Source organism: Paracoccus aestuarii (assembly GCF_028553885.1).
GTDB classification, from domain to species: domain Bacteria; phylum Pseudomonadota; class Alphaproteobacteria; order Rhodobacterales; family Rhodobacteraceae; genus Paracoccus; species Paracoccus aestuarii.
This window is the reverse complement of record NZ_CP067169.1, coordinates 2,684,570-2,740,919: the sequence shown is the minus strand read 5'-3', so window position 1 is coordinate 2,740,919 and position 56,350 is coordinate 2,684,570. Positions and strand designations below refer to the sequence as shown.

Genomic DNA, 56,350 nt, shown 5'->3' with positions numbered 1-56,350 from the left:
CACTGCCTCCCTCCAAGACGAACGAACCCCCGAAGCCGCGGCGCCGGGGGTTTTTTCATGCGGTCAGCGGCGTGACAGGACCAGCGTGGTCCAGTCGCCCAGATCGTCGCGCCGGACCAGATCGAAGCCCGCGGGATCGTATGCCGCCACGACCTCCTCGGCCTGGCCCGTCAGGATGCCCGACAGCACGATGCGCCCCTGCGGGCCGACATGGCGCGCCATGTCCCCGGCCAGGTCGATCAGCGGCTGTTTCAGGATATTGGCCACGACCAGATCGAAGGGCGCGGCCTGTTCCAGCGTGGGATGGTCGAAGCCCGCGGCCTCGAAACATTCCACCCGGCCCGACAGGCCGTTGGCGATGACATTGGCCGCGGCCGTGTCCACCGCCACCGGGTCGATGTCGCTGGCCAGCACCGTCACCTGCCACAGCCGGGCCGCGCCCATGGCCAGAACCGCTGTGCCGCAGCCGATATCGGCGATGCGCCGCGCCTGAAACCCGTCCGAGGCCAGCCGGTCCAGCGCCTCAAGACAGCCCTTGGTGGTGTTGTGATGGCCGGTGCCGAAGGCCATGGCGGCCTCGATGCAGAGCGCCTCGACGCCCTCGGGGACGGTGTCCGCATCATGGCTGCCATGGACATAGAACCGCCCTGCGCGCACCGGGGTCAGTTCGCGCCGCACATGGGCGACCCAATCGACCTCGGGCAGTTCCGAGATCACGAAGGGGTTCGCCCCATGCGCGGCGGCCAGCAGGGCCAGCGCGATCTCGTCGGGGGTTTCGGTAAAATAGACGCCGACCTCCCACCGCTCGCTGCCATCCTCGATCTCGAAGATGCCGGTGCCGACGGGTTCGGGGGTCAGATCCTCGCAGGCGTCCGACAGGGCCTCGGCGGCCTCGCGGCCATTCAGATGGGTCAGCGCGGTGAAGGTGGGCATCAGATCGGGTCCGGATTGGGGATGGAGGCCTCTACCCCGGTGCCCTTCAGCCCGCAATAACCGTCCGGGTTCTTTTCCAGATATTGCTGATGGGCCTCATGGGCGGGCCAGAAGGGCTGTTCGTCCAGGATCGTCGTGGTGATCTCGGGGAAGCCCTGCACGGCCAGGCGGTTGTTGTAATCGGCCTTCGACGCCTCGGCCGCGGCGCGCTGCGCATCGGTGAAGGTCACGATCAAGCTGCGATATTGCGGGCCGTGATCGTTGCCCTGCCGGTCGCCTTGGGTCGGGTCGTGGTTTTCCCAGAACAGCTGCAGCAGGTGGTCATAGCTGATCAGCGAGCTGTCATAGATCACGCGCACGACCTCGGCATGGCCCGTGTCGCCGCGCTTGACCTGGTCATAGGTCGGGTTCTGGACATCGCCGCCGGCAAAGCCCACCTCGGTCAGCCAGATGCCGTTCTGCTGCCAGAACAGCCGTTCGACCCCCCAATAGCAGCCCATGCCGAACACCGCCTGGTCATAGCCGGGCGGGGGATTGACGCCCAGGGGGCGGTGAAAGATCGCGTGGTCGGTCATCGGGGCCTCATTCTTGGTCGGGCTGGGTGGTCGAAAGGGGAAACGCCCGACGGGGCGGCGGGGTTCACCCGCGCGGATGGGCAGAACGATAGACCGCCATCAGCGCCGCGTCATCCACCCCGGTATAGACTTGGGTGGTGGACAGGCTGGAATGGCCCAGCAGTTCCTGGATGGATCGCAGATCGCCGCCCGCCGACAGCAGATGCGTGGCGAAGCTGTGGCGCAGCGCATGGGGCGTGGCGCTGGCCGGCAGGCCCAGCACGGCGCGGGCGCGGGCCATCGCGGCCTCGACCGTGCCGGCGGCCAGCCGACCGCCGCGGATGCCGCGAAACAGCGGCCGGTCGGGCTGATGCCCCCAAGGACAGATCTGCAGATAGAGCGCGATGGCGTCCCGCGCCACCGGCAGGACCGGCACCTGCCGTTCGCGCCCGCCCTTGCCGCGGATGGTCAGCGCCTCGCGGAAGGGCCAGTCATGGCCCTCGAGGCCCAAGGCCTCGCTGATGCGCAACCCCGACCCCCAGAGCAGCGTCAGCACCGCCGCATCCCGCGCCCCGATCCAGGGCGTGGCGTGATCGCCCACCCGGTCCAGCGTCGCCTGCGCCTGATCGGGCGTCAGCGGGCGCGGCAGGCTGCGGGCAAAACGCGGGCTGCGGGCGGACAGGGCGGCGGACAGATCGAACCCCTCGCGGTCGGATATCCAGCGCAGGAAGGACCGGATCGCCGACATCCGCCGCGCCAGCGACCGCGCCCCCAGCCCGCGCCCGCGTTCGGATGCCGCGAAGGCGCGCATATCCGTCTGGCGCAGCGGCGCCAGCCCGGATGGCGCGACCGATCCGCCCCAATGCCCGGCCAGGAAATGCAGGAAGGCCAGCAGATCGCCGCGATAGGCGGTGACGGTGTGGGGCGACAGGTCGCGGGTCGCGGCCTCGGTCACCAGCCAGCGGTCCAGCGCCGCCTCCATGGCCGGGGTCAGCGCCAGTGGGCGGTCGCCGCTCATCCGGCCATGCGGTCCAGAAGGACCAGCCGGAAGGCCTGCAGGAAGAACCGCAGCAGGTCGGTGCCATGGGCGGGCTGGAACCGCCCGGCATCGGCGCTGCCCATCAGCATCATCGCCCGCGGCCGGCCCGGGCCCAGATCGACCGGCATCAGCGCCTCGGAGGCGACGGCGCGGCCATGCAGGGTCCGCGTCAGCGCGGGCGCGCTGCGCAGCAGGATGTCGTCGCCCCGCGGCGCGCGCCGCCCGGCCGCGACGACCAGGCCGATCGTGCCCTCGGGGACGATCACCGCATCCTCGGGCAGGGGGGGCAGGCCGGGATCGGCCTCGACCACCAGGCGCAGCGTCTCGATGCGCAGCAGCGGCGCGATGTCGGATTGCAGCACGCCCACCAGATCGCCCAGATCGGGCTGTTCCAGCAGGAACAGCACCGCGCGATGGATCATCGCCGTGCCCGACTGGTTGTCATAGGCGGCGGCGATGACGCCCTCATGGGCCTGTTCCAGCCGGTCCAGCCGGGTCTCCAGCGCCTGCATGGCGCGGCCGCGGATGTCGACGACATTCGCGCCCGCCTCGGCCTCGCGCGCGGCGACCAGGGCGCGCATCAGGTCGCGATCGGCCAGGATCGCGCCCGGATCGGCCAGCAGCCTGTCGCGCGTTTCGGGGTCCAGCCCCCCGCTCACAGGATCTTCTGGCCGGTCTGCGCCCAATCCGCGTTGAACTGCGCCAGGCCCTTGTCGGTCAGCACGTGATTGGCCATCGACTTGATGACCGAGGGCGGCGCGGTGATCACGTCGGCGCCGATCTTGGCCGCGTCCACGATATGGTTCACGCTGCGGATGGATGCGGCCAGGATCTCGGTCTCGTAGCCGTAATTGTCATAGATCTCGCGGATGTCGGCGATCAGGTCCATCCCGTCCAGATGGATGTCGTCCAGACGCCCGATGAAGGGGCTGATGAAGGTCGCGCCCGCCTTGGCCGCCAGGATCGCCTGCGCCGGGCTGAAGCACAGGGTGACGTTCAGCTTGTGACCCTCGTCCGACAGCACGCGGCAGGCCTTCAGGCCGTCCCAGGTCAGCGGCACCTTGATGCAGACATTCGGCGCGATCTTGGCCAGGTGGCGGCCCTCGGCGATCATGTCATCGGCCTTCTCGGCCACGACCTCGGCGCTGACGGGGCCCTCGACCATGGCGCAGATCTCGGCGGTGACCTCGGCGATGGCGCGGCCCGACTTCAGGATCAGCGAGGGGTTGGTGGTGACCCCATCGACCATGCCCAGGTCGTTCAGTTCCCGGATCGCGTCAATATCGGCGGTGTCGACGAAGAATTTCATGGCCCGGCTCCCTCTCGTGCGGTTCGCTTGGGTCTTACTGCACTTGGGCGGCCTCGGGAAGGGGTGGGGGCTTGCAACCCGGGCCGCGTCCCGTCTTTATCGCGCCATCATGACCCCGCCCGAATTCTTTCCCCCCCGCGCCCGCATTGCGGTCCTGACCGTCGAGCCGGTGGGCATCCTGGACTATCTGTCCCCCGAGGACGGCGTGCGCCAAGGCCAGCTGGTGCTCGCCCCCTTGGGGCCGCGCCGCGTGCTGGGGCTGGTCTGGGGCCCGGGCAAGGGCGACTTCGACCTGGCCAAGCTGCGCGCGGTCGCTCGCGTCCTGGACGCCCAGCCCTTCGACGCGCGGTTCCTGGATTTCCTGGCGAAGGCCGCGGATTACACGCTGACGCCGCTGCCCCTGATGCTGCGCATGGCGACGCGCGCCCCCGATATCGACCAGCCCCCCGCCGCGCGCCGGATCATCGTGCCCGGATCGGGCCAGCCCGGACGCGTGACAGAGGCGCGGACCCGCGTGTTGCAGGTCATGGCCGATCACGGCGGGGCAAGCTTTGCCGCGTCCGAGCTGGCGCAGCTGGCGGGTGTCGGCACGTCGGTGGTCAAGGGCCTGGTCGCCAGCGGCGCCTTGGCCGAAATCGAGGCGCCGCGCGACACCCCCTATCCGGCGCTGGACCCCACGCGGCCGGGCAAGCCCCTGGCCCCGGATCAGCAGGCGGCCTCCGACAGCTTGCGCGGCGCGATCCGGGCGCGCGGTTACGGCACCACGCTGCTGCGCGGGGTCACCGGCTCGGGCAAGACCGAGGTGTATCTTGAGGCCGTGGCCGAATGCCTGGCGCAGGGGCGGCAGGCGCTGGTCCTGTTGCCGGAAATCGCGCTGTCCGCCGAATTCCTGGACCGGGTCGAGGCGCGGTTCGGCGCGCGGCCCGGCGAATGGCACAGCGGCATCACCCGCACCGAGCGCCGCCGGCTGTGGCACATGGCCGGGCGCGGTCAGGTCGGGCTGGTCGTGGGCGCGCGTTCGGCGCTGTTCCTGCCCTTTGCCGATCTGGGCCTGATCGTCGTCGATGAGGAGCATGACGGCAGCTACAAGCAGGAGGATGTCGTCTATTACAGCGCCCGCGACATGGCGGTGCTGCGCGCCTCGATCAACCGCGCGCAGGTGGTGCTGGCATCCGCCACGCCGTCTTTGGAAAGCTGGGTGAACGCAGCCAGCGGCAAATATGCGCGGCTGGATCTGCAGTCCCGCTATGGCGAGGCCGAGCTGCCACAGATGGCCGCCATCGACCTGCGGTCCGAGGCGATGGAGCAGGGGCGCTGGATATCCCCCACGCTGGCGCAGGCGGTGACCGACCGGCTGGCCAAGGGCGAACAATCGTTGATCTTCCTGAACCGGCGCGGCTTTGCCCCCGTCACCGTCTGCCGCGCCTGCGGCGAGCAGATCGGCTGCCATCAATGCGACGCGCGGATGGTGGAACACCGCTTCCAGAACCGCCTGGTCTGCCACCAATGCGGCGAGACGCGGCCCATCCCCACCGCCTGCCCCAGCTGCGGCGTCGAGGGGAAACTGGCCCCGATCGGTCCCGGTGTCGAACGCATCGCCGAGGAGGTGGCAGTGCGGTTCCCCGATGCCAAGGCCACCGTGCTGTCATCCGACCTGTTCCATTCCGCCCGCGCGCTCAAGGAGACGATCGCCCAGATCTCCGACGGCGACACCGACATCATCATCGGCACCCAGATCGTGGCCAAGGGGCACAACTTTCCGCGCCTGACGCTGGTCGGTGTGGTGGATGCCGATCTGGGCCTGCAGGGCGCCGATCTGCGCGCGGCGGAGCGCAGTTTTCAGCTGATGCGCCAGGTGGCCGGGCGGGCCGGGCGGCAGTCGGGGGCGGCACCGGGGGTGGCGCTGCTCCAGCCGCATCAGCCCGCCCATGCGGTGATCCGCGCCACCCTGTCGGGCCAGGACGAGGCGTTCTGGGACGCGGAGGCCGCGGGCCGTCAGGCGGCGGGGATGCCGCCTTGGGGGCGGCTGGCGGGGATCATCCTGTCCCATCCCGACCTCGGCACGGTCGCCGATTTCGCGCGCCATCTGGCCGGGCTGGCCGCGCCCCTGGCCGAGGTCGGCGCCGATCTGTGGGGGCCCGCGCCCGCGCCCATCGCCCGGGTCCGGGGGCGGCACCGGATGCGCATGCTGATCCGCGCCCCGCGCCAGGCGCCGCTGCAGGCGGCCATCGCGGATTGGCTGGCGGGGGTCAAGCTGCCCACCAACCTGCGCCTGTCGGTCGACATCGACCCGCAGAGCTTTCTCTGATCAGTTCTTCAGCACGATGCAGCGCCCGCCCAAGGTCTGGAAGCGGGTGCAGAACCGCGTCGCCTCGGTCCGGTTCGAAAATCCCACCTGGGCGGTATAGACGGCGCGCGGCATCCCGTTCAGCCGCTTGCGGACATAGCCCACGCGGGCCCCGTCATCGAGGATCGGGCGCAGGGTGCGGTTCAGCCGTGCGACCTGCTGGGCCGCGCCCGCCTGGCTGGGATGGCTGGCCAGCACCACGCCCCACGGCATGACACGGGGCTGGCTGTTGAACTCGCGCAGGCTGCGATCGCCGGCCATGCGCTCGCAGGCGGGGCGGAAGGGCTGGTCGGGGGCCAGGGCCAGACGCAGGTCGCCCGGTGCGGGCGGGTTGTCGCGCCAGCGATGCGCGCTGAACCCGGTGATGGATTCGACATAGTCGATCGTCTCATAGGGCAGGGTCGTCATCTGGCCGATGAAGCGCGCCGCGCGGTTCTCGCCGCCGTTATAGGCGACGGCGGCCAGGCCGATATTGCCGAACCGGTCGCGCAGATGGGCCAGGTACCACGCCGATTTGCTGATCGCCTGCGCCGGGTTGAAGGGATCGTCCAGCCAATAGAGCTGCGCCGTGCCCGGCATGAACTGCGCGATGCCGAGCGCCCCCGCCGGGCTGACCGCCGAGGGTTCGAACCGGCTTTCCTTCCACAGAAGCCGCGCCAGGAAGGCCGGGTCCAGCCCGTGATCGGCCGCGTTGCGTTCGATCAGCTTGCAGACATCGGCGGCATAGGTCGCACGGGCGATGCAGTCGCGGCCGTCATCGCTGCAGCGCAGATCCTCGGTCACGCGCGGGGGCGGGCGGCCCTCCAGCGCGTCCAGCGCGGGCCGCGCCGCAGCGCCCGTCCCCGCAAGCGGCAGCAGCGCCGCCGCCAGCACCGCGCCCAGACAGGACCGCCACGCGCGCCTCATGCCGCCCCGAAGGGGGGCCGCAGGGCCCGCCGCCAGATCACTTGGAGCTCTTGGCCGCCGGTTTGCCTGCGGCCTTGCCGGTGTCCTTGCCCGTGCCCTTGCCCGCCGCCTTGCCCGCCGCCTTGCCGGGGGATTTCGCCGCGGGCGTCCCGGCCCCGTCGCCGGAGGCCTTCCCGGGCTTGGCTTTGCCGCCATCGGCCTTCCCGGGTTTCGCCTTCTTGGTGGCGTCGCCCTTGGTTTTGGCGGGCTTGGGGTCCTTGGACTTGGGCGCGCCATCCGCAGCCTCGGCCTTGCGGTCCTTCCTGGCGGGTTTGTCGGCCTTCTGCGCCGCGCGCTCGGCGTCCTTGGCGGCCTTGGTGGCGCGGGCGGTTTCCTTCTCGGCTTCCTTGGCGGCCTTCTTCTCGGCCTTGCGGGCGGCCTTCTCGGCCTCCTTCCGGGCGGTTTTGGCGGCCTGTTTCTCGGCCTTGCGGGTGGCCTGGTCGGTGGCCTTGTCGTCGGTCATGACGGGGCTCCTCGTGACGGGATCGGGGATGGAGGCCGGATCGGCGGCGACAGGCTTGGCCGGGCGCTTGGGCACCCGATGGGGTTCGGTGCGCAGGTCGGTCTTGCGCGCCTCGGCAGGTTTGCGGCCGGCGGGCTTGCGGGCGATGGTCGCGCGCTTGACCTTGACCTTGGGCGCGGCGGGCAGGACGGGCGCGGCGATCACGGCAGGCTTGGCGGGCGCCGCGGCATCGAGGCCGCGCTTGCGCCGTTCCGCCTCGGCGCGGCGCTGCGCCCCGCGCAGCAGCTCGGCCGGGCCGGGATCGCCCGAGGCGGGACCCTCGGCCGCATCACCGCGCGCCGCGCGCAGCGACGCGATCAGCGCGATCAGCGCCGAATCGGTCAGCGCGCCCAAGGCCGGCTGCCGGCTGGCCTCGGCCAGGACCAGCTGCTCGGCGCTCAGTATCTCCTGCTCGCGCTTGGCATGGTTGGGCATGGCATGACCTTTGCGGGACGGAAATCCGGTTCGGCACGACATTGCGCAGGAACGATCGGTTTTGCAATTGGAAAGGCCCCGGATTTCTCCGGGGCCTTCAAACGTTTCGCCTTTGCCCAAGCGGGCGGCGCGGATGTCACCAGGACGGGACGGCGCTTTCCACCGGCGAGACGAAGCCCGCGCTGGCCGTCGCGAAGGGGTCCGAGACCATCGCCGCATTGCCCGCCATCGCCGCATAGGGGTCCATGACCGGCGCCTGCGCGGGAACCGCGTTCATCGCGGTCGCCTGGACCGGGGCCGCGGTCGCCGCCTCGGGGGCGGTGGCCTGCTGGATCTCGGCCGCGGGGATCACGTAGCCCTCGGGGGTCTCGACCATCGGGCCTTCATAGCGGACGCTGTCGGCCTGGCCGCGGACCACGACCTGGGTGCCGTTCGGCACCTGCTCGAACAGGTCGATCACGTCCTGGTTGAACAGGCGGATGCAGCCGGCCGAGGTGGCCTTGCCGATCGAGGACGGATCCAGCGTGCCGTGGATGCGGTAATAGGTGTCGACGCTGCCCTGATAGAGATAGAGCGCGCGCGACCCCAACGGGTTCTGCGTGCCGCCCGGAAGGCCGCCCGCGAACTGGCGATAGAGCTCGGGCTGCGTGCGGATCATGTTGTCGGTCGGGCGCCAGCTGGGCCATGCGGCCTTGCGCGCGATCGTGGCGCGGCCCTCGAAGCCCGTGCCCGCGCGGCCCACCGCCACGCCATAACGCATCGCCTGGCCGCCCGGCTGGACGTGATAGAGCACCCGCGCATAGGGATCGACGACGATCGTGCCCGCGCTTTCGGGACCGTTGAAGGGAACAAGCTGGCGCCGGTTGCGGTCGTTCAGATAGGCCGCGCGCACCGCCGGGATCTGGATCGGCTGGCCGTCGGGGCCGCGGTCGACCCGCGCCTGATAGATCTCGGGGATCGAGACCGGCTGCTGGGGGGCGGCGGTCGTCGTCTCCTGCGAGGGACCGCAGGCTGCCAGCCCCAGGGCCAGCGCCGCGAAGAGGGAAGCGAGGCGCATTGCATGTTCCTTGTCATCGGGGGGCGGACCGATCCGGCCCTGCCCCGGCAGCATCAAAATTCATCTGTCGCGACCGGTCACGGGGGCCGGCGCGATTCGCACCCGACTGAATGGGGCCGGGTATCGTTCGGCGTCAACCCCGCGCCGTGCCGGGCGGGACATGTGACCGCACCAGAATCAAGACTATGTGGCGCGAAGGCGTCAGGTCGATCACCTTTGTTCGTCCGAGGAACAACTTGGCGTGTGTTCGGGTTTCCCGACGGCCCCGGCGAGGCCGCCGCCCATGTGGCCGAAAGGTCACGCCCGGCGATTGCCCGCGCCGCGCGCCGGGCCTAGGCTGGCCCGAAGGACGCGGCGCAGGAAGGCAGAGCATTGACGACCCAGACCCCCCCCGGCCATCAGGACGCCCAAGGCCCCGCGGGCGCGCTGGCGCCCTTCAGATACCCGGATTTCCGCAGGCTGTGGGGCGCCACGCTGATGTCGAATTTCGGCGGGCTGGTCCAGGCGGTGGGGGCGGCCTGGCTGATGACCCAGCTGACCGACAGCGCTACGCTGATCGCGCTGGTCCAGGCGTCGAACACGCTGCCGGTGATGCTGCTGGCGATCGCGTCGGGGGCCTTGGCCGACATCTTCGACCGCAAGACGCTGCTGATGTCGGCGCTGGTCTTCATGACGGTGGTGTCGCTGGCCTTGGCGGTGGTGGCCTGGACGGGGGGGCTGACGCCGTGGCTGCTGCTGGGCTTCACCTTCCTGCTGGGGGCGGGGCAGGCGGTCTACAACCCGCCCTGGCAGGCCAGCATGGGCGATCTGGTCGCGCGGCGCGACCTGCCGGCGGCGGTCAGCCTGAATTCCGTGGGCTTCAACCTGATGCGCAGCGTGGGGCCCGCGGCGGGGGGCATCATCGTGGCCACCTTGGGCGCGGCGGCGGCCTTCGTCGTGAACGCGGTCAGCTATCTGCCGCTGCTGGGCGCGATGAGCCGCTGGAAGCCGCAGCTGGCCCCCCGCGTCACCTCGCCCGAGCCGTTCATGGCGGCGATGGGGGCGGGGCTGCGCTATGTCGCGCTGTCGCCCAACCTGGTGCGGGTGATGGCGCGGGGCGCGCTGTTCGGCTTTGCGGCCATCGCGGTGCTGGCCCTGCTGCCCTTGGTCGCCAAGAGCCATCCGCAGGGCGGGTCGCTGCTGTTCGGGGGGCTGCTGGGCTGTTACGGCGTGGGGGCGATCGCGGGGGCGCTGCTGAACCCGCGCATCCGGGCGCGGATGGACAACGAACATGTGGTGCGCATGGCCTTTGCGGGCTTTGCGATGGCGGCGCTGGTGCTGGGACTGACGGAGTCCGTCTGGCTGCATGCGGCGGCGATGCTGCCGGCGGGGGCGGCCTGGGTGCTGGCGCTGTCGCTGTTCAACGTGACGGTGCAGCTGTCCACGCCGCGTTGGGTCGTGGCGCGGGCGCTGGCGCTCTATCAGACGGCGACCTTCGGGGGGATGGCGGCGGGGGCCTGGGTCTGGGGCGCGGTCGCGGGGGCGCAGGGGCTGGACGTGGCGCTGACGGCGGCGGGGGTCGTGCTGCTGGGCGGGGCGGCGATCGGGCTGTGGCTGCGCGCGCCGGAATTCGGCACGGTGGACCTGGACCCGGTGAACCGGTTCCGCGAACCCGCGCTGATGCTGGATCTGCGCGGGCGGTCGGGGCCGATCATGGTGATGGTCGATTACCGCATCGACCAGGCGGACGTGCCGGAATTCCTGCGGCTGATGCAGGAACGCCGCGCGATCCGGCGCCGCGACGGGGCGCGCAACTGGGCGCTGCTGCGCGACCTGGAACATCCCGGCCATTGGAGCGAGAGCTATCACATCGCCACATGGGACGAATATGTGCGCCACAACCTGCGCCGCACCAAGACCGATGCCGAGGTCACCGTCGCCCTGCGCGCCCTGCACCGGGGCGAGGGCGACCCGGTCGTGCATCGCATGATCGAACGCCACTCCGTCGGTCCCCAGGACGACGTGCCCCTGATGGGCAAGCTGGAGATCCCCTAGAGCCGGTCGCGCCAGCGGTTCACCAGCGGATAGCGCCGGTCCAGCCAGAAGGCACGGGTCGAGATGCGCGGCCCCGGCGCCGCCTGATACCGCTTCCATTCGCTGACATAGAGCAGCCTTTCCACCTGCCGCACCGTATCGGCATCGAAGCCCTGTGCCACCAGATCGGCCAGCGACAGGTCGCGTTCGACCAGCCCCTCCAGGATGGCGTCCAGCACCTCATAGGGGGGCAGGCTGTCATCGTCGCGCTGATCGGGGCGCAGCTCGGCGGATGGCGGCTTGGTGATGATGCGCGGGGTGATGACCTCGCCCGCCCGGCCCATCATCCAGTCGCGATGGTTCGCGTTCCGCCAGCGGCAGGTTTCGAACACCCGCGTCTTGTAGAGATCCTTGATCGGGTTATAGCCGCCCGCCATGTCGCCATAGATGGTGGCATAGCCGACTGCGACCTCGGACTTGTTGCCGGTGGTCAGCAGCATCTCGTTGAACTTGTTGGACAGCGCCATCAGCATCACGCCGCGCAGGCGGGACTGGATGTTCTCCTCGGTGATGTCTGGGCTCGTGCCCTCCATCAGATGCGCCAGCGCATCCCCCACCGCGTCGCGCGCCCCGTCGATGCGCACGGTGTCCAGCCGCGCGCCAAGCCGCGTCGCGCAATCGGCGGCGTCGTCCAGGCTGGCCTGGGAGGTGTATTCCGACGGCAGCATCACGCAGCGCACGTTTTCCGGCCCGATCGCGTCGCAGGCGATGGTCGCGACCAGCGCAGAATCGATGCCCCCCGACATGCCCAGCAGCACTTTGCGGAACCCCGACTTGCGCAGATAGTCGCGCAGGCCCAGCATCATCGCGTGGTAATCCTGTTCCCACGCGTCGGGCTGGGGCGCCATCAGGCCCGGTTCGGCGCGCCAGCCGTCTGGGCCATGGGTAAAGTCGACATGCACCACCGCCTCCTGAAAGGCGGGCAGCTGCACGACCTTGTGGCCGCCGGGGTTCAGCACGAAGCTGGCCCCGTCATAAAGCTGGTCGTCCTGTCCGCCGACCATGTTCACATAGACCAAGGGCAGGCCCGTCTCCACGACGCGGCCAACCATGTGGCCCATGCGCAGGTCCAGCTTGTCGCGGTGATAGGGGCTGCCATTCGGCACGACCAGGATCCCGGCCCCGGTCTCGGCCAGCGTCTCGGCCACGTCCGGGTACCAGCTGTCCTCGCAGATCGGGCTGCCGATGCGGGCCGCGCCCACCGGATAGGGGCCGCTGATCGGGCCGCTGTCGAACAGGCGCAACTCGTCGAAGAGCTGCTTGTAGGGCAGGTGGTGCTTCAGCACCCGCGCGACCAGCGCGCCGTCGCGGAACACCCACCACGCATTGTACAGCTGCCCTCCGTCGCGCCACGGGCCGCCGATGCCAATGGCGGGACCGCCGCTCAGGGACTGGCCCAGTTCCATGATCGCGGCCTCGGCCTGGGCGGTGAAGGCGGGCTTCAGCACCAGGTCCTGGGTCTGGTATCCGGTGATGAACATCTCGGGCAAAGCCAGCATGTCGGCGCCCGCATCGCGCGCGGTCTGCCATGCGGCGCGGGCGCGGTCCGCATTGCCGGGCAGGTCGCCCACGGTGGCGTTCAACTGCCCGATGGTCAGGCGGAAACGGTCGGTCATCGGCGGCACCCCGGTTGCTTGGCCCCTTGGATAGAGGATCGGGCCCGCAAGGAAAAGTCGGGCTTTGCGCGCGGGGCCCTTCCGCGCTAGACCTTCGGCAAAACGATAAGGGCAGAGGCGATGAAAGCGGCAATCGGAACGGCTCTGGCGCTGGCGATCCTGGCGGCGCCCGCCATGGGGCAGGTCATCACCCGGCAATATGACGATGGCGGCGTCTATGAGGGCACGTTCCGCAACGGGCTGCAGCACGGCCAAGGCAGCTATGTCCTGCCCAACGGATACCGCTATGAAGGGGATTGGGTCGAAGGCCAGATCATGGGCCAGGGCCGGGCGGAGTTTCCCAACGGTTCCGTCTATGAGGGCCGTTTCGCGCGCGGCAAGCCCGACGGCCAGGGCAGGATCACCTATGCCGATGGCGGCACCTATGAAGGGGACTGGGCCGAGGGCGAGATCACCGGCCAAGGCGTCGCGCGCTATGCCAACGGGTCGGTCTATGAGGGCGGCTTCGCCCGCGGGCTGCATCACGGCCAGGGCGTGCTGACCCAGGCCAACGGCTATCGCTATGACGGGGATTGGGTCGCGGGCGTCAAGGAGGGCGAGGGCCGCATCACCTATCCCGACGGCGCCACCTACGAAGGCGGCATGCTGGCCGGCCAGCGCGCCGGGCGCGGGGTGCTGCGCATGCCCGACGGGCTCAGCTATGACGGGGTCTGGGCGGCGGGCCAGATGTCGGGGACGGGGGTGCTGATCCAGCCCGCCGGCGACCGCTACGAGGGCCAGCTGGAGGGCGGGCGGCGCCAAGGCCGCGGCGTGGCCACCTATGCCAATGGCGATGTCTATGACGGCGACTTCGCCGATGACCGCCGCCATGGGCAGGGGACCTTCACCGGCGCGGACGGCTATGTCTATATCGGCGAATGGTCCCAGGGCCGGATGGAGGGGCGGGGCCAGATCACCTATCCCGACGGGTCGGTCTATCTGGGCCAGATGCGCGCCGACCGGCCGCATGGCACCGGCAAGATCACCTATGCCGACGGATCCACCTATGAGGGCCAGTGGGCCGAGGGCGTGATCGAGGGCGAGGGCCGCGCCACCTATGCCAATGGCATGGTCTATGAGGGCGGCTTTCGCAACGCGCGCAATCACGGCCAGGGGCGGATGTCCTATCCCGACGGCTATGTCTATTCCGGGGCCTGGCGCGACGGCCAGCGCCATGGCGAGGGCCAGGCGACCTATCCCGACGGCACGGTCTATACCGGCGGCTTCGTGGACGGGGTGCGTCAGGGCAGCGGGCGGCTGACCACGCCGGACGGCTTCGTCTACGAGGGTGGCTGGGCCGGGGGCGAGATCGACGGCGAGGGCGTGGCCACCTATGCCAATGGCGACCGCTACGAGGGCAGCTTTGCCGCCGGCAAGCGGCAGGGCCAGGGCGTGATGCGCTATGGCAGCGGCCAGGTCGCGTCCGGCGAATGGCAGGACAACCGCCTGATCGACGCGGATGCGCCGCCACCCGAGGCCGATGCCCCCGACCTGCCGACCGAGGCGCCGTGACCCGGTTCCGCCGCGCCCGGGCCGCGGACCTGCCCGCGATCCTGGCCCTGCTGGCCGATGACGCCTTGGGCGCGGGGCGCGAGGCGCCGGATGACATCGCACCCTATCAAGCGGCCTTCGCGGCGATCGAGGCCGATCCCGCGCAGCTGCTGGCGGTGGCCGATGATGACGAGCGGGTGGTCGGCACGCTGCAACTGACGCTGATCCCGGGCCTTGCGCGCGCCGGTGCGCTGCGCGGCCAGATCGAGGCCGTGCGCGTGGCCCGCGACCGGCGCGGATCGGGGCTGGGGCGGGCGATGATGGAATGGGCCATCGCGGAATGCCGGGACCGGGGCTGCGCGCTGGTCCAGCTGACCAGCGACAGGGCGCGGGCGGATGCGCATCGGTTCTATGACGGGCTGGGATTCACCGCGTCCCATCTGGGCTACAAGCTGGACCTGCGGGCCAACCCCGCAGCCTCACCCCCGCCGGTCGTCGGCTGAGAACAGCCCCGTCAGTGCCCGGCTGACCAGGCTGCCGACCTTGGGGCGGGGCTGGGCCAGGAAGGGCAGCGGGCGGCAGACCTCCATCGCGGCGATGCCGACGCGGGCGGTCAGGGCGCCGTTCACCAACCCCTCGCCGAAGCGGCGCGACAGCTTGGCCAGGACGCCCCCGCCCGCGACGGTCTGGATCAGGTCGTCGCCCGCCGCGACCGCGCCGGTGGCGATTAGATGCGTCATCACCGTGCGCGCCAGCCGCCATCCGCCCACCGCCCCCGCGCGCCCGCCATAGATCTCGGCCATGCGGCGGATCATCCGCAGATTGGCCGCCAAGGCCGCAACCACATCCACCAGCGCCAAGGGCACCAGCGCGGTCGTCGCGGCGACGGTGCGGGATGCGGCCTCGATCTCGCGCCGGGCCTGCTGGTCCAGAGGCGCCATCAGCTCGGCTTCGGCCAAGGTCAGCAGGGCGCGGGCGTCGAAGCTTTCGGCGCGGCGTTCGGCCAGGCGCTGGCGCTGCCATTCCGTCTCCGGCCGCTTGGCATAGAGCGCGACCAGCCCGTCGGTCACGGCCTTGGCGCGGTCCAGATCCTCGTCGGCCAAGGCGGCGCCGGCTTGGCGCTGCAGCGCGTCGATGCGGGCGAACCGGCGCCAGGCGCGCCATTCGCGCAGCGCCATGCCGATCGCGGCCAGTGTGAAGACCGCGAACAGCGTCACCGCCACCCAGCCCAGCAGCGGATAGCGCATCAGCAGCCGGTCGATGAAATCCAGCGCCGCCATCCCCAGCAGAAAGGCGAAAAGCGCGCCGCCCGCATTCAGGAACAGCCGCGTCAGCCGCGAGGGCGGGCGGCCCACCAGCCGGGTCACCATCTGCATCGTGCGCGGCTGCGGCAGGGGGGCGTCGGGTTCGTCGATCTGCGGCGCGTCCGCGGGGTTGGCGGCGGGGTTGGCGGCGGGCCGGTCGGGCGGGTCCAGGTCCAAGATGACGGGGCCGCGGGGCCGCTTGGGGGGTGTCGGTCACAGGCGGTCTCCGATCAGGAATTCGGCGGCGCGGTCCAGGCGGATATGGGGCGGCCCGTCGCCCGGGCGCAGGGTCAGGGGCGCGGGGGCGAAGTTCATGATCGCGTAATCGCCGTCCAGCCAGCGTTCCGCCCCCTGCCGCGCCGGATGCAGCAGCAGCCCGGGATCCGAGGGCAGCTCGCCCGCGAAGAAGGCGGCCCGGCGCCCGTCCAGCAGCTGGCCGCGCACCACGGGCAGGTCGCCGCCCTCATGGGGGACGATCTCCTCGGTGGTGGCGCGCAGGGCGGCGATGGCCATGGCCTCGGTCCGGGCGCCCTGGAAATCGGCGCGGTCGCGGGCCTCGCGTAGCATGGCCGACAGGATCGCGGTCAGGCGGTTGTGCTGGTGGTGATGCAGGTGATCGGCCTTGGTCGCGGCGAACAGGATGCGTTCCACCCGCCGCGTGCCCAGCAATTGGGCCAGCCAGCCCGCGCGGCCGGGGCGGAAGGCGCCCAGCACCTCGGCCATGGCGCGGCGGGTATCCTCGACCGCGCGGGGCCCCTGATGGATCGCGCCCAGCACGTCGACCAGCACCACCTGCCGGTCGATCCGGGCGAAATGGTCGCGAAAGAAGGGGCGTACGACGCGGGACTTGTAGGCCTCGAAGCGGCGGCGGAATTCGCGCCCCAGCTTGCCCGGCAGCAGCTCGGGCGGCAGGGGGGCGAAGGTCAGCGCGGGCGAGCCCGCCAGCTCGCCCGGGATCAGGAACCGGCCGGGCGTGCAATCGGACCACCCCGCCGCCCGCGCCGCGACCAGATGCGCGGTGTAGCGGTCGGCCAGGTCCTGGGCCACTGGTTCGCGAAAGGGATCGTCGGGACCGGTGGCCGACAGCGCGGCCAGAAAGGCATCGGCCTTGGGGCGGCCGGGGATGCGGTCCAGCACCTCGGCCGACCAGCGGTCGAAATCGCGGTCCATCAGCCGCAGGTCCAAGAGCCATTCGCCGGGATAATCCACGATGTCCACATGCAGGTTGCGGCTGCCGCGCAGACCGAAGAGGCCGCCCCCCTCCAGCCGCATGGACAGGCGCAGCTGGCTGACATGGCGGGTGCCGTCGGGCCAATGCGGTTCGGGCCCGGTCAGCGCGGCCAGGTGGCGTTCGTAGTCGAATCGCGGGATGGTGTCGTCGGGCTGGGGTTGCAGCCAGACGGCGCGCAGCCGCCCGTCCGCCGCCGCGCGCAGGGCCTGCATGCGGCCGCGCTCCAGCAGGTTGGCCACCAGCGAGGTGATGAACACCGTCTTGCCCGCCCGGCTGAGGCCGGTGACGCCGATCCTGACGACCGGATCGCCCAGGCCCAGCCCCTCGGTCACATCGCTGAGGATTCCCATTCTTACCCCTGTCTTCTGCGCCCCACCCAACGCCGCCGCCGGAAGATAGGTCCGCGGCCCGGCGATGTGTAGCGGGCGATTGTGCCCGGCGGGGTCGGGGCGCTAGAAGGCGGCCATGACCCTGACCCTGCCCATCGACGATGTCCTGCCCCAGATCTGCGCGGCGCTGGCCCGGGACGGGCGCGCCGTGCTGGTCGCGCCCCCCGGCGCGGGCAAGACCACGCGCGTGCCGCTGGCGCTGATGGACCGGATCGCGGGGCGCATCCTGATGCTGGAGCCGCGCCGGCTGGCCGCGCGCGCCGCCGCGGAACGCCTGGCGCAATCCCTCGGCGAGGCGCCGGGCGGGCGCGTCGGATACCGGATGCGTGGCGAGTCGGTGCCGGGCAGCCGCATCGAGGTGGTGACCGAGGGCATCCTGACCCGCATGATCCAGTCCGATCCCGGGTTGGAGGGGGTGGGCTGCGTGATCTTCGACGAATTCCACGAACGCAGCCTGAACGCCGATCTGGGCCTGGCCCTGGTCTGGGAGGCACGGGGCGCGCTGCGCGAGGATCTGGCGGTGCTGGTCATGTCGGCCACGCTGGATGCGGGGCCTGTGGCGGCACTGCTGGACGATGCGCCGGTGATCCGGTCCGAGGGGCGGGCCTTTCCGGTCGAGACGCGCTGGCTGGACCGGCCCCTGCCGCCGGGGGGGCGGCTGGCGGTGGATGCCGCACGCCTGATCCGCCAGGCCGAGGCCGAGACGCGGGCGACCGGCGGGACGATCCTGGCCTTCCTGCCCGGCGAGGGCGAGATCCGCCGCGTGGCCGCGATGCTGGAGGGGACGGGCTGCGAGGTGCTGCCGCTCTATGGGGCGCTGGACGCGCGGGCGCAGCGCGCGGCCCTGTCGCCGCCGGGCGATCTGCGGCGGATCGTGCTGGCCACGGCCATCGCCGAGACATCGCTGACCATTCCCGCGGTGCGGGTGGTGGTGGATGCGGGCCGGGCGCGGCGCGCGCGGTTCGATCCGGGCAGCGGCATGTCGCGGCTGGTGACCGAGCGGGTCAGCCGGGCCGAGGCCGAACAGCGCCGCGGCCGCGCCGGGCGCGTGGCGCCGGGCCTGTGCTATCGCCTGTGGGCGCGGGCCGAGGAGGGCGCGCTGCCGGCCTTCGCCCCGCCCGAGATCGCGGTGGCGGACCTGACCGGGCTGGCGCTGGAACTGGCGGCCTGGGGCGCGGGCGCGGGGGATCTGGCCTTTCTGACGCCCCCGCCCGAGGCGGCGCTGGCCGAGGCGCGGGCGCTGCTGGCCGATCTGGGGGCGCTGGACGGATCGGGGCGGATCACGGCGCATGGCCAGGCCTTGGCGCGGCTGCCGCTGCATCCGCGGCTGGCGCATATGCTGGCCGTGGCGGGGCCGCAGGCGGCGGATCTGGCGGCGCTGCTGTCTGATCGCGACCCCCTGCGCGGGGCGGGGGCGGATCTGGAGCTGCGGCTGCAGGCGCTTCGCGATCCGAACGCCCGCGGCCCGTGGGAGGCGAACCGCCAGGGGCTGGAGCGGATCCGGGCCGAGGCGCGCCGCCTGCGCCGCCTGATTGCGGCCCGCGACGGCGGGGGGGGGACGCCGTCCCCCCCGCACCCCCCCTTACGCCGCGCCTGGGGGGCGATCCCTTGTCGCCGGGGGGCATGGCCTCGCTGGCCTATCCCGATCGCATCGGGTTGCGCCGCCGGGGCGATGCGCCGCGCCATGTCCTGTCGGGCGGCAAGGGCGCCTGTCTGGATGCGGGCGACGCGCTGGCCGCCGAGCGCCTGATCGTGGCGCTGGACCTGGACGGCGACCAGCGCGAGGCGCGCATCCGCCTGGCCGCCCGGCTGGAGGAGGCCGAGCTGCGCGCGATCCATGGCGATCGGATCGAGCTCCGGCAGCTGTGCCTGTGGTCGCGCCGCGACGCCCGCATCCTGGCCCGGCGGCAGGAGGTGCTGGGCGCCCTGGTCCTGGCCGACGCGCCTTGGCCCGACGCCCCGCCCGAGGCGATGGCCCGCGCGGCGCTGGAGGGGCTGCGGCTGGACGGGCTGCCTTGGGCCGCGCAGGCCGCCCGGCTGCGCGCCCGCATCGCGCTGGTCCCCGATCTGGGGCCGGTCGACGATGCCGCCCTGCTGCAGGACGGCGACTGGCTGCTGCCTTGGCTGGGCCGGGTGCGCAGCCTGTCGGACCTGCGCGCGCTGGATTTGACCGAGGCGCTGAAGGCCCGCATCGGGTGGGACGGCCAGGCCCGCCTGGACCGCACCGCGCCCGCGCATTTCACCACGCCCCTGGGCCGCCGGGTGCCGATCGACTATGGCGGCGAGGAGCCCTCGGTCGAACTGCGCCTACAGGAGCTGTTCGGCGTCACCCGCCACCCGGTCGTGGGCGGGCGGCCGCTGCGCTTCGTGCTGCTGTCGCCGGGGGGCAAGCCGGTGCAGGTGACGATGGACCTGCCGGGCTTCTGGGCCAGCAGCTATGCCGATGTGCGCAAGGACATGCGCGGCCGCTATCCCCGCCACCCCTGGCCCGAGGACCCGACCGAGGCCGACCCCACCACCCGCGCCAAGCCGCGCGGGACCTAGTCCACCGCGCGGATCAGCTTGGCGTCCAGCACCTTGAGCACCTGCGCCAGGTCATGCCCGCGCTTGAGCACCCGCCCGTCCATGGCGATCACCGCATAGGCCCCTTGGGCCGCGCGCAGCCGGGGGCGTTTCTCGATCCGGTAGAGGGGGTGTTCGGTCGCCCGGCGGAACACGCTGAACACCGCCACGTCGCGCAGGAAGGACATGGCATAGTCGCGCCATTCCCCCGCCGCCACGAATCGCCCATAGGTGGACAGGATCAGCCCCAGCTCCTTGCGGTCGAAGACCACGCGGTCGGGATCGGGCAGCGGCGGAGGTCCGGCATTGATCATGACGGGATGGTGACACCGGCCCGCGGCCGGTGCAACGCCAAAGCCGTCAGTAGCAGCTGACCTTGTCGATCCGCCCGCCGCGGCCGTATTCGATGTTCAGCCGATCGGGGCGGAAATCGGCCGTGACCATGTCATCGGGACCGATCACCCGGGTGCCGAGCGGGAAGGTCATCCCCGTCAGCACCGTGCGCGGCTGGCCCACCAGGCCCTGATAGCCCGCGGCGCCGCATTCATCGGCGGCGGCGGGGGGCTCGGTCTCGGTGGGGACGGGTTCGCAGGCGGCCAGAAGGCCCAGGGACAGGGTCAGCGCGAGGCTGGCGGGAACGAGGCGCATCATGATCATCCGCAATCGATGGTGGTGATGGTGCCGGAGGCGTCCAGACGGAAGACGATCCGGTTCGGGTCATACTGCTGCGGCTCGATGCCGCGATATTCGACGACGCGATAGGTCTTGGTCACGCCCAGGCCGGGAATGCTGCTGCCGGGCTGGCCGACGGCGCTGGCATAGGCCTTGGCCCCGCAGAGGTCGGGCTGGCGTTCGGTCAGCCCGGCGATCCCGGTGGCCGGGGGCGGGGCGTCGGCGACCGGGGCCGCGACCGGCGTGGGCACCGGGTTGGCCCAGGGGTCCATCGGCACCGCCGATGCCGCGGGCGCGCCATAGGCACTGGGGTCCATATAGACCGGCGCCTGCGCCACAGGGTGCTGATAGGGGGCCTGCATCGCGGGCATGGCCGAGGCCGGGCCCGCTGGCGGCATCCGGCTGACGGGCGAGGCGCAGCCCGTCACCGTCACCGCCGCGGCCACCATCGCGGTCTGAAACGTCATTCCCCTGGGGGTCATTGCCTGTCACCTCTGCCGGTCGCTTGACGGACCTTTGTGCCGCCAGCATAGGCCGCGCCCGGGCGGTTGAGAACCCGGCCCGTGCATCACGTTTCAATCAGCGCAGGAATGCAACAGGGGGTCAGGCGGGCCGGTGCGCGGCCAGGAACAGGCGGGCCATGCGCTCGGCCTGATCGGTCAGCGCGGCGGGGGCGGGCGGCTTGCCCGACAGCATCGCCGGCAGCTGGATGCGCCCGATCATCAGCGCGACCATCTGGCGGGCGGATTCGCCACTGTCATGGGGGGCCAGCTGGCCGGTCTCGATCCAGGCGTCGATCAGGCGCGACAGGGGCGCGGTCACCCGCGTCGCGGTCGCGCGGTCATGGGCTTGGGCCGCATCGGGGAAACGCTGCGATTCCGCCGAGACCAGGCGCAGCAGGCTCAGCCGCGGCTGCGCGGTCAGCCAAGCACCGAGGCTGGCCAGAACCAGCGGCAGGGCGGTCGTGACGCGGCCCGCGGGGTCGGTCTCGAAGGCGGGTTCGCGGAAGGCGCTGTCCAGCACGGCGCGCAGCACCTCCTGGAACATCACCGTCTTGTCGGGGAAATAGCTGTAGAGCGTCGCCTTGGACACGCGGGCGGACCGGGCGATGTCATCCACGCTGGCGCCGGCAAATCCGTCGCGCAGAAAGATCACCGTCGCCCCGTCGCGCACCTGGTCGAACTTGCGCCCCTGGGTGATCGTCGGGTTCACGGTCGATGTCGTCTGGATGGTCATTCGCGGTTCCTGTCTCCGTCTCGCGTCTATGTAGTGTGCGATAAGCGAGTCAACATAATAAATCGCACGGAAAGTAAAATGCGCGGAATGGAAAATCGTTCCAACAAATGCGTGAACGTCCTGCGCCAGGGGCGGCGTTTCCCCTGTGGTCAGTCTGCGGGCTTTCGCCTAGCCTGCAGGCAGATGATCCCGCGCCCTCATCCAAGGAGAACGCATCCATGGCCGCCCACAAGACATCCTTCCGCGATTCCGTCGACCGCATGTTCACCCATGCCGCAGGCCTGATGAGCCTGGCACCGGGGTTGGAGGAGAAGATCCGCGTCTGCAACTCGACCTATACGGTGCGCTTCGGGGTGCGGCTGCGCGGGCAGATCCACACCTTCACTGGATACCGGTCGGTCCATTCCGAACATATGGAGCCCGTCAAGGGCGGCATCCGCTATTCGCTGGACGTGAACCAGGACGAGGTCGAGGCGCTGGCGGCGCTGATGACCTATAAATGCGCGCTGGTCGAGGTGCCCTTCGGCGGGTCCAAGGGGGGTCTGTGCATCGATCCCCGCGCCTGGAACGAGGAGGAGCTGGAGCGCATCACCCGCCGCTTCACCTACGAGCTGTCGCGGCGCAACCTGATCTCGCCTTCCCAGAACGTGCCCGCGCCCGACATGGGCACCGGGGAACGCGAGATGGCCTGGATGGCCGATGCCTACAAGCGGCTGCATCCCGACGACATCAACGCCAAGGCCTGCGTCACCGGCAAGCCGCGCACCGCGGGCGGCATCGACGGGCGCGTCGAGGCCACGGGCCGGGGCGTGCAATATGCGCTGCGCGAGGTCTTCCGTCATGACGACGTGATGAAGCGGGCGGGCCTGTCCGGCGATCTGGGCGGCAAGCGCGTGGTCGTGCAGGGCCTGGGCAATGTGGGTTATCACGCGGCCCAGTTCCTGTCGGCCGAGGACGGGTCGCTGGTCACCTGCGTGATCGAGCGCGACGGCGTGATCCGCAACCCCAAGGGCATCAACATCGACGCGCTGCGCGGCCACATCCAGTCGACCGGCGGGGTCAAGGGCTTTGCCGGCGGCGACTTCACCGAGGACGGGCTGCGCGCGCTGGAGGATGAATGCGACATCCTGATCCCCGCCGCGGTGGAAAGCGTGATCGACGGCGACAATGCCGCGCGGCTGCGCTGCAAGCTGATCATCGAGGCCGCGAACGGTCCCGTCACCGCGGATGCCGACGAGATCCTGCGCGAGAAGGGCGTCGTCATCATCCCCGACATGTATGCCAATGCCGGCGGCGTGACCGTGTCCTATTTCGAATGGGTCAAGAACCTGTCCCAGATCAGCCTGGGCCGGCTGGAGCGCCGCCACGAGGAGGCCCGCGCCCGCATGCTGGTCGAGGAGCTGGAGCGTCTGTCCGCCGATACGGGCCTGAACTGGACCCTGTCCAAGGGCTTCAAGGAGAGCTTCCTGACCGGCGCGGACGAGCGGGAGCTGGTGCGGTCGGGTCTGGACGACACGATGCGGACCTCGTTCCAGAAGATGAAGGAGGTCTGGCTGAACAACTCCAAGGTCCATGACATGCGCACGGCGGCCTATGTGGTGGCGATCCGGCGCATCTCGAACGTCTATAATTCGTTGGGGCTGTAAGGGGGGCGCTGCCCCCCGTCCTGCGGACTCCCCCCGGGGTATTTCTCCAACGGAGAGAGCCCCGTCAGGGGCGGGGGGCGGCGGCGCGGCGCAGGCGGTCGTTGATCGCCGCGCCGAGGCCGTGATCCGGGATCGGCGCGACCGAGATGGGCAGGCCCTGCGCATCGGCGCGTCTGAGGATGTCGAAGAGGCGGGCCGCGGCCTCGGTCAGGTCGGCTGTGGGCGAGAGGGTCAGGGGGCCGGGGCCGAAGGCGATGTGGGTCTCGCCCGGTTCGGGTCGGGCGTTCAGGCGCAGGGCCGCGCGGGGGGCGTAATGGCTGGTCAGCTGGCCGGGCGCGTTCGGGGCCGAGGGATCGGCCAGATGCCGGGCCAGGGGGTGGCCGAGGGCGGCCTCGATCGCCTCGGTCGGGATGCCGCCGGGGCGGAGCAGCGTCGCGTGCCCGTCATGCCAGCCGATGATCGTCGATTCGAGGCCGACGAGGCAGGGGCCGCCATCCAGCACCGCGGATATGCGGCCGTCGAGGCCGGTGTCACGGTCCAGCACGTGATCCGCCGTGGTCGGGCTGATCCGGCCCGAGGCATTGGCCGAGGGCGCGGCCAGCGGGCCGGTGCGGCGCAGGAGCGCCTGCGCTACCGGATGGGCGGGGACGCGCAGGCCGACCGTGTCCAGCCCCGCCGTCACCAGCGAGGCGATGCCCGCATCGGGGCGCAGCGCCAGCACGAGGGTCAGCGCGCCGGGCCAGAAGGCCTGTGCCAGGGACTGGGCCTCGGGCGGGAACCGCGCCAGGGTCCGGGCGGTGGCCAGGTCCGGGACATGCACGATCAGGGGGTTGAAGCTGGGCCGGCCCTTGGCCTGATAGATGCCAGCCACCGCCGCGCCGTCGCGGGCATCGGCGGCCAGGCCATAGACCGTCTCGGTCGGGATGGCGACGCAGGCGCCCGCCTCCAGCAGCCGGGCGGCGCGGTCCAGTCCGTCATCATTGGGGATCAGGCGCAGGGTCTGCATGTCGTGACGCGGGGTTTCGGTTGAGAATGGGCAGGCCGCGGCCCAAGATGGCCGCGATTGCCCGCAGATACACGCGCCTGCTCCCGATGCCAAGGCGCGAGGAGGAGACCCCATGAGCTACAAGGCCCCGGTCGCGCAGATCGACTTCATCCTGAACCATGTCGTGCCCTTCCGCGATGTCGCCGCCACCGACCGCTTTGCCGAGGCCACGCCCGAGACCGCCACCGCGATCCTGGACGAGGCCGGCAAGCTGTGCACCAACGTGCTGGCGCCCCTGAACCGGGCCGGCGACGAGACCCCGGCGCGGCTGGAGAACGGGGTCGTGCGGTCCTCGCCCGGTTTCGCCGACGGGTTCCGGGCGATCGCCGAAGGGGGCTGGGTGGGCGTCTCGGCCGATCCGGAATTTGGCGGCATGGGCCTGCCGCAGGCGCTGAACATGGCCGTGGCCGAGATGATGTCGGGCGCGAACCTGGCGCTGCAGCTGAACCCGCTGCTGACCCAGGGCCAGATCGAGGCGCTGGAGCATCATGCCAGCGACGAGATCAAGGCGCTCTATCTGCCGCGGCTGATCAGCGGCGACTGGTCGGGCACGATGAACCTGACGGAGCCGGGCGCGGGCAGCGATGTGGGCGCGCTGGTCACCAAGGCGGAACCGGCGGGCGACGGCACCTATCGGGTGACGGGCCAGAAGATCTATATCACCTGGGGCGACAGCGACGTGACCGCGAATGTTTGCCATCTGGTGCTGGCGCGCCTGCCCGGTGCGCCCAAGGGCACGCGCGGGATCAGCCTGTTCATGGTGCCGAAATTCATCCCCGACGATGCGGGCGAGCCGGGGGTCGCGAACAGCCTGAAGGTCGTCAGCCTGGAGCACAAACTGGGCATCCATGGCAGCCCGACCTGCGTGATGTCCTTCGAGGGTGCGACCGGCTGGCTTGTCGGTGCCGAGAACAAGGGCATGGCCGCGATGTTCACCATGATGAACTGCGCCCGTCTTGGCGTGGGCATGCAGGGCGTGGGCGTGGCCGAGGCGGCGCTGCAGCAGGCCGTGGCCTATGCCCATGACCGCAACCAGATGGGCCCGATCATCCAGCATCCCGACGTGCGCCGGATGCTGGGAACCGCCCGGGCCGAGATCTTTGCCGCCCGCGCCATCGGCCTGGCCTGCGCCACCGCCATCGACATGGAACGCGCGTCCGGCGATGCCGATCATGCGGCCCGTGCGGCGTTCCTGACGCCCATCGCCAAGGCCTATGGCACCGATGTCGGCATCCGCGTGGCCGATCTGGGCGTGCAGGTCCATGGCGGCATGGGCTACGTCGAGGAGACGGGCGCCGCGCAATATCTGCGCGACGTGCGCATCACCTCGATCTACGAGGGCACGAACGGCATCCAGGCGATGGACCTGGTCGGCCGCAAGCTGTCGGACGGGGGCGAGGCCGCGATGCGCCTGCTGGACGAGGTTCTGGACGGCGCGAAATCCGCGCAATCCGCCCATCCCCAGCTGGCCAACGACCTGTGGCAGGCCGCCGAGACCCTGCGCGAGGCGACCCAATCCCTGCTGGAGCGCGACCTGACCGAGCGTTTCGCGGGCGCCGTGCCCTATCTGACCGCCTTCGCGCGGGTGCTGGGCGGGCATTACCACCTGCGCGCCGCGATGGCCGGGGGCGCGGCCCAGCAGGCGCTGGCGCGGGTCTTCATGGCCCGCGTGCTGCCCCATAACGCGGGCGCGCTGGCCGAGGCGCTGGCCGGGCTGGACGATCTGACGGGCATCTCGGACGCGGCGCTGGCGGGCGATTTCGCGGCGTGATCCGCACGCCCCATCCCACCCCGCCCGAGGAGGGCGCGGCCACCGAGGTCGCGCCCGGCATCCTGTGGATGCGCCTGCCCCTGCCCATGGCGCTGGACCATGTGAACGTCTATGCGCTGGATGACGGGGACGGCTGGACGATCATCGACACCGGCTTCGACAGCAAGCGCGGCCGCGCCATCTGGCAGGGCCTGCTGGACGGGCCTCTGGCCGGGCGGCCGGTGCGGCGGGTGATCGTCACCCATCATCATCCCGACCATGTGGGCCTGGCCGGCTGGTTCATGGCCCGCGGCGCGTCCCTGTCGATGAGCCGCACGGCCTGGCTGATGGCGCGGATGCTGACCTTGGACATCCAGGACCGCGCCAGCCCGCAGGCGCTGGACTTCTGGCGCCGGGCCGGGATGGACCCCGCGCTGCTGGACCGGCGCGCGTCGGAACGGCCCTTCAACTTCGCCGATGTGGTCCATCCGCTGCCCCTGGGCTTCGAACGGCTGGCCGATGGCGAGGTGATCGCCGCGGGCGGGCGGCGCTGGCGCGTGGCGATGGGGCATGGGCATGCGCCCTGCCATGTGACGCTGTGGTCGCAGGATGACGATCTGGTGATCGGGGGGGACCAGCTGCTGCCCGGGATCTCGCCCAATCTGGGGGTCTATCCGACCGAGCCCTTGGCCGATCCGGTGGGCGAATGGCTGGAAAGCTGCACCCGGCTGGCGGGGCTGGCCCGCGACGACCAGCTGGTCCTGCCGGGGCACAAGCTGCCCTTCACGGGCCTGCCCTTCCGCCTGACCCAGCTGATCCAGAACCACCATGCCGCGCTGGAGCGGTTGACCGAGGCGCTGGCCCAAGGGCCGCGCAGCGCTGTGGGCTGTTTCGACATCCTCTATCGCCGCCGCATCGGCGATGGCGAATACGGCCTGGCCCTGGTCGAGGCGGTCGCGCATCTGAACCACCTGCACCGCGCCGGGCGCATACGCCCCGCGGGCGAAACCGACGGTGCGACGCTGTGGAGGGCGTGACAGGCAGGCCGCAATCCGCTATCGCAAGGCAAAACCATCCAGGAGGGCAGATGATGGCCGATTACGACAACAAACCCGAGGCGACCCAGGGCAGCATGGACCTGACCGAGCACAAGAAGACCTTTGCGGGCTTCATCCGCGGCTCCATCTGGATCACCGGGCTGTCGATCGGCGTGCTGATCTTCCTGGCGCTGGTCAACGGCTGATCGGACCCATGGAACGTCGCGTCTTTCTTGCGGCCTCGCTGCCGCTGGCCCTGGCCGCCTGCGGGGCCGACAATGTCTGGGCCTCGGACGAGGATGTGCGCCGCGCGCGCTATCGCTCCTCCGAACCGCCGGGGATCACGCTGTTCACCGTGATCGGCATCCCGCGGGGCGAGGGCGGTCATTCCGGCCTGATGCTGAACGGCAGCCAGCGCGTGCTCTATGATCCGGCGGGCAGCTGGGAACATCCGGCCATCCCGGAACGGCGCGACGTGTTCTACGGGATCACCGACAACATCAAGCGGTTCTACATCGACTATCACGCCCGCTCGACCTATTTCGTGGCCGAGGACACCATCCCCGTCCCGCTGGAGATCGCCGACCTGGCCATCCGCCGCGCCGAGGCGAACGGGTCCGGCAACAAGAGCTTCTGCGCCGTGGAATCGGCCCGCGTCCTGTCCGGCGTGCCGGGATTCGAGACCGTGCCGCGCGGGTTCTCGCCCCTGCGGCTGCGGGAATGGTTCCTGCGCCAGCCGGGCGTGATCTCGCGCGAATATCGCGACGGGGATCCGGCCATCGCCCATGACGTGATGATCCGCCGCAAGGACGGGACGATCATCGGGCAGGCCCGCTGAGGCTCAGCCCAGATACAGCAGCCCCGCCAGCGTGATGCCCCCGGCCAGGATGGCCAGCATCACGTTGCGGGTCAGCACCCCCACCGCGACCGTCGCCGCAGCCGCCGCCATGCGCGGCGGATCGGCCGCCCCTCCGGTCGCGGCGGGCCAGACGACCAGCGGCGCGACCAGCGCGGGCAGCACTGCCACCGGGGTATAGCGCAGCATCCGCATCACCCATCCCGGCAGGTCCCGGTCGCCCAGCACCCCCAGAAAGGACCAGCGGATCAGGTAGGTGCCGACCCCCAGCACCAGGATGATCGCCCAGATCTGGCCGTCAGACGCCTGCATCGCGCATCCCCCTTCGTTCCGTCCATGCCTCGACCAGCGCGCCGGTGGCCATGCCGACGGGCGCCGCGATCAGCAGCCCCAGCCCCGATGGCAGCCCCGCCAGCAGCAGCGCGCCCAGGATCGCCACGAAGCAGGCTGCCAGATGCGCCGCCGTGCGCAGCATCGGCGCGATCATCGCCAGAAAGGTGATGGGCATGGCAAAATCCAGTGCGATCCCATCCGGAATGGCCTGGCCCACCGTGGCCCCCGCCCAGGTCGCGGCCATCCAAGGCAGGCACAGCACCACCGCCGTGCCCGCGAAATAGGCCAGCCGCTGCGACAGGGCCAGGCGCGGGTGGCGTTCGTAATGCTGGATCGACAGGGCATAGCTCTGGTCGATCAGCGCATAGGCGACCCAGGCCTTCTGCCGCCCCGAGGCGCCGCGCAGCCACGGCATCAGCGATGCCGAATACATCGCCATGCGCAGGTTCACGGCCAGCCCCGACAGGATCACGATGATCGCGGGCGCATTGTCCGACAGCAGCTGGACGGCGGTGAATTGCGACGCCCCCGCCAGGACCAGCACCGAGAACCCCATGACCTGCGCCAGATCCAGCCCGGCCTCGGTCGCGACCAGCCCGAAGAGCAGCGCGAAGGGCACGATCACCACAAGGAAGGGCAGGGACTGGACGATGCCGTGGCGAAAGGCCTGGGCGGGGCTGCGCGCCAAGGCGCGGCGGCCGGCCTCGTCGGCGGCCGGCGGCCCGGATGGCGGGCGGGGTTCGGGGGCAGGGGACATGCGCTGTCCTGTGATTGGCATCTCGCCCGGCCTTGCTGGCACGAAGCGGGCGGGCGGGCAAGGCCGGGCGGTGCAGATCGTGCAACCCCGCCCTGAACCCCTAGCCGAAGACCCCTGAGACGCGCCCCAGCAGCATGAAGGCCCGGGCCGACCGGCTGTCGGCCAGGACCGCGATCTGCAGGTCGTCCAGATGCGGCACCAGCCGGGCGGTCAGCCCGTCGAAATGGCGCAGGAAATGCTGGGCTGTGTCGCGGAAGATCTCGTCCTCCTGCATCATCGCGGCGGCGATCTGCAGGGCCTCGGGCTGGTGGATGCCGCCCAAGGCCGCGACGGCGCTGCCGCGTTCGCCCGCGGCAAAGCGGCGCCAGACATCGGGCCGCGCCGGATGCGGCGGCAGGTCGTCCATGTAGATGTCGCGCCCGGCCATCAGCGTGACCACGTCCTGGGCCGCGCGCAGCACGCGCGAATTGGCGGGATCGGCCAAGGCGGCGCGCAGCGCCTCGATGGCCGCGTGATCGTCCGGCCCGTCGGGAAAGTTCAAGGCCTGGATCAGCGTGACGGGGGCGATGGGCTGGCCCGGCTCCTCCGGGGTGGCGCCGGCGCGGTCATCGGCGCGGGCATCGGCGCGGGGCCGGGGCTGGGCGGGCACCCGCGCGGCGCGGGGCTGGGCCATGGCCGCGGGCTCGGGCCGGGGTTCGGGTTCGGCGTCCTGCGGGGCGTCCTGCGGGGCCGCGTCCCCGGGCAATGCTTCGCCGCGCATCGCCTCGCCGCGCAGGCGCGACAGGCGGGCGCGCAGATCGTCGGATTCGGCGCGCAGTTCGGCCAGTTGCCGCGCCAGGTTCACGCCGGTCCAGACCAGCGCCACGGGCAGGATCACGCCGACCAGGCTGACCAGCCGCGCCACGCCGGATGCGCCGTCGCCGCCCCCCGGCGCCAGCAGCCAGAACAGCAGGACCAGAAACAGCCAGGCCCCGGTCAGCGCCATGCCCACCGAGGTGATGCGGTCGCGGTTCGAAAGGCTGGCGATGCGTGCGATCAGGGACATGGGTTCACCCGTAACGGATCTCGACGATCTCGTAGCTGCGTTGGCCGCCGGGGGTGGTCACCTCGACGCTGTCGCCCTCGTCCTTGCCGATCAGGGCGCGGGCCAGGGGCGAGCGGATGTTCAGCAGGCCGCGTTCGATATCGGCCTCGGCCTCGCCCACGATCTGATAGTTGCGCTCCTCCTCGGTATCCTCGTCGATCAGCTTGACGCGGGCGCCGAACTTGACGCTGCCCGACAGTTTCGCGGGGTCGATCACCTCGGCGCGCGACAGCAGGGCCTCCAGCTCCTTGATGCGGCCCTCGATGAAGCCCTGCTTTTCGCGGGCGGCATGGTATTCGGCATTCTCGGACAGGTCGCCATGTTCGCGGGCCTCGGCGATGGCGCGGATGATGGCGGGACGTTCCTTCGATTTCAGCACGCCCAGCTCGCGTTCCAGCGCCTGAAAGCCGGTCGGGGTCATCGGTATCTTTTCCATCGCTGCCCTGTCCTTATGGGATGCGGTTGTCGCGGTTTCGCCAAGCCAACGCCCCTGCCATAGCGAAATGGCAGGGGCGCGGAAGCTGATCCCCGTCATCGTGCCCAAAACCGCGCCCGATGCAAGCCTGCTTGCGCCCGAGGGCGGGTTTTGGCGCGGCGTCATGATTGCCCCTGCGGTCCGGGGTGGTTATCTGTCGGTCAAGCCGATGTGCCAGGAGGAGCCCCAGCCTATGACCGATACCCAGATCGAACGCGAATCCATGGAATACGATGTCGTGATCGTGGGGGCGGGGCCTGCGGGCCTGTCGGCCGCGATCCGACTGAAACAGATCGACGCGGATCTGTCCGTGGTGGTGCTGGAGAAGGGGTCCGAGGTCGGGGCGCATATCCTGTCGGGCGCGGTCCTGGACCCCTGCGGTCTGGACCGGCTGATCCCCGACTGGCGCGACAAGGGCGCCCCGATCACGACCGAGGTGACCGACGACAACTTCTATGTCCTGGGCGAGGCGGGGCAGGTGCGCGTGCCGAACTGGCCGATGCCGCCCCTGATGTCGAACCACGGCAACTACATCGTCAGCATGGGCAATGTCTGCCGCTGGATGGCCGAACAGGCCGAGGCCTTGGGCGTCGAGATCTTTCCCGGCATGGCTGCCAGCGAGGTGGTCTGGGACGGCGATCGCATCAAGGGCGTCGTCGCCGGTGAATTCGGCCGCGAGCCCGATGGCAGCATCGGCGACGGCTACGAGCCGGGGATGGAGCTGCACGGCAAATACGTCTTCATCGCCGAGGGGGTGCGCGGGTCGCTGGCCAAGCAGATCGACGCCCGGCTGAACCTGTCGGCCACCGGCGATCCGCAGAAATACGGCCTGGGCATGAAGGAGATCTGGGAGGTCGCGCCCGAGAAATTCCACAAGGGCCGGGTCGTCCACACGATGGGCTGGCCCCTGGGCAAGAATGCGGGCGGCGGCAGCTTCATCTATCACCTTGAGAACAACCAGGTTCTGGTCGGCTTTGTGGTCCATCTGAACTACGAGAACCCGTATCTTTACCCCTATATGGAATTCCAGCGCTTCAAGCATCATCCGATGGTGGCCGACCTGCTGGAGGGGGGCAAGCGCATCAGCTATGGCGCCCGCGCCATCAGCGAGGGCGGCTGGCAGTCGCTGCCGCAGCTGTCCTTCGACGGCGGCGTGCTGCTGGGCTGTTCGGCGGGCATGGTCAACGTGCCGCGCATCAAGGGCAACCACAACGCGATGATCTCGGGGATCGAGGCGGCGGATGCGGCGGCGGCGGCCATCAAGGCGGGCCGCGCGGGCGACCGGCTGACCGATTACGATGCCGGGGTGCGCAACGGCGATATCGGCAAGGACCTGAAGAAGGTCCGCAACGTCAAGCCGATGTGGTCGCGCCTTGGCCTGACCGGCAGCCTGATGCTGGGCGCGGTGGATATGTGGACCGCGAACCTGACCGGCTGGAACCCCTTCGGCACCTGGAGCCACGGCAAGTCCGACGCCGCCGCCACCGGCAAGGCCGCCGATCACAAGCCGATCGACTATCCCCGCCCGGACGGCAAGCTGTCCTTCGACCGGCTGACCAATGTGGCCTTCAGCTTCACCAATCACGAGGAACAGCAGCCCTGCCACCTGAAGCTGCGCGATGCGTCGGTGCCGATCCGGGTGAACCTGCCCGAATATGCCGAACCCGCGCAGCGTTACTGCCCGGCGGGCGTCTATGAGGTGGTCGAGGATGCGGAGGGGCCGCGCTTCGTGATCAACTTCCAGAACTGCGTGCATTGCAAGACCTGCGACATCAAGGATCCCAGCCAGAACATCGTCTGGACCACGCCGCAGGGCGGTGACGGGCCGAATTACCCGAACATGTGATGCCGGATCGGGGGCGGGCCCGTTGCCTGCCCCCGGTCGCGCCGCTAGGCTGGCCGGAACGCAAATGTGATTTCCGGAAGTGCCGCCGTGACCCAGACCCGCCCCCATCCGTTCCTGCCCGCCACCGCCCCGGTGCGCCGCGGCCGCGTGAATGGGGGCCTGTTGCGGATCGGCCTGCTGGTGGCTCTGATGGGCGGACCGGCCATGGCCCAGGATCCGCGCCCCGAACCCCGCCCCGCCGCCGAGACGGTGACCGAAGACGCGGCCCGGCCCGGACCGCCCATGCGCGGTTTGGCGGGGCCCTATCTGGCCGCGCGCATGGCCACGATCGAAAGCGATTTCCGCGCCGCCGCCCGGTATTTCGTGCAGGCCGCCGCGCATGACCCTTCGGACGTGTTCCTGCAGGACAGCGCGCTGATGGCCCTGGCCTCATCGGGCGAGGTGGAGCGCGCGGCCGCCATGGCCGAACGGCTGATCCTGGACGATCGGGGCACGGAGCTGGCGGGTCTTCTGCGCCGCGCCCAGCTGGTCCGGGCCGAGGATTGGGACACCCTGATCGCCCTGATCGAGGATCGCGGCGATGCCGATCTGGCGCTGGACCAGGATCTGATGGACGGCACGATCCGGGCCTGGGCGCTGTTGGGGGCGGGCCGCGCGGGCGATGCGGTCCAGGCCTTCGAGGCGATGGCCGCGATCCCCGAACTGGCCCCCATCGTGAATTATCACCTGGCCTTGGCCCGCGCGCTGGCCGGCGATTACGAGGCCGCCGACCGGCTGATCGTGGAATCCGAGGCCGTGGGCCATCTGATGGGCCTGACCGCCCGCGTCCAGATCCTGTCCCAGCTGGACCGCCGCGACGAGGCGCTGGAGATCCTGGACCAGCTGCCCGGCATCGAGGCCGAGCCCCAGCTGGTCGCCCTGCGCGACCGGCTGCGCGAGGATCAGCCGGTGGCCTTCGACGTGGTGGCCGGCCCCTCGGACGGGATCGCGCATCTGCTGCTGTCCTTCGCCGCCGCCTTGGCCAACGGCCCCGATCCCGAACCGCTGGCCCTGATCCATGCCCGCCTGGCCGCCTGGATCGCCCCCGGCAATCCCGAGGCGCGGCTGATGTCCGCCCAGCTGCTGCAGGACCGCCTGCAGTTCGATCTGGCCGAGGCCGAATATGACGACGTGCGCCGCATGGGCCAGATGCGCCCCCAGGCCGAGCTGTCGCGCATCGACGCCCTGTCCCGCGCCGATCGCGGCGATGAGGCCGAGCGCGCCGCCCTGGCCCTGACCGCCGCCTATCCCGACCTGGCCGCGGCCTGGGTCGCGCATGGCGACGTGATGCGCCAGGCGGAACGCTTCGCCGATGCGATCCCCAGCTATGACCGCGCGCTGAGCCTGCTGGAGGACGCGCCCGGCGATGCCCGCTGGTTCCCGCTTTTCGCGCGCGGCATCGCGCTGGAACGCTCGGGCGATTTCGACCGCGCCGAGGCCGACCTGCTGGCCGCGCTGGAGATCCGCCCCGACCAGGCCAGCCTGCTGAACTATCTTGGCTATTCCTGGATCGACCGGAACGAGAACCTGGACCGTGCGCTGGAGATGATCAAGCGCGCGGTCGAACTGGCGCCCGGCGACGGCTATATCCTGGACAGCCTGGCCTGGGCCTATTTCCGGCTTGGCCGCTATCAGGACGCGGTGGCGCCGATGGAACAGGCCATTGCCACCATGTCCTCGGACCCGCTGGTCAACGACCATCTGGGCGACATCTACTGGAAGGTCGGCCGCCAGCGCGAGGCCGAGATCCAGTGGCGCCGCGCCTTGTCGCTGGACCCGACCGACAGCGGCGAGGTCGATCCCGACCGCATCCGCGACAAGCTGGATCGCGGCCTGGACGCGGTCTTGGCCGACGAGGACGGCGTGGTCCCCAGCCACCCGACGCAGGCGCCGCAGTCGCAATCCGCCCAGACCAAGGCCGAAGCCGCGGAATGAGGCTGGTCGAACGGGCCCCGGCCAAGCTGAACCTGGCGCTGCATGTCACCGGGCGCCGTGCGGACGGCTATCACCTGCTGGATTCGCTGGTCTGCTTTGCCGATATCGGCGATGCGGTGGCGCTGGAACCCGGGCCGCTGTCCCTGACGATCGACGGCCCCTTCGCGGCGGGCCTGTCGACGGATGACAACCTGTGCCTGCGCGCGGCGCGGCTGGCGGGGGGGGATGCCGCGATCCGGCTGACCAAGAACCTGCCCGTCGCATCGGGCATCGGCGGCGGGTCGGCCGATGCGGCGGCGGTGCTGCGCGGCCTTCTGCGCATGGGCCATCCGCTGCCCGACCGGGCGCTGGACCTCGGCGCGGATGTTCCGGTCTGCCTGGCCTCGCGCCCGGCGCGGATGCAGGGGATCGGGGATGTGGTCACACCCCTGCCGCCCTTGGCGCCCCTGACGCTGGTCCTGGTCAATCCCCGCGTCGCGGTGCCCACGCCCGCGATCTTCGCGGCGCTGGACCGGCGCGATAATCCGGGCCTGCCGCCGCTGCCCGACGTGACGGATCGCGCGGCGCTGCTGGACTGGCTGGCCGGAACCCGCAACGACCTGGAGGCCCCGGCCATCGCCACCGCGCCGGTCATCGCCGATGTCATCGCGGCGCTGCGCGCGCAGGGCGCGGATCTGGCACGCATGTCGGGATCGGGCGCCACCTGCTTCGGGATCTTCGGCGATGCGGATCATGCCGCGCGGGCCGCTGCGGCGCTTGGGCGCAAGGGCTGGTGGGCGGTCGCGACCGAACTGGCATCCGATCCGCGGCATCGCTAGGATGCGCCCAGCCAACCCGGAGGGACCCATGCTGCGCCTCGGCGTCAACATCGACCACGTCGCCACGATCAGGAACGCCCGGGGCACGCCCTGGCCCGACCCGCTGCGCGCCGCCCGCCTGGCCGAGGCCGCGGGCGCCGACGGCATCACCGCCCATCTGCGCGAGGATCGCCGCCATATCAGCGACGCCGATATCGACGCGCTGATGGCGGGCCTGTCGCTGCCGCTCAACTTCGAGATGGCCGCCATCCCGGAAATGCAGGCCATCGCGCTGCGTCACCGCCCCCATGCCGTCTGCATCGTCCCCGAAAAGCGCGAGGAACGCACGACCGAAGGCGGCCTCGACGTCGCGGGCAATGACACTGCGCTGGCCGCCTATATCGCGCCGCTGCGCGATGCGGGCTGCCGGGTCTCGCTCTTCATCGGTCACGAACCCGCCCAGATCCGCGCCGCCACCCGGATCGGCGCGGCGGTGGTGGAACTGCATACCGGCGCCTATTGCGACCTGGACACCGAGGGCCGCCATGCGGAACGCGACGCCGAACTGGCCGCCCTGCGCGACGGCGCTGCCTTGGCCCATGACCTGGGGCTGGAGGTCCATGCCGGCCACGGCCTGACCTTCGACACGGTCGGCCCGATCGCCGCCATCCCCCAGATCGCCGAACTGAACATCGGCCATTTCCTGATCTCGGAATCCGTCTTCCTGGGCCTCGACGGCGCGATCCGGGAAATGCGCGCCCGGATGGATGCCGCACGGCCATGATTTCTCCGTTGCCCAAATACCCATTCCACGCCGGCCGCATGCGATGATCCTGGGCATCGGCACCGACCTGGCCAATATCGACCGCATCCAAGGCACGCTGGACCGCTTCGGGGACCGCTTCCGCAACCGCGTCTTCACCGATGTCGAACTGGCCAAGGCCGCCCGCCGCAAGGACGAGGCTGGCACCCTGGCCAAGCGATGGGCCGCCAAGGAGGCCTGCTCCAAGGCGCTCGGCACGGGGCTCGCCATGGGGATCAGCTGGCGCGACATGGCCGTGACCAACCTGGGCAGCGGCCAGCCGGTCATGGCGCTGACAGGCTGGGCCGCCGACCGGCTGGCGGCGATGACGCCGCCCGGCCATCACGCGATCGTCCATGTCACCTTGACCGACGACCACCCTTGGGCGCAGGCCTTCGTGGTGATCGAGGCCCGCCCGACCGGTCCGCCCGGCCCGGCTGCGGCTTGACTTTCGACCGGGCAGGGGACCATGAACGCCCCGACAGAGAAAAAGGACCTCGATGAATGGCAACTGCGGCCCCCAAGAAAAAGGACGGCATCTGGGAGACGATCAAGACGATCTTCTGGGCGCTGGTGATCGCGGGGCTGTTCCGCACGCTGTTCTTCCAGCCCTTCTGGATCCCCTCGGGCAGCATGAAGGAGACGCTGCTGATCGGCGACTTCCTCTTCGTGAACAAGATGGCCTATGGCTATTCCGCCCATAGCTGCCCCTTCTCGATGTGCCCGATCAGCGGCCGCATCCTGGACCGCGAACCGCAGCGCGGCGACGTGGCCGTGTTCCGCCACCCGACCCGCAACGTCGATTTCATCAAGCGCGTGATCGGCCTGCCGGGCGACACCGTGCAGATGCGCGGCGGCCGCCTGTGGCTGAACGGCGAGCCGGTGCCCGTCGCCCCCGCCGGCGACTTTATCGAGGTCAAGGAACAGCAGGGCCCGCAGGCGCTGATCCCGCGCTGCGTCAACGACCCGGTCCCGCAGGGCGGCGACTGTGTCAAGGAACGCTTTGTCGAGACGCTGCCGGGCGGCGGCGATCACGTTGTACTGAACATCACCGATGGCTGGGTGGCCGATGACACGCCGACCTTCACCGTCCCCGAAGGCCAGTATTTCTTCATGGGCGACAACCGCGACAATTCCGAGGACAGCCGCTTTCCGGCCGAAATCGGCGGCCTGGGCTTCGTGCCGGCCGAATACCTGATCGGGCGCGCGGACAGGATCATGTTCTCCTCGGCGGGACGGTCGCTCCTGTTCTTCTGGACCTGGCGGTCGGACCGCTTCTTCAAGGCGGTCGAGTGACGCCTTCGGCCGACATACGCGCCTTCATGGCCCGCTTGGGCCATGAGTTCCGGCGGCCCGAGCTGCTGATCCGGGCGCTGACCCACGGCTCGATCGCCACCGTGACGCGGCCCGACAACCAGCGGCTGGAATTCCTGGGCGACCGCGTCCTGGGCCTGGTGATGGCCGAGGCGCTCTTTGCCGCCGACGACACCGCCAGTGAGGGCCAGCTGGCACCGCGCTACAACGCGCTGGTGCGGGGCGAGACCTGCGCCGCCGTCGCCCGCGATCTGGCCTTGGGCGAGGTGCTGAAGCTGGGCCGGTCCGAGATGCTGTCGGGCGGGCGGCGCAAGGACGCGCTTCTGGCCGATGCGATGGAGGCGGTGCTGGCCGCGGTCTATCTGGATGCGGGCTTCGAGGCGGCGCGCGCCGTCGTGCTGCGCCATTGGGCCGACCGGCTGGCCCATGTCGACAAGGACAGCCGCGACGCCAAGACCGCCTTGCAGGAATGGGCCCAGGCCCAGGGCATGCCGCCCCCCGTCTATGAACAGACCGATCGCAGCGGGCCGGACCATGCGCCGGTCTTCCTGATCACCGTCCGCCTGGCCGACGGGGCCCATGCCCAGGCCCGCGGCACGGGCACCAAGCGCAGTATCGAACAGGCCGCGGCCCAGGCCCTGCTGGACCGGCTGGAGGGAAGCACATGACCCAGGACCTGCCCACCCGTGCGGGCTTCGTCGCCCTGATCGGCGAACCCAATGCCGGGAAATCGACCCTGCTGAACCAGATGGTCGGCGCCAAGGTGTCGATCGTGACCCACAAGGTCCAGACCACCCGCGCCCGCATCCGCGGCATCGCGATCCACGGGCCCGCCCAGATCGTCTTCGTCGACACGCCGGGCATCTTTCGCCCGCGCCGCCGGCTGGACCGCAGCATGGTCGCCGCCGCTTGGGGCGGGGCGTCGGATGCCGATGTCGTCCTGCTGCTGATCGAGGCGCATCGCGGCCTGACCGACGGCACCCAAGCGATCCTGGACCAGCTGCGCGCCCTGGGCCAGGGCATGACCGTGTCGCTGGTCATCAACAAGATCGACCGCGTCAAGGCCGAGACCCTGCTGGCCCTGTCCAGACAGATGAACGAGGCCTATCCCTTCGACCAGACCTTCATGATCTCGGCCGAAAAGGGCTATGGCTGCGACGGGCTGCGCGACTGGCTGGCCGCCAGCCTGCCCGAGGGGCCGTGGCTCTATCCGGAGGATCAGATCGCCGATCTGCCCATGCGCATGATCGCCGCCGAGATCACCCGCGAAAAGCTGACCCTGCGCCTGCACGAGGAGATCCCCTATCAGCTGACCGTGGAAACCGAGGCCTGGGAGGAGAAATCCGACGGCAGCGCGCGGGTCGAACAGGTGGTCTATGTCTCGCGCCAGGGCCACAAGGGAATCGTCCTGGGCAAGGGCGGCGAGACGATCAAGGCCGTGGGCCAGGCCGCCCGCGCCGAGCTGGAGGAGTTCATGAGCCGCCGCGTCCATCTGTTCCTGCAGGTCCGCCTGCGCGAGAACTGGCTGAACGAATCCGAGCGCTATGACGAGATGGGCCTGAACTTCAAGGATGGCGATGGCTGAGGCCCGGCTGGCGGCGGGGCTGTGGGTCGCGGCCTATCGCGCGCGGCTGTCGCAGGCGGCCATCCCCGCCTATGTCACGGCGCGGGGGGATGACACGGCGGGCGCGATCCTGGTGAAATGCGCCCATCTGGACGGCTCGGCCAGCCTCTGGGCGCGGGAATGGGACATGGACAGCGACACCCGCCCCTGGACCGCCGTGCAGACCGGCCCCGAACCCCAGATCGACGCCGCCATCGCCCGCCAGCGGTCCCGCGACCCCGACCTGTGGGTGATCGAGATCGAATCGCGCGAGGGCCGCACGCTTCTGGATGCCGAGGGGCTGGGCTGACCTCTGGCGCGGGCGGAAATTGCAGCTTATGCAGCCTGCATGAACGCGACCCTGGATCATGATTCGCCCCGCGGCATCGTCTATGCCGTGATGGCCTATGCGCTCTGGGGGTTCCTGCCGCTCTACATGAAGCTGCTGGAGCATGTCCCGCCGACCGAGATCATCGCCCATCGCGTGCTGTGGTCGCTGCCCATCGCGGGGGCCGTGCTGCTGTGGCAGCGCCGCCACCGCGAGCTGTTGTCGGCGCTGCGCCAGCCGCGGCTGCTGGCGATGGCGGCGCTGACGGCGGGGCTGATCTCGGTGAACTGGTTCATCTATATCTGGGCGATCGTGAACGACAAGGCGCTGGATGCGGCGCTTGGGTATTACATCAACCCGCTGGTCAGCGTGTTCCTGGGCGCCGCTTTGCTGGGGGAACGGCTGTCGCGGGGGCAGATGCTGGCCGTGGGGCTGGCGCTGCTGGCGGTGGTGGTGCTGACGCTGCAGGCGGGGCGGCTGCCGGTGGTGGCGATCGGGCTGACGCTCAGCTGGGCGCTCTATGCGCTGTGCAAGAAGCGCCTGCCGCTCGGGCCGAACCAAGGCTTCACGCTGGAGGTGCTGCTGCTGGTGCCCTTTGCCGCGGGGCTGCTGGTCTGGCTGGCCTGGACGGGCCAAGGGGCTATGGGCGCACCGGGCGTCACGACCTGGCTGCTGCTGGGGGCGGGGCCCGCCACGGCGATCCCGCTGCTGTTCTATGCGAACGGGGCCAAGTTGACGCGGCTGTCCACGATCGGCATCCTGCAATATATCTCGCCCACGATGATCCTGCTCTGCGCGGTCTTCGTCTTCGGCGAGGTGCTGGACCCCGCGCGGATGATCGCCTTTCCGATGATCTGGGCGGCGCTGGCCATCTATTCGGCGACGCTGATCCGCCAGGCCGGGCGCAGGCGGCGCGACCGGCGCAACGCCACCCGCCGCATGCAGTGAGGATGCCCGCCATGACCGCCGCGCCCGCAGCACCCCGCCAGGACCGCTGATCCCGTGCAGTGGCAGGCCCATGGCACCGTCATCGCCCGCCGCCCCCATGGCGAGACCGCCATCATCATCGACGTGCTGACCGCCGATCACGGCCGCCATGCGGGGGTCGTGCCGGGGGGCGCATCGGCGCGCCGCGCGGCGATGCTGCAGCCGGGGTCGCGGCTGGATCTTCGCTGGCGGGCGCGCCAAGCCGATCAGCTGGGCAGCTTCACGGCCGAGCCGGTGCGCCTGCGCGCGGGGCTGATGGGCGATCCCCTGGCCTTGGCGGGGCTGAACGCGGTCTGCGCGCTTCTGGTCTTTGCCCTGCCCGAACGCGACCCGCATCCCGCCTTGGCCGCCCGGACCGAGGATCTGCTGGACCAGATGGAGGCGGGCGGCGACTGGCCCCCCGCCTATCTGGCATGGGAGATGCGCCTGCTGGACGAGATGGGTTTCGGCCTGGACCTGTCGGCCTGCGCGGTGACGGGGGCGCAAGACGGGCTGGCCTATGTCAGCCCGCGCAGCGGGGGCGGGCGGTCAGCCGGGCGGGGGCGGGGGAATGGGCGGATCGGCTGCTGCCCCTGCCGGCGATGCTGGGGGGGCGGGCGACAATCTGGGGGATGGGCTGGTCCAGGGCCTGGCGATCACCGGGCATTTCCTGGAACACCGGCTGGCGCCCGAACTGGTCGGGCGCCCGCTGCCCGCCGCGCGCGGCAGGCTGATGCGGGGGCTGGCGCGCTGATTACTGGTTGCCGCGCGCCGCCGACAGGGCGTCGGTCTGCTGGTCCGCCGGGCGGCCGCTTTCAAAGATCAGCCAGGTCGGCCCCTTGATGCGCAGCACGCCGCCGAAATACTCCATCTCGTTGGCCTGCTGCAGCGCCTCGAAGAAGCGCAGCTCGGTCGCGCGGTCGGCGCATTCGACGACGCCGCTGGTCTGCAACGGCTCCAGCGCCAGGGCGGGCAGGGGCACGGTGTTGCGCGCGGCATAGCCGTTGCAGGGCCCGCGGCCCGACACGCCCTCGGGGCGGGTGGTCAGGGTGATGTTGCGCAGCGGCACGGTGCCGTTGCCGATGCCGACCAGGACATAGTCATTGGCCGGGATGCCGCCCATCGGATCGCCCGCCGGCTGCGAGTTGCAGGCGGCCAGCGACAGGACGGCGGCAAGGGCAAGGGCGGGGCGGATCGGAAAGGACATGGGGCAGGCTCCTTGGGCGGAAATCGGAACTGAGCCGGAATAGCGCCATTTGCAGGCCCGATCCAGACCGGGCATCACTTATTCCAGCAGGCGCCGCGCGATCACCTGGGCCTGGATCTCGGCCGCGCCCTCGAAGATGTTCAGGATCCGGGCGTCGCACAGCACCCGGCTGATCTGGTATTCCAGCGCGAAACCGTTGCCACCATGGATCTGCAGCGCATTATCCGCCGCCGACCAGGCGACGCGCGCGCCCAGCAGCTTGGCCATCCCGGCCTCCAGATCGCAGCGCCGACCGTGATCTTTTTCCCACGCGCTGAAATAAGTCAGCTGCCGCGCGATCATGATTTCGACAGCCATCATCGCCAGCTTGTCGGCCACGCGCGGGAATTCGGCCAAGGGCTTGCCGAACTGCTTGCGGTCCAGCGCGTATTGCAGGCCCAGTTCCAGCGCGTTCTGCGCGACCCCGATGGCCCGGGCGGCGGTCTGGATGCGGGCCGATTCGAAGGTCTGCATCAGCTGCTTGAAGCCCTGGCCCGTCTGCCCGCCCAGCAGGTTCGCGCCGTCCACGCGGAAGCCGTCGAAGCCCAGCTCGTATTCCTTCATGCCGCGATAGCCCAGGACCTCGATCTCGCCGCCGGTCATGCCGGGGGTGGGGAAGGGATCGGCGTCCGTGCCCGGCGTCTTTTCGGCCAGGAACATCGACAACCCGCGATAATCGGTGGTGTCCGGGTCGGTGCGCGCCAGCAGGGTCATCACATGGGTCCGCGCGGCATGGGTGATCCAGGTCTTGTTGCCGGTCACAACCCAATCATCGCCGTCGCGCACCGCCCGCGTCCGCAGCGAGCCCAGGTCGCTGCCGGTATTGGGCTCGGTGAAGACGGCGGTGGGCAGGGTCTCTCCGCTGGCCAGGCGCGGCAGCCATTGCGCCTTCTGTTCGTCGGTGCCGCCACACAGGATCAGCTCGGCCGCGATCTCGCTGCGGGTGCCCAAGGACCCCACGCCGATATAGCCGCGCGACAGCTCTTCGGACACGACGACCATCGCCGCCTTGGGCATGCCCAGGCCGCCGAATTCCTCGGGGATGGTCAGGCCGAAGACGCCCAGTTCGGCCAGCTCCTCGATGATGGCCATCGGGATCAGCTCGTCCTTCAGGTGCCAGTCATGGGCGTGCGGGACGACCTTGTCATCGGTCCAGCGGCGGAACTGGTCGCGGATCATCTCCAGATCCTCCTCCAGCCCGGATGCGCCGAAGGTCGCGGCCCCCTTGCTCTGCGCGATCAGCGCGGCCAGCTCGGCCCGCGCCTCGGGGGTGTTGCCGGCCATCAGAGCGCGCGCCTCCTCCGACGGGTCCCATTCGACGCCCAGATCCGACAGGCGGGCGAATTCCGTCTGGCTCATTGGGATGCCGCCCCGGATCTGGGTCAGGTATTCCGCCATGCCGATCCGGACGATCAGCGCCTCGATCGGGCCGTCCACCCGCGCGGCCCAGGCCTGCAGCTGGCGCAGCGACAGCACATAGGTCGCCAGCCAGGACAGCGCATGGGCGGCATGTTGATGACGTTCCAGCAGGGCCGCGTCGATGCGGCCGCCTTGGGTCACGCGGTCGCGCAGCGCGTCGGTCGCGCGGGCCTGCAGGGCCTCCAGCTCGGCCAGGACGGCGTCGGAGCGGTGCTGAATGTCTTTCATCGGATCATCCTTTCGCGGCGTTGCAGCATGACTAGCCGCTTCGCATTCGCAGCGCAACAATTTTGCGCCTGCGTTGTTCCCGGCGATCTAATCTGTCGCACCCGTCGCGGGCGCGAAACCGGCCTTTTCCTTTCCCGCGGGCGCGGTTAGCCTGCGCCCATGTTCGGACTGGAGCCTTGGCAATTCCTGGCGGCCTTCGGGATCACCGCCTTTGCGGGCTTCGTCAAAGGGGCCTTGGGCTTTGCCATGCCGATGATCATGATGTCGGCCTTCGGATCGATCATGCCCGCCGCCGTGGCCCTGCCCGCGATGATCCTGCCCACGCTCTTTACCAACGTCCAGCAGGCGGTGCGCGACGGGCGCGGGCCTGCGCTGGAATCGGCGCGCAAGTTCCGGCTGCATATCGCGATGGTCTGCCTCTTCATCTGCGTCTCGGCGGGCTTTGCCGCGATCATGCCGCAATGGATCATGTATGGGCTTCTGGGCGTGCCGATCACGCTGTTTGCATTGTGGCAGCTGTCGGGCCGCCCGCTGGTCCTGAACCTGCGCCACAGGCGGCGGGCCGAGGGCTGGTCGGGCGTCATCGGCGGGCTTTACGGCGGCATCTCGGGCATCTGGGGGCCGCCGCTGATCGTCTATCTGCTGTCCATCGGCACCGACAAGAAGGAACAGGTCCGCGTCCAGGGCGTGGTCTTTCTGATCGGGGCGGTGGTGCTGTTCGTCGCGCATCTGGTCTCGGGGCTGCTGAACGCGCAGACGCTGCCCTTGTCGGCGCTGCTCTGCATCCCGGCCTTTGCGGGCATGATGGCGGGCTTTGCGTTACAGGACCGCCTGGATGTCGCGCAGTTCCGCCGCTGGACGCTGATCCTGCTGATCCTGACCGGGTTGAACCTGGTCCGCCGTGCCATAGAACTCTGGAGCCTGTGATGGATGCCGCCGACCTGACCGCCCGCCTGATCCGCTGCCCCTCGGTCACCCCCGAGGAGGGCGGCGCGCTGGTCCTGCTGCAGGACCTGCTGGAGGGGGCGGGGTTCGAATGCCACCGCGTGGACCGGGGCGAGACGTCGAACCTCTTTGCGCGGTGGGGCGCCAAGGGCGCGCGGGCGATCGGCTTCAACGGGCATACCGACGTGGTGCCGCCGGGCGATCCGGCATCCTGGACGCATCCGCCCTTTTCGGGGCATTGGGACGATGATGACGTCATCTGGGGGCGCGGCGCGACGGACATGAAGTCCGGCGTCGCGGCCTTCGTCTGCGCGGCCATCGACTTCGTGCGCGAGACCCCGCCCGACGGCGCGGTGATCCTCACCATCACCGGCGACGAGGAGGGCCCGTCCCGCGACGGCACCATCGCGATCCTGGACTGGATGGCGGCCCAGGGCGAGGTCATGGAGGCCTGCATCGTGGGCGAGCCCTCGAACCCCGAAGTCATGGGCGAGATGATGAAGATCGGCCGCCGCGGATCGGCGACCTATACCATCGCCGCCAAGGGCCGTCAGGGTCACGCCGCCTATCCGCACAAGGCGCTGAACCCGCTGCACGCCCTGACCCGCTATCTGGCCGAGCTGACCGCCGAGCCGCTGGACCGGGGGACGGATCATTTCGACCCCTCGGGCCTGCAGATCACCACCATCGATTGCGGCAACCCGGCGTCCAACGTCATCCCGGAGCGAGCGACGGCGGTGGTCAATATCCGCTTCAACGACCTGCATACCGGCGCGGGGCTGCTGGACCGTCTGCGCGAGCGGGCGGCGGCCGTCACCGCCGAGACCGGCGTGGCGCTGGACGTCGCGGCCCAGATCTCGGGCGAGGCCTTCCTGACCGCGCCCGGCCCCTTCGTCGACATGGTCCGCGGCGTCGTCCAGCAGGAGACCAACCGCCAGCCGGTCCTGTCGACCTCCGGCGGGACGTCGGATGCGCGTTTCGTCAAGGATCACTGCCCGGTGGTGGAATTCGGCCTGGTCGGGGCCCACATGCACCAGGTGGACGAACGCGTCCCCGCCCAGCAGGTCCGCCAGCTGAAGGTGATCTATCAACGCATCCTGGAAAGGTTCTTCGCATGATGATCGAGGAGACGACCGACCTGGCCGCCTGCCACGCCCTGCGCCGCACGGTCTTCATCGAGGAACAATCCGTTCCCGAGGCCGATGAGATGGACGACCTGGACGCGGACGCCATCCACCTGCTGGCCCGCGATGGCGACCGACCCGTGGCCACCGCCCGCCTGCTGATCAAGGGCGATATCGGCAAGATCGGCCGCGTCTGCGTGCTGGCCGACCAGCGCGGCACGGGCCTCGGCGCGGCGCTGATGCAGGCCGCCATCGACGCGCTGATCGCGCGCGGCGTGCGCGAGGCGCATCTGGGCTCGCAGGTCCATGCGATGGGCTTTTACGAAAAGCTGGGCTTCGTCGCCGAAGGGCCGGTCTATGACGATGCGGGCATCCCGCATCGCGACATGGTGCGGGTGATCGCATGACCCAGATCCCCAGCAAGGCCCAGATCATGGAATGGGTGGCCGAGCATCCGGAGGCCAATTCCAAGCGCGACATCGCCAAGGCCTTCGGCATCAAGGGCGCCGCGCGGATCGAGCTGAAGCGCCTGCTGAAGGTGCTTGAATCCGAGGGCCATCTGGAACGCCGCCGCCGCCACTATCTGGACGCCGAGGCGCTGCCGCCGGTCACCGTGCTGGAGCTGCTGGCCCCCGACGGCTCGGGCGATCTCTTCGCGCGGCCGCTGGAATGGTCGGGGACGGGGCCGATGCCGCGCATCCTCTATGCGGCCCTGAAATCGGACCCGGCACTGGGGCGCGGCGACCGCTTCCTGGGCCGTCTGATCCCGGTTCTGGGCGAGGATCACCAGTATCAGGCCCGCCTGATCCGCCGCATCACGGCGCAGGCGAACCGCATCACCGGCATTTTCCGCAAGGACAGCGAGGGCGGCCGCATCCTGCCCATCGACAAGGGCCAGGACAAGGAATGGCGCGTCCGTGCCGATGCCACGCTGGATGCCGCCAATGGCGAACTGGTCCAGGCCGAACAGATCGGCCCCCGCCACCGCATGGGCCTGCCGCAGGCGCGCATCATCGAACGGCTCGGCGACCCCTCGGCCCCCCGCGCCGTCAGCCTGATCGCGATCCACCAGCACGGCATCCCCGACGAATTTCCCCAGAAGGCCATCGACGAGGCCGAGGCCGCCACACCCGCGCCCCTCAAGGGCCGCGACGACCTGCGCCCGCTGCCGCTGGTCACCATCGACCCTTCCGATGCGCGCGACCATGACGATGCGGTCGCCGCCTTCATCGAGGAGGGTGGCGGCGCGACCATCTGGGTCGCCATCGCCGATGTCGCCCATTACGTCCGCGCGGGCTCCGCGCTGGACCGCGAGGCCTGGACGCGGGGCAACTCGACCTATTTCCCCGACCGCGTGGTGCCGATGCTGCCCGAGGCGCTGTCAGCCGACCTCTGTTCGCTGCACGAGGGCGTGGACCGCGCCGTGATCGCGGTCGAGATGCGGCTGGACGCGCAGGGCAACAAGACCGCCCACCGCTTTCATCGCGGCGTGATGAACAGCCGCGCCAGCCTGGCCTATGAACAGGCCCAGGCCGGGGCGGACGGGCACCCCGACGCCCAGACCGAGCCGCTGATGGATGAGGTCATCCGCCCCCTCTGGCACGCCTATGGCCTGCTGAAATCAGCCCGCGAACGCCGCCAGCCGCTGGAGCTGGACCTGCCCGAACGCCGGATCGAGCTGGTCCCCGAAGGCCGCGTCAAGGCCGTGGCCTTCCGCGAACGCCTGGACGCGCATCGCCTGATCGAGGAATTCATGGTCCTGGCCAATGTGGCCGCCGCCGAGGAGCTGATCCGCCGCCAGCGCCCCCTGCTGTTCCGCGTCCATGAGGAACCCAGCCTCGACAAGATGGAGGCGCTGCGCGAGGTGGCCCAGGCCTCGGGCTTCACCTTGGCCAAGGGTCAGGTGCTGCATACCAGCCACCTCAACCGCCTGCTGGCCCAGGCCGAGGGCAGCGATTTCGACGAGCTGATCAACATCAGCACGCTGCGATCCATGACCCAGGCCTATTACCACCCGGAAAACTACGGCCATTTCGGCCTGTCGCTGAAAAGCTACGCGCATTTCACCTCGCCCATCCGCCGCTATGCGGACCTCGTGGTGCATCGCGCGCTGATCGCGGCCCATGGCTGGGGCAAGGACGGGCTGACCGAGGACCAGATCGAACGCCTGCCCGAGACCGCCACCCATATCAGCGAGACCGAGCGCCGCTCGATGGCCGCCGAACGCGACACGACCGACCGCTACCTGGCCTCCTTCCTGGCGGATCGCGTGGGCACGGAAATGGCGGGCCGCATCAGCGGCATCCAGAAATTCGGCGCCTTCGTCAAGCTGGACGAGACCGGCGCCGACGGCCTGCTGCCCATCCGCGCCATCGGCCAGGAGTATTTCCACTTCGACGCCGATGCCCAGATGCTGATCGGCAGCGATACCGGGCTGGAGATCGGCATCGGCCAACGTGTCCTGGTCCGCCTGGCCGAGGCGCTGCCCCTGACCGGCGGCCTGACCCTGGACCTCCTGGAACTGGAGGGCCAGGCCCTGCCGCGCGGCCCCCAAAAGGGCAAGCGCGGCCGCAACCCGACCCGCATGGGCGTGAAATCCCGCCTGGCCGAAATCAAGCGCGCCACCAAACGCCGCCGCAAACGCTGATCCTTCTTCGTTGCGCAAATACCCCGGGGGGTGCGGGGGGCTGGCCCCCCGCCTGCTTCAGATCCACCACAGGATCCCGCCGACGATTGCGCCGACCACGACCAGCTGGATCACGCAGAACCCCATGATGTCGCGCGCCTTCAGCCCTGCGATCCCCAGCATCGGCAGCGCCCAGAAGGGCTGCAGCAGGTTCGTCCAGGCATCGCCCCAAGCGACCCCCATCACCACCTTGGCCACATCCGCGCCAAGCGCCTCGGCCGCGGGCAGCATCACAGGCGCCTGCACCGCCCATTGCCCGCCTCCCGAGGGCACGAAGATGTTCACGATCCCCGCCGCGATGAAGCTCCAGAAGGGCAGCGTCTCGGCGGTCGAGATCGACACGAACCATTCCGACAGGCTGGCGGCCAGCCCGCTCTGGACCATGATCGCCATGATCCCGGCATAGAAGGGGAACTGGATCACGATGCCCGCGCCGCCGCGCACGGCCTCGTCCAAGGCGGACAGCAGGCTGCGCGGCGTGCCGTGGCAGATGATGCCCAGGAACAGGAACAGGAAGTTCACCACGTTCAGGTTCAGCGCGCCGCCGCCCAGGAAATGCATCATCAGCCAGGCCAGCCCCGGTATCCCGATCAGCAGCATCAGCAGGGGGCTGGTCTCCAACCATTCCGCGGGCGTGGGACGGGCGGCGCGGGGGGCGGGCTCGGGGTCCTGCAGCCGGGCCGGATCGACCAGTACCTGCTCGCGTTCGGTGGGCATCATCAGATAGTTGACCAAGGGCACGGCCAGGATCACCGCCAGCGCGATCATCAGGTTCCAGCCGGCAAAGATCGTCTGCGCGGTGGGCAGGATGCCGATCTGGCCTTCGGTGAAATGCCCCGGCGTCGCCACCGTCAGCGGGATCGACCCCGACAGGCCCCCGTGCCAGATCACGAAGCCCGAATAGGCCGCGGCCACCAGCAGCCGGTAATCGACCCGCACCAGCCGCGCCACCTCGCGCGCGAAGATCGCGCCCACCACCAGGCCAAAGCCCCAGTTGATCCAGCTGGCCGCCAGCGAGACCAGGCTGACCAGCACGATCGCGCCGCCCCGGCTGGTCGCTAGCCCCGCGATCCTGCGCAGCAGCCGCTTGACCGGCGGGGATGATGCCAGGATGAAGCCCGTGACCAGCACCAGCAGCATCTGCATGGCAAAGGACAGCAGCTCCCAGAAGCCGTTGCCCCACATCTGGACCAGGTCCAGCGGCGCCGTCCCTTGGGTCAGCATCGCCGTTGCCGCCGCGATCAGGGTCAGCACGATGACGAAGATGAAGGCGTCGGGCAGCCACCGCTCCATCATGCGTGTTGCGGGACGGGCCAGAAATCTTAGCATCGGTATCCTCCTCGGGTTGCATGGCGATGCTGCGCCATGGCCCGGGGAATGGCAACGCGGGGGTCAGCTTTCGCGGAAGGCGCGCACGAAATAGTCGGTCAGCGGCTTCATCAGATAGGCCATCGGGCTGCGGTTGCCGGTCTGGATATAGACCTCGACCGGCATGCCGGGCACCAGCGACAGCGCGCCCAGCTTCTCCAGCTCCTCGGGCGGGATCGAGACCTCGGCGCGGTAATAGGGCATGCGGGTCGCCTCGTCGATCAGCGCATCGGCCGAGACCCGGTCCAGACGGCCCGAGATCTCGGGCGTGGTGCGCTGCGAGAATGCGGAAAAGCGCAGGGCGACGGGCTGGCCGGGCTGGATCTCGTCGATATTGATCGTCGCCACCCGCGCGCCGATCACCAAGGGCCGGTCCTGCGGGATGACATACATCAGCGCGTCTGCGGGCCGGATCACCGATCGCGGTGTCGTCACCTGCATGTTGTAGATCACCCCGGAGACCGGGGCCCGGATCTCCAGCCGGTCCAGCTGCTCGGTCAGGCTGCGGCGGCGCTCGGCCAGCTCCAGCTCGCGATAGCCCAAGTCGCGCAGCTGGGTCTCGGCCTCCTCGCGGCGTTCGGCCGAAAGGCGCAGGCGCTGGATCTCCAGCTCGGTCTGGCGGATCGCGGCCGAGGCCAGCCCCGCCTGCAGCGATCCCAGCTCGCCATCCATGCGCGCGGCCTCACGTTCCAGGGCCAGGACCCGGCTTGCCTGGGCCAGGCCGCGGTCCAGCAGGCTCTGCTGGTCGGTCAGTTCGCGGCCGATCAGCTCGCGCTGGCGGGCCAGCGCCGCGATCTGCGCCTCGATCCCGGCCATTTCCGAGGTGATGGTCTCGGCCTGCTTGCCCAGCTGGTCCATCGACTGGCGCAGCGTGTCCAGGCGGGCATGAAAAAGGCTGGCTTGACCGTCAATCAGGCTAGATACCGTTGGCGAGCCTTTGCCCTCGTCCAAAAGCTCGGCCGTGAACAGGATTTCATCCGCGTCCGAGCGTTCGGCCTCCAGCCGACCCCGACGCGCAAGGATCTCAAAGTACTGGCCATTGACGATCGTGTACTCGGTACGCAGCAGATTGCCGTCCAGCGACAGAACAAGATCACCTGCCTCGACCCGGTCGCCTTCGGCCACCGATATCTGTTGGACAACCCCTCCATCAGGATGCTGGACAATCTGACGATGCTGTTCGACCTCGACCTGGCCGCTGGCCACGACAGCCCCTGAAATTTCAGAGGAGAGCGACCAGATCAGAAAGCCACCAACCAGGACGATCACGGTGGTCAAACCGATGATGATGGACCCTCGAACGGGCCATGGCTCGGCAATGGTGGGATTGTTCACGCGACTCCCCCAATCTGACCAGTCAGCTGCGCTTGTCGAATCTGGCTTGCGTTTTGGACCATCTGTTCAAGAACTTTGTCACGCGGGCCAAAGGCGCGAGCGGTCCCGCCTTCGAGAACCAGCAGATTGTCGCAGACGTTGATCGCTGCCGGGCGGTGCGCCATGATGATTACGGTGCCGCCTTGCGACTTCACTGTGCGAATCGCGGTGTTCAACGCTTCCGACCCGGTATTGTCCAAGTTCGAGTTCGGTTCATCCAGAACCAGTAGAACTGGGTCGGGGTAAAGTGCGCGTGCGAGTCCAATACGCTGGATCTGACCGCCAGAGAGCCTCCCGACAGTTTGGCTGACAAGTGTGTCATATCCCTGCGGCAGATCCAGAATCATTTGATGAGCGGCAGCCGCACGCGCCGCGCGGACCACGCGTTCAGCATCGGGCTTTTCAGCCAATCGCGCTATGTTTTCCGCAATTGTGCCGTCGAACAAGGTCACCTGCTGCGGAAGGTAGCCGATCAGGCTACCCAGAATGTCAGGATGATACTGATCAAGGGTTGCGCCACCAAGCCGAATTGAACCCGCCCCGACCGGCCAAGCCCCGATGAGTGCCTTTGCCAAGGTTGATTTCCCTGCACCAGACGGTCCGATCACACCCAACGCGGTTCCGGGCGCGACCGCGAATGTTACCCCACGCAGCGTGGCAAGGCTTTCGCCCGGTGGGGCAACGGACAAATTTCGAACGTCGATCCGTCCCTCCGGCCGGGGGAGAGGTGTCCGTTCGGCCTCGGCCCGCTGTTTGGTCAGCAGGGCCCCTAGGCGCGCCCAGCCATCCTGCGCCGCCTGCACTGCGGGCCAACCCCCTACAAGTTGATCCACGGGAGCTAGGGCACGGCCCATAATGATGGAACTGGCGATCATGGCCCCGGGTGTGAGCTCTTGCCGAAGAACCAGCCAAGCCCCTGCGGCCAACATTGCGCTTTGCAAGAACAGCCGAAACGTCCGCGAGAACACACCGAAACCAGACGAGAGGTCACCTGCCTTGACTTGCCCCAGTTGCGAGTCGATCCGGGCCTTGCGCCACCGCTTGAAAGTTGCTCCGCGCATACCCAACGCACTGATGACCTCACCCTCATCGCGATAGAGATCGGCCATCCGCTGCGCTTGCGCACCGGAGTTTGCCGATTGCTGCAACGGATTTTTTGTCAGTACCCGGTTCGCGATGGTGGAGATGACGAGGATCAGGCCCCCCACAACCGCAACCACGCCCAGAAGCGGATGAAAAATGAAGATTGCTGCCAAGAACAGAGGGGCCCAAGGAATGTCAAAAAATGCAAGCATCACGGGTGATCCGATAAGCCGCGTAACCGAGTCGAGATCGCGCATTCCACCAGCGGTCGCGGCCGATTCGTCTCCGCGCAACGCACCCTCGCGCAGTGCCGCACCAAAAACGCGGCCTTCCATGCGGTCTTGAAACCGCGCCGCGATGCGTTGCATGACGCGTCCACGGATCAAATCGACAATACCCATCAATACGAACAAAAAGACGACAAGCACTGTCAGCGCCGTTAGCGTCTCCACGCTCTGCGACCCTAAGACCCGGTCGTAAACCTGCAGCATGAACAGAGGGCCTGTCAGCATGAGCAAATTTACGACCGCAGAAAACAGCGCTATTGGAATGAACAGCCTCCAGCCCGATGCCCGAGCGCTGCGCAGTTCACGAAGCCCTTCACCGATATTCGCGCCAAGCGCCATGTTCGCTATCCTAAGAACCAACGGGAGATGGACCGTCCCGAATGCGCAATGACCATATCATTCCCAAGTTTTTTTGCCAGTCTGACTGGAGGCTGTCATGAAAGGCTTAGGAATTTATGAGCGTTCGTGATGCAAGGGGGCGTCCGTTGAAAACTCTTGCAGCTTGGCAAATCGCAATATTGATCAAGTCTTTGCCTTGCCTCATGGAACCTGGACCGTTTGGAGCTGGGGTTTTCGGCGAACATTTCTTCGCTGGAAGAGGGTAGGAGAACAGTGGAAGCATCGAGGCTCACAGAATCCCAAGGCAGGCGTTCATCCTGAAGCAAGGCGAGGCAGGGATGCCGGGAGCCGAGATCTGCCGAAAGGCCGGGATCAGCCAGGCGACCTAGGTCAACTGGAAGAAACGGTATCGCGATCTGCTGCCGGACGAGATGTGCTGGTTGAGGGCACTAAAAGACGAGAACGGCCACCCGAAAACGATCGTCGCAGACCTGGCTTTGGATCGGGAAATGCTGCAAGGCACGTCATCCGCCGAAAGCTCGTTCGCCAGTCGGCTTGAACCAGAGGTGCCAACTGGCTCACCCGGGGTGGATGCGCGAACTGGTTCGCGGGATGTGCTCCGATTGGGACATGTCGATGCGCGGGACTTGTGGGGCCTCGCATCGCTCATGTCCAGCAGAAGTTCTGCGTTTCGGACCGTGTCGCCCGTCGCGTACTTGGGCAGCATCGCTCGACACAGCGGAAAGTGCCGCGGGGCCGCAGCGACGAAGACGCGCTGAGCACGGACATTATCGCGCTCGCGTCCCAATATTGGCAACACGGCTACCACCGGATCGCGGCTCTTCTTCGGGACGCAGGCTGGGCCGTGAACATGAAGCGTGCCCCAAGATATGGCGGCAGGAATGAGGAGGGTCAGGAAAGGCCCCGGTGGGGCGTTTCCCTGACGACGACGCGGAAGGTGCCCTCCGGACGACCCAGGAAGGGCCGGTTCTGGATGAATGACGGATCGTGGATCCGTCTCCGGCCGGAGCGGCCGAACCACTTTTGGTCCTGCGACTTCGCCCTGAGCCGGACGCATGATAGGAGGAGGTTACGAATGCTCAACGTCATCGACGAGTTCGCCCGGGAGTGCCTGGCCAGCCGGATCGAACGCAAGCTGGACTCGACTGCCGTGATCGATGTCCCGACCGATCTGTTCATCTTGCGCGGTGTGCCGGGCCATGCCTGCTCGGAGTTGCCCATCGTGGCGCCATCGGTTCAAGCCCGATGGGCGTCGGTCCGGAGTTCATCGCCAAGGTCGTTCGGGATTGAATCGACACAGTGGGGGCGAAAACGGCGTCTATCGAGCCCAGCAGTCCCTGGAAGAACGGCTGCTGCGAGAGCGTCAGCTCGAAGCTCCGCAACGAATTGCTCAACGGCGAGATCCTTTATTCCCCCGCATAGGCGCGCATGGTGATCGAAGCGTGGCGAGTCCGTTATAACACCGTCCGGCCTCACTCGTCCCTGGGCTATCGGCCACCAGCTCCGGAGGCCCTGTACTGGCCGTCACGCGACAGCGGATCGCCCTTACCTCAAGCCACGACATTGGCGCCAAAACCCGTCATGCACCAAGTTGAAGCCGAACCGCTCGATAGGGGCGGGCCAATGCACCCACGTGATTTCAGACGAAGGTAGCTGTGCCAGACGTGCGACGAATATACTAACCTGAAACCGTCATTCTGTGGACTACGGCGCATGCGTGAAACGACTTGGCGAAGACAACCGCGTTACCGAAGTCCTGACCCCAGCGGCTCTGTCTCATAAAAGACGAAAGGCCCCCGGGCGGGGCCTTTCGGTCGGCATGCGGTTCGTCAGTTCCCGCCCAGGATCCCCTGCAGCGCGCGACTGAGCGCGTCGTCGGAACTGGCACCCGAGCTGCTGCCGGGCGTGGTGGGCGGGCCGCCCTGCACCTCGGTGGGGGCGCTGACGGTGCGGCCGGTGTTCTGGGCGTCGATGCTGTTCATCACCCCGGCCAGGGCCGCGGCCAGCGGATCGTCGGCGGAACCGCTGGTCACCACCTGCGGCGTCGTCTGGCCGCTGGACATGATGATCCCGCTGCCATCGGGCGAGACGGTGGACAGCGCCAGCTCCGGCAGGCCGTCATGGATCTCGGACATCACGGCCTGCCAGATCTCGGCCGGCAGGCCCCCGCCGGTCACGCCCTGCAGTGGCGTGTTGTCGTCATAGCCCATCCAGACGCCGGTCACGTATTGCTCGGTGAAGCCCACGAACCAGGCGTCGCGATAGCTGCTGGTTGTGCCGGTCTTGCCCGCCACCGGGCGCGAGCCCAGCTGCGCGCGTGTGCCGGTCCCCGAGGAGATCACCTGCTGCATCATGTAGATCAGCTGGCCCGCCGCGCGCTGGCTGATGACGCGTTCGCCGAAACCGCCGGTCTGGCCCATCAGCGGGCGGTCGTCGCCCTGCATGGTCAGGTTCACCACCCCGTAGGGCGCGACCGAGGTGCCGCCGTTGCGGATCCCCGCATAGGCGCCGGTCAGCTCCAGGAGCGTCGCCTCGGAGGCGCCCAGACCCAGGGAGGGGCTGGTGGTCAGGTTGCTGACGATGCCAAAATCGCGCGCGACGCGGATCACCTGGTTGCGGCCCACGGCCTCCTGCAGGCGGATGGTCGAGGTGTTCAGCGACTGCGCCAGCGATTGGGTCAGCGTCACCATGCCCCGGAAGTTGCGGGTGTAGTTCTGCGGCGACCAGTTGCGCCCGCCGGGGATGCGGATGGTCAGGGGGCCGTCCTCGACCCGGTCGCCGGGGGAATAGCCCGCCTCCAGCGCGGCGGCATAGACGAAGGGCTTGAAGCTGGACCCGGTCTGGCGCTTGGCCTGGGTCGCGCGGTTGAAGACGCCGCTGACCCGCGATTCCCGCCCGCCGATCATCGCGCGCACCGCGCCGTCGGCCGACATCACCACGACCGCCGCCTGCGAGGCCGAGCCGTCGCGCACCTTTTCGTCGAAGACCCGGTTCAGCGCCCGTTCGGCCGCGCGCTGGATGCGCTGGTCGAAGGTGGTGGTGATGGTCACGTCCTCGGTCGTGTCGGAGGTCAGAAAGCCCGGACCCGATTCCATCAGCCAGTCGGCGAAATAGCCCCCCGCCCGCGCGGTCGCGGCCTGGGACAGGGTGGCGGGGGCCGCGCGGGCCGCCGACAGCTCGTCGGTGGTCAGATAGCCTTCCTCATGCATCTGGCCCAGCACGACGCTGGCGCGGTTCTGCGCGCGTTCCAGGCTGGCGGTCGGGGCGAATCGGCTCGGCGCGGGCAGCAGGCCTGCCAGCATCGCGGCCTCCGAGGTGTTCACCTGGCTGGCGGGCTTGTTGAAATAGACCTGGCTGGCGGCCTCGAAGCCGCGCGCGCCGCCGCCCAGATAGGAGCGGTTCATGTAGATGCTGAGGATCTCGTCCTTGCTGTATTTCGCCTCCATGGCGAAGGCATAGGGGATCTCCTTGACCTTGCGCCACACGCCGCCGGACCGGCAATCGGCCTCGAACTCGGCCTCGGTCGAAAAGCGGGTGGGGTCGAAGGTTTCGCCCAGGCACAGAAGCTTGGCGACCTGCTGGGTGATGGTGGAACCGCCATTGCCCTCCAGCGGCCCGCGGCCCGCGGCCAGGTTGATGCGGATGGCGCTGGCGATGCCGCGCGGGCTGACGCCCAGATGGCGATAGAAGCGACGGTCCTCGGCCGAGACCACCGCCTCGCGCAGGACGGGGGCGATCTGGCTGCTGTCCACCGCGCCATAGGTCTCGCCGCGCCACGCGAAGACGCGGCCGTCGCGGTCCAGCATGGTGACGCTGCCGCGGGCGCGGCCGTCGAACAGCTCCTCGGCCTCGGGCAGGCCCACGTAGAAATAGGCGCTGGCCG

At 69.5% G+C, this 56,350-nt stretch carries 49 protein-coding genes and 3 pseudogenes (1 of these 52 only partly in view); 26 read left to right on the top strand and 26 right to left on the bottom strand.

The features are described 5' to 3' along the window. Window positions 1-63: 63 nt before the first annotated feature. The 5 genes from JHW48_RS13870 to fsa all read right to left on the bottom strand — a co-directional run bounded on the left by JHW48_RS13870 (window position 64) and on the right by fsa (window position 3,835). Window positions 64-933, bottom strand: a complete 870-nt coding sequence (locus JHW48_RS13870) for a 50S ribosomal protein L11 methyltransferase (RefSeq protein WP_119887138.1) — start codon at window positions 931-933, stop codon at window positions 64-66. Next, window positions 933-1,508, bottom strand: coding sequence for a peptide-methionine (S)-S-oxide reductase MsrA (msrA, locus tag JHW48_RS13865; protein ID WP_119887137.1), 576 nt, complete (start codon window positions 1,506-1,508; stop codon window positions 933-935). Before msrA ends, JHW48_RS13870 begins: the two co-directional genes overlap by 1 nt. 64 nt (window positions 1,509-1,572) lie before the next feature. Next, window positions 1,573-2,505 carry a tyrosine recombinase XerC gene (locus JHW48_RS13860; protein ID WP_119887136.1) on the bottom strand — a complete coding sequence of 311 codons (933 nt, stop codon included), beginning with the start codon at window positions 2,503-2,505 and terminating at the stop codon, window positions 1,573-1,575. Continuing rightward, window positions 2,502-3,185, bottom strand: coding sequence for a DUF484 family protein (locus JHW48_RS13855; protein WP_240637920.1), 684 nt, complete (start codon window positions 3,183-3,185; stop codon window positions 2,502-2,504). Before JHW48_RS13855 ends, JHW48_RS13860 begins: the two co-directional genes overlap by 4 nt. Continuing rightward, window positions 3,182-3,835, bottom strand: a complete 654-nt coding sequence (fsa, locus tag JHW48_RS13850; protein WP_119887135.1) for a fructose-6-phosphate aldolase — start codon at window positions 3,833-3,835, stop codon at window positions 3,182-3,184. The genes JHW48_RS13855 and fsa overlap by 4 nt, the downstream gene beginning before the upstream one ends. A gap of 109 nt (window positions 3,836-3,944) precedes the next feature. On the opposite strand from fsa, the gene JHW48_RS13845 reads away from it, so the two are divergent. Next, the gene (locus tag JHW48_RS13845; RefSeq protein WP_272835637.1) at window positions 3,945-6,143 is read left to right on the top strand and encodes a primosomal protein N'; all 2,199 of its coding nucleotides are present in this window, start codon (window positions 3,945-3,947) and stop codon (window positions 6,141-6,143) included. Here the strand turns inward: JHW48_RS13845 and JHW48_RS13840 are convergent, their stop codons facing one another. The 3 genes from JHW48_RS13840 to JHW48_RS13830 form a co-directional block, all read right to left on the bottom strand. Beyond that, complete coding sequence (locus tag JHW48_RS13840) at window positions 6,144-7,088, bottom strand: lytic transglycosylase domain-containing protein (RefSeq protein WP_119887133.1); 945 nt, start codon at window positions 7,086-7,088, stop codon at window positions 6,144-6,146. 37 nt (window positions 7,089-7,125) lie between these two features. Further along, window positions 7,126-8,064: a hypothetical protein gene (locus JHW48_RS13835; protein WP_119887132.1), complete on the bottom strand. Its 939-nt coding sequence runs from the start codon at window positions 8,062-8,064 to the stop codon at window positions 7,126-7,128. Window positions 8,065-8,200: 136 nt separating this feature from the next. Beyond that, entirely contained in the window at window positions 8,201-9,121 is a 921-nt protein-coding gene (locus JHW48_RS13830) for a L,D-transpeptidase (protein ID WP_119887144.1), read from the bottom strand. 372 nt (window positions 9,122-9,493) lie between these two features. On the opposite strand from JHW48_RS13830, the gene JHW48_RS13825 reads away from it, so the two are divergent. Beyond that, window positions 9,494-11,155: an MFS transporter gene (locus tag JHW48_RS13825; RefSeq protein WP_272835636.1), complete on the top strand. Its 1,662-nt coding sequence runs from the start codon at window positions 9,494-9,496 to the stop codon at window positions 11,153-11,155. Here the strand turns inward: JHW48_RS13825 and JHW48_RS13820 are convergent. Beyond that, window positions 11,152-12,810 carry an NAD+ synthase gene (locus JHW48_RS13820; RefSeq protein ID WP_119887820.1) on the bottom strand — a complete coding sequence of 553 codons (1,659 nt, stop codon included), beginning with the start codon at window positions 12,808-12,810 and terminating at the stop codon, window positions 11,152-11,154. The two genes, JHW48_RS13825 and JHW48_RS13820, sit on opposite strands and share 4 nt — an antisense overlap. A gap of 120 nt (window positions 12,811-12,930) precedes the next feature. Between JHW48_RS13820 and JHW48_RS13815 the strand changes: the two genes are divergently transcribed. Together JHW48_RS13815 and JHW48_RS13810 are read left to right on the top strand one after the other, a co-directional pair. After that, window positions 12,931-14,361, top strand: a complete 1,431-nt coding sequence (locus JHW48_RS13815) for an MORN repeat-containing protein (protein ID WP_119887819.1) — start codon at window positions 12,931-12,933, stop codon at window positions 14,359-14,361. Further along, window positions 14,358-14,843: a GNAT family N-acetyltransferase gene (locus JHW48_RS13810; protein ID WP_205962001.1), complete on the top strand. Its 486-nt coding sequence runs from the start codon at window positions 14,358-14,360 to the stop codon at window positions 14,841-14,843. Before JHW48_RS13815 ends, JHW48_RS13810 begins: the two co-directional genes overlap by 4 nt. On the opposite strand, the gene JHW48_RS13805 is transcribed toward JHW48_RS13810, so the two are convergent. Together JHW48_RS13805 and JHW48_RS13800 are read right to left on the bottom strand one after the other, a co-directional pair. Continuing rightward, window positions 14,820-15,821 (bottom strand): YcjF family protein, encoded by a 1,002-nt coding sequence (locus tag JHW48_RS13805; protein ID WP_272835635.1) that lies wholly within the window; start codon window positions 15,819-15,821, stop codon window positions 14,820-14,822. The genes JHW48_RS13810 and JHW48_RS13805 overlap by 24 nt on opposite strands. 36 nt (window positions 15,822-15,857) lie before the next feature. Further along, window positions 15,858-17,225, bottom strand: a complete 1,368-nt coding sequence (locus JHW48_RS13800; protein WP_119887173.1) for a YcjX family GTP-binding protein — start codon at window positions 17,223-17,225, stop codon at window positions 15,858-15,860. Window positions 17,226-17,340: 115 nt separating this feature from the next. Here JHW48_RS13800 and hrpB point away from each other — a divergent pair. After that, window positions 17,341-19,808: pseudogene (hrpB, locus tag JHW48_RS13795) on the top strand (ATP-dependent helicase HrpB). On the opposite strand, the gene JHW48_RS13790 reads toward hrpB, so the two are convergent. The 4 genes from JHW48_RS13790 to JHW48_RS13775 all read right to left on the bottom strand — a co-directional run bounded on the left by JHW48_RS13790 (window position 19,805) and on the right by JHW48_RS13775 (window position 21,734). Further along, on the bottom strand, window positions 19,805-20,140 hold the full coding sequence (locus tag JHW48_RS13790; protein ID WP_119887175.1) for a DUF2794 domain-containing protein: 336 nt from the start codon (window positions 20,138-20,140) through the stop codon (window positions 19,805-19,807). The pseudogene hrpB and the gene JHW48_RS13790 sit on opposite strands and share 4 nt — an antisense overlap. Before the next feature lie 46 nt (window positions 20,141-20,186). After that, window positions 20,187-20,483 carry an I78 family peptidase inhibitor gene (locus tag JHW48_RS13785; RefSeq protein WP_272835634.1) on the bottom strand — a complete coding sequence of 99 codons (297 nt, stop codon included), beginning with the start codon at window positions 20,481-20,483 and terminating at the stop codon, window positions 20,187-20,189. After that, the gene (locus tag JHW48_RS13780) at window positions 20,480-20,965 is read right to left on the bottom strand and encodes a hypothetical protein (protein WP_240637925.1); all 486 of its coding nucleotides are present in this window, start codon (window positions 20,963-20,965) and stop codon (window positions 20,480-20,482) included. The genes JHW48_RS13785 and JHW48_RS13780 overlap by 4 nt, the downstream gene beginning before the upstream one ends. A 136-nt stretch (window positions 20,966-21,101) precedes the next feature. Then, window positions 21,102-21,734, bottom strand: a complete 633-nt coding sequence (locus JHW48_RS13775) for a TetR/AcrR family transcriptional regulator (protein WP_119887176.1) — start codon at window positions 21,732-21,734, stop codon at window positions 21,102-21,104. Window positions 21,735-21,952: 218 nt separating this feature from the next. Between JHW48_RS13775 and JHW48_RS13770 the strand changes: the two genes are divergently transcribed. After that, entirely contained in the window at window positions 21,953-23,380 is a 1,428-nt protein-coding gene (locus JHW48_RS13770) for a Glu/Leu/Phe/Val family dehydrogenase (protein ID WP_119887177.1), read from the top strand. Window positions 23,381-23,444: 64 nt separating this feature from the next. Here the strand turns inward: JHW48_RS13770 and JHW48_RS13765 are convergent, their stop codons facing one another. Continuing rightward, window positions 23,445-24,386, bottom strand: a complete 942-nt coding sequence (locus JHW48_RS13765; protein WP_119887178.1) for an L-threonylcarbamoyladenylate synthase — start codon at window positions 24,384-24,386, stop codon at window positions 23,445-23,447. Window positions 24,387-24,498: 112 nt separating this feature from the next. On the opposite strand from JHW48_RS13765, the gene JHW48_RS13760 reads away from it, so the two are divergent. Genes JHW48_RS13760 through JHW48_RS13745 form a run of 4 tightly spaced genes read left to right on the top strand, consistent with a single transcriptional unit; the run spans window position 24,499 to window position 28,050 of the window. After that, window positions 24,499-26,196, top strand: a complete 1,698-nt coding sequence (locus JHW48_RS13760) for an acyl-CoA dehydrogenase family protein (RefSeq protein WP_119887179.1) — start codon at window positions 24,499-24,501, stop codon at window positions 26,194-26,196. Continuing rightward, window positions 26,193-27,212: an MBL fold metallo-hydrolase gene (locus tag JHW48_RS13755; protein ID WP_240637926.1), complete on the top strand. Its 1,020-nt coding sequence runs from the start codon at window positions 26,193-26,195 to the stop codon at window positions 27,210-27,212. Before JHW48_RS13760 ends, JHW48_RS13755 begins: the two co-directional genes overlap by 4 nt. Window positions 27,213-27,262: 50 nt before the next feature. Further along, window positions 27,263-27,418 carry an aa3-type cytochrome c oxidase subunit IV gene (locus JHW48_RS13750; protein WP_336390891.1) on the top strand — a complete coding sequence of 52 codons (156 nt, stop codon included), beginning with the start codon at window positions 27,263-27,265 and terminating at the stop codon, window positions 27,416-27,418. 8 nt (window positions 27,419-27,426) lie between these two features. After that, window positions 27,427-28,050, top strand: coding sequence for a hypothetical protein (locus tag JHW48_RS13745; RefSeq protein ID WP_119887180.1), 624 nt, complete (start codon window positions 27,427-27,429; stop codon window positions 28,048-28,050). A gap of 3 nt (window positions 28,051-28,053) precedes the next feature. Here the strand turns inward: JHW48_RS13745 and JHW48_RS13740 are convergent, their stop codons facing one another. From JHW48_RS13740 to greA, 4 genes are all read right to left on the bottom strand, one after another. Beyond that, complete coding sequence (locus tag JHW48_RS13740; protein WP_119887181.1) at window positions 28,054-28,380, bottom strand: AzlD domain-containing protein; 327 nt, start codon at window positions 28,378-28,380, stop codon at window positions 28,054-28,056. Continuing rightward, entirely contained in the window at window positions 28,367-29,158 is a 792-nt protein-coding gene (locus tag JHW48_RS13735) for an AzlC family ABC transporter permease (RefSeq protein ID WP_119887182.1), read from the bottom strand. The genes JHW48_RS13740 and JHW48_RS13735 overlap by 14 nt, the downstream gene beginning before the upstream one ends. Before the next feature lie 100 nt (window positions 29,159-29,258). After that, complete coding sequence (locus JHW48_RS13730; RefSeq protein ID WP_272835633.1) at window positions 29,259-30,203, bottom strand: hypothetical protein; 945 nt, start codon at window positions 30,201-30,203, stop codon at window positions 29,259-29,261. Between the two features lie 4 nt (window positions 30,204-30,207). Then, window positions 30,208-30,678, bottom strand: coding sequence for a transcription elongation factor GreA (gene greA / locus JHW48_RS13725; RefSeq protein WP_170152350.1), 471 nt, complete (start codon window positions 30,676-30,678; stop codon window positions 30,208-30,210). 232 nt (window positions 30,679-30,910) lie between these two features. Here greA and JHW48_RS13720 point away from each other — a divergent pair, with 232 nt between their 5' ends. From JHW48_RS13720 to recO, 11 genes and pseudogenes are all read left to right on the top strand, one after another. Further along, a complete protein-coding gene (locus tag JHW48_RS13720; protein WP_119887407.1) occupies window positions 30,911-32,563 on the top strand; it encodes an electron transfer flavoprotein-ubiquinone oxidoreductase in 1,653 nt (550 codons plus the stop codon). A gap of 87 nt (window positions 32,564-32,650) precedes the next feature. Then, on the top strand, window positions 32,651-34,537 hold the full coding sequence (locus JHW48_RS13715; protein ID WP_119887397.1) for a tetratricopeptide repeat protein: 1,887 nt from the start codon (window positions 32,651-32,653) through the stop codon (window positions 34,535-34,537). Further along, a complete protein-coding gene (locus JHW48_RS13710) occupies window positions 34,534-35,355 on the top strand; it encodes a 4-(cytidine 5'-diphospho)-2-C-methyl-D-erythritol kinase (protein WP_119887398.1) in 822 nt (273 codons plus the stop codon). Before JHW48_RS13715 ends, JHW48_RS13710 begins: the two co-directional genes overlap by 4 nt. Window positions 35,356-35,383: 28 nt before the next feature. Continuing rightward, window positions 35,384-36,118, top strand: a complete 735-nt coding sequence (locus JHW48_RS13705) for a pyridoxine 5'-phosphate synthase (RefSeq protein WP_119887399.1) — start codon at window positions 35,384-35,386, stop codon at window positions 36,116-36,118. A gap of 43 nt (window positions 36,119-36,161) precedes the next feature. Continuing rightward, window positions 36,162-36,584, top strand: coding sequence for a holo-ACP synthase (acpS, locus tag JHW48_RS13700; RefSeq protein WP_119887400.1), 423 nt, complete (start codon window positions 36,162-36,164; stop codon window positions 36,582-36,584). 56 nt (window positions 36,585-36,640) lie between these two features. Continuing rightward, window positions 36,641-37,432 (top strand): signal peptidase I, encoded by a 792-nt coding sequence (gene lepB / locus JHW48_RS13695; RefSeq protein ID WP_119887401.1) that lies wholly within the window; start codon window positions 36,641-36,643, stop codon window positions 37,430-37,432. After that, window positions 37,429-38,118: a ribonuclease III gene (rnc, locus tag JHW48_RS13690; protein WP_119887402.1), complete on the top strand. Its 690-nt coding sequence runs from the start codon at window positions 37,429-37,431 to the stop codon at window positions 38,116-38,118. The genes lepB and rnc overlap by 4 nt, the downstream gene beginning before the upstream one ends. Continuing rightward, window positions 38,115-39,035, top strand: coding sequence for a GTPase Era (gene era, locus JHW48_RS13685; protein WP_119887403.1), 921 nt, complete (start codon window positions 38,115-38,117; stop codon window positions 39,033-39,035). The genes rnc and era overlap by 4 nt, the downstream gene beginning before the upstream one ends. After that, window positions 39,028-39,363 carry a DUF1491 family protein gene (locus tag JHW48_RS13680; protein WP_119887404.1) on the top strand — a complete coding sequence of 112 codons (336 nt, stop codon included), beginning with the start codon at window positions 39,028-39,030 and terminating at the stop codon, window positions 39,361-39,363. The genes era and JHW48_RS13680 overlap by 8 nt, the downstream gene beginning before the upstream one ends. A gap of 39 nt (window positions 39,364-39,402) precedes the next feature. Then, on the top strand, window positions 39,403-40,329 hold the full coding sequence (gene rarD, locus JHW48_RS13675) for an EamA family transporter RarD (protein WP_119887405.1): 927 nt from the start codon (window positions 39,403-39,405) through the stop codon (window positions 40,327-40,329). Window positions 40,330-40,383: 54 nt separating this feature from the next. Next, a pseudogene (gene recO / locus JHW48_RS13670) lies at window positions 40,384-41,101 on the top strand (DNA repair protein RecO). Here recO and JHW48_RS13665 read toward each other — a convergent pair. Both JHW48_RS13665 and JHW48_RS13660 read right to left on the bottom strand, forming a co-directional pair. Further along, window positions 41,102-41,554, bottom strand: a complete 453-nt coding sequence (locus tag JHW48_RS13665) for an META domain-containing protein (protein ID WP_170152373.1) — start codon at window positions 41,552-41,554, stop codon at window positions 41,102-41,104. 78 nt (window positions 41,555-41,632) lie between these two features. After that, window positions 41,633-43,240: an acyl-CoA dehydrogenase family protein gene (locus JHW48_RS13660; RefSeq protein ID WP_119887683.1), complete on the bottom strand. Its 1,608-nt coding sequence runs from the start codon at window positions 43,238-43,240 to the stop codon at window positions 41,633-41,635. Between the two features lie 159 nt (window positions 43,241-43,399). On the opposite strand from JHW48_RS13660, the gene JHW48_RS13655 reads away from it, so the two are divergent. Genes JHW48_RS13655 through rnr form a run of 4 tightly spaced genes read left to right on the top strand, consistent with a single transcriptional unit; the run spans window position 43,400 to window position 47,956 of the window. After that, window positions 43,400-44,167, top strand: a complete 768-nt coding sequence (locus JHW48_RS13655) for a sulfite exporter TauE/SafE family protein (protein ID WP_119887684.1) — start codon at window positions 43,400-43,402, stop codon at window positions 44,165-44,167. Continuing rightward, entirely contained in the window at window positions 44,167-45,303 is a 1,137-nt protein-coding gene (gene dapE / locus JHW48_RS13650; protein WP_170152374.1) for a succinyl-diaminopimelate desuccinylase, read from the top strand. Before JHW48_RS13655 ends, dapE begins: the two co-directional genes overlap by 1 nt. After that, window positions 45,300-45,716, top strand: coding sequence for a GNAT family N-acetyltransferase (locus JHW48_RS13645; protein ID WP_119887685.1), 417 nt, complete (start codon window positions 45,300-45,302; stop codon window positions 45,714-45,716). Before dapE ends, JHW48_RS13645 begins: the two co-directional genes overlap by 4 nt. After that, window positions 45,713-47,956 (top strand): ribonuclease R, encoded by a 2,244-nt coding sequence (gene rnr / locus JHW48_RS13640; protein WP_119887686.1) that lies wholly within the window; start codon window positions 45,713-45,715, stop codon window positions 47,954-47,956. The genes JHW48_RS13645 and rnr overlap by 4 nt, the downstream gene beginning before the upstream one ends. Before the next feature lie 57 nt (window positions 47,957-48,013). Here the strand turns inward: rnr and JHW48_RS13635 are convergent, their stop codons facing one another. The 3 genes from JHW48_RS13635 to JHW48_RS13625 all read right to left on the bottom strand — a co-directional run bounded on the left by JHW48_RS13635 (window position 48,014) and on the right by JHW48_RS13625 (window position 52,446). Further along, entirely contained in the window at window positions 48,014-49,324 is a 1,311-nt protein-coding gene (locus tag JHW48_RS13635; RefSeq protein WP_119886610.1) for a short-chain fatty acid transporter, read from the bottom strand. A 63-nt stretch (window positions 49,325-49,387) separates the two neighbouring features. Beyond that, window positions 49,388-50,683 carry an HlyD family type I secretion periplasmic adaptor subunit gene (locus JHW48_RS13630; RefSeq protein WP_119886628.1) on the bottom strand — a complete coding sequence of 432 codons (1,296 nt, stop codon included), beginning with the start codon at window positions 50,681-50,683 and terminating at the stop codon, window positions 49,388-49,390. An 11-nt stretch (window positions 50,684-50,694) separates the two neighbouring features. After that, complete coding sequence (locus JHW48_RS13625; protein ID WP_119886611.1) at window positions 50,695-52,446, bottom strand: type I secretion system permease/ATPase; 1,752 nt, start codon at window positions 52,444-52,446, stop codon at window positions 50,695-50,697. Between the two features lie 416 nt (window positions 52,447-52,862). Between JHW48_RS13625 and JHW48_RS13615 the strand changes: the two are divergent. Next, window positions 52,863-54,120: pseudogene (locus tag JHW48_RS13615) on the top strand (integrase core domain-containing protein). A 176-nt stretch (window positions 54,121-54,296) separates the two neighbouring features. Here JHW48_RS13615 and JHW48_RS13610 read toward each other — a convergent pair. Next, window positions 54,297-56,350, bottom strand: the 3' portion of a protein-coding gene (locus tag JHW48_RS13610) for a transglycosylase domain-containing protein (RefSeq protein WP_119886615.1). The gene runs 229 nt beyond the window's last position; the window shows 2,054 of its 2,283 coding nt (coding positions 230-2,283); its start codon lies off the right edge, out of view; the stop codon is at window positions 54,297-54,299.

Bases quoted from the DNA above. Each gene is read 5' to 3' on its own strand.
- JHW48_RS13750 (WP_336390891.1), top strand. From the start codon at position 27,263: ATGATGGCCGATTACGACAACAAACCCGAGGCGACCCAGGGCAGCATG.
- msrA (WP_119887137.1), bottom strand. From the start codon at position 1,508: ATGACCGACCACGCGATCTTTCACCGCCCCCTGGGCGTCAATCCCCCG.
- fsa (WP_119887135.1), bottom strand. From the start codon at position 3,835: ATGAAATTCTTCGTCGACACCGCCGATATTGACGCGATCCGGGAACTG.
- JHW48_RS13660 (WP_119887683.1), bottom strand. From the start codon at position 43,240: ATGAAAGACATTCAGCACCGCTCCGACGCCGTCCTGGCCGAGCTGGAG.
- JHW48_RS13710 (WP_119887398.1), top strand. From the start codon at position 34,534: ATGAGGCTGGTCGAACGGGCCCCGGCCAAGCTGAACCTGGCGCTGCAT.
- JHW48_RS13830 (WP_119887144.1), bottom strand. From the start codon at position 9,121: ATGCGCCTCGCTTCCCTCTTCGCGGCGCTGGCCCTGGGGCTGGCAGCC.
- JHW48_RS13840 (WP_119887133.1), bottom strand. From the start codon at position 7,088: ATGAGGCGCGCGTGGCGGTCCTGTCTGGGCGCGGTGCTGGCGGCGGCG.
- era (WP_119887403.1), top strand. From the start codon at position 38,115: ATGACCCAGGACCTGCCCACCCGTGCGGGCTTCGTCGCCCTGATCGGC.
- JHW48_RS13845 (WP_272835637.1), top strand. From the start codon at position 3,945: ATGACCCCGCCCGAATTCTTTCCCCCCCGCGCCCGCATTGCGGTCCTG.
- JHW48_RS13770 (WP_119887177.1), top strand. From the start codon at position 21,953: ATGGCCGCCCACAAGACATCCTTCCGCGATTCCGTCGACCGCATGTTC.
- rarD (WP_119887405.1), top strand. From the start codon at position 39,403: ATGAACGCGACCCTGGATCATGATTCGCCCCGCGGCATCGTCTATGCC.
- JHW48_RS13820 (WP_119887820.1), bottom strand. From the start codon at position 12,810: ATGACCGACCGTTTCCGCCTGACCATCGGGCAGTTGAACGCCACCGTG.
- JHW48_RS13790 (WP_119887175.1), bottom strand. From the start codon at position 20,140: ATGATCAATGCCGGACCTCCGCCGCTGCCCGATCCCGACCGCGTGGTC.
- JHW48_RS13735 (WP_119887182.1), bottom strand. From the start codon at position 29,158: ATGTCCCCTGCCCCCGAACCCCGCCCGCCATCCGGGCCGCCGGCCGCC.
- JHW48_RS13775 (WP_119887176.1), bottom strand. From the start codon at position 21,734: ATGACCATCCAGACGACATCGACCGTGAACCCGACGATCACCCAGGGG.
- JHW48_RS13680 (WP_119887404.1), top strand. From the start codon at position 39,028: ATGGCTGAGGCCCGGCTGGCGGCGGGGCTGTGGGTCGCGGCCTATCGC.
- JHW48_RS13785 (WP_272835634.1), bottom strand. From the start codon at position 20,483: ATGATCATGATGCGCCTCGTTCCCGCCAGCCTCGCGCTGACCCTGTCC.
- lepB (WP_119887401.1), top strand. From the start codon at position 36,641: ATGGCAACTGCGGCCCCCAAGAAAAAGGACGGCATCTGGGAGACGATC.
- JHW48_RS13780 (WP_240637925.1), bottom strand. From the start codon at position 20,965: ATGACGTTTCAGACCGCGATGGTGGCCGCGGCGGTGACGGTGACGGGC.
- JHW48_RS13655 (WP_119887684.1), top strand. From the start codon at position 43,400: ATGTTCGGACTGGAGCCTTGGCAATTCCTGGCGGCCTTCGGGATCACC.
- JHW48_RS13645 (WP_119887685.1), top strand. From the start codon at position 45,300: ATGATGATCGAGGAGACGACCGACCTGGCCGCCTGCCACGCCCTGCGC.
- dapE (WP_170152374.1), top strand. From the start codon at position 44,167: ATGGATGCCGCCGACCTGACCGCCCGCCTGATCCGCTGCCCCTCGGTC.
- JHW48_RS13835 (WP_119887132.1), bottom strand. From the start codon at position 8,064: ATGCCCAACCATGCCAAGCGCGAGCAGGAGATACTGAGCGCCGAGCAG.
- JHW48_RS13740 (WP_119887181.1), bottom strand. From the start codon at position 28,380: ATGCAGGCGTCTGACGGCCAGATCTGGGCGATCATCCTGGTGCTGGGG.
- JHW48_RS13860 (WP_119887136.1), bottom strand. From the start codon at position 2,505: ATGAGCGGCGACCGCCCACTGGCGCTGACCCCGGCCATGGAGGCGGCG.
- greA (WP_170152350.1), bottom strand. From the start codon at position 30,678: ATGGAAAAGATACCGATGACCCCGACCGGCTTTCAGGCGCTGGAACGC.
- rnr (WP_119887686.1), top strand. From the start codon at position 45,713: ATGACCCAGATCCCCAGCAAGGCCCAGATCATGGAATGGGTGGCCGAG.
- JHW48_RS13730 (WP_272835633.1), bottom strand. From the start codon at position 30,203: ATGTCCCTGATCGCACGCATCGCCAGCCTTTCGAACCGCGACCGCATC.
- JHW48_RS13720 (WP_119887407.1), top strand. From the start codon at position 30,911: ATGACCGATACCCAGATCGAACGCGAATCCATGGAATACGATGTCGTG.
- JHW48_RS13870 (WP_119887138.1), bottom strand. From the start codon at position 933: ATGCCCACCTTCACCGCGCTGACCCATCTGAATGGCCGCGAGGCCGCC.
- JHW48_RS13705 (WP_119887399.1), top strand. From the start codon at position 35,384: ATGCTGCGCCTCGGCGTCAACATCGACCACGTCGCCACGATCAGGAAC.
- JHW48_RS13760 (WP_119887179.1), top strand. From the start codon at position 24,499: ATGAGCTACAAGGCCCCGGTCGCGCAGATCGACTTCATCCTGAACCAT.
- JHW48_RS13665 (WP_170152373.1), bottom strand. From the start codon at position 41,554: ATGTCCTTTCCGATCCGCCCCGCCCTTGCCCTTGCCGCCGTCCTGTCG.
- acpS (WP_119887400.1), top strand. From the start codon at position 36,162: ATGATCCTGGGCATCGGCACCGACCTGGCCAATATCGACCGCATCCAA.
- JHW48_RS13625 (WP_119886611.1), bottom strand. From the start codon at position 52,446: ATGGCGCTTGGCGCGAATATCGGTGAAGGGCTTCGTGAACTGCGCAGC.
- JHW48_RS13745 (WP_119887180.1), top strand. From the start codon at position 27,427: ATGGAACGTCGCGTCTTTCTTGCGGCCTCGCTGCCGCTGGCCCTGGCC.
- JHW48_RS13815 (WP_119887819.1), top strand. From the start codon at position 12,931: ATGAAAGCGGCAATCGGAACGGCTCTGGCGCTGGCGATCCTGGCGGCG.
- JHW48_RS13800 (WP_119887173.1), bottom strand. From the start codon at position 17,225: ATGGGAATCCTCAGCGATGTGACCGAGGGGCTGGGCCTGGGCGATCCG.
- JHW48_RS13635 (WP_119886610.1), bottom strand. From the start codon at position 49,324: ATGCTAAGATTTCTGGCCCGTCCCGCAACACGCATGATGGAGCGGTGG.
- JHW48_RS13765 (WP_119887178.1), bottom strand. From the start codon at position 24,386: ATGCAGACCCTGCGCCTGATCCCCAATGATGACGGACTGGACCGCGCC.